General features: G+C 40.8%; 50 protein-coding genes. 8 read left to right on the top strand and 42 right to left on the bottom strand.

Translation table 11 applies throughout. From position 1 onward, the window contains the following. Positions 1–147 precede the first annotated feature (147 nt). From HMPREF3112_RS00250 to mecA, 25 genes are all read right to left on the bottom strand, one after another. Positions 148–2,010 (bottom strand): proline--tRNA ligase, encoded by a 1,863-nt coding sequence (locus HMPREF3112_RS00250; RefSeq protein WP_126405083.1) that lies wholly within the window; start codon positions 2,008–2,010, stop codon positions 148–150. A gap of 70 nt (positions 2,011–2,080) precedes the next feature. Continuing rightward, positions 2,081–3,343, bottom strand: coding sequence for an RIP metalloprotease RseP (rseP, locus tag HMPREF3112_RS00245; RefSeq protein ID WP_070437425.1), 1,263 nt, complete (start codon positions 3,341–3,343; stop codon positions 2,081–2,083). A gap of 16 nt (positions 3,344–3,359) precedes the next feature. Next, positions 3,360–4,154, bottom strand: coding sequence for a phosphatidate cytidylyltransferase (locus HMPREF3112_RS00240; protein ID WP_070437422.1), 795 nt, complete (start codon positions 4,152–4,154; stop codon positions 3,360–3,362). 12 nt (positions 4,155–4,166) lie between these two features. Beyond that, positions 4,167–4,916, bottom strand: coding sequence for an isoprenyl transferase (locus tag HMPREF3112_RS00235; RefSeq protein ID WP_002886457.1), 750 nt, complete (start codon positions 4,914–4,916; stop codon positions 4,167–4,169). A 128-nt stretch (positions 4,917–5,044) separates the two neighbouring features. Then, the gene (locus tag HMPREF3112_RS00230; protein ID WP_002883701.1) at positions 5,045–5,383 is read right to left on the bottom strand and encodes a preprotein translocase subunit YajC; all 339 of its coding nucleotides are present in this window, start codon (positions 5,381–5,383) and stop codon (positions 5,045–5,047) included. A 125-nt stretch (positions 5,384–5,508) separates the two neighbouring features. After that, positions 5,509–6,225: a YebC/PmpR family DNA-binding transcriptional regulator gene (locus tag HMPREF3112_RS00225; protein ID WP_002883635.1), complete on the bottom strand. Its 717-nt coding sequence runs from the start codon at positions 6,223–6,225 to the stop codon at positions 5,509–5,511. A gap of 155 nt (positions 6,226–6,380) precedes the next feature. Further along, positions 6,381–7,958, bottom strand: coding sequence for an ATP-binding cassette domain-containing protein (locus HMPREF3112_RS00220; RefSeq protein WP_038675212.1), 1,578 nt, complete (start codon positions 7,956–7,958; stop codon positions 6,381–6,383). Positions 7,959–8,111: 153 nt separating this feature from the next. Beyond that, entirely contained in the window at positions 8,112–8,984 is an 873-nt protein-coding gene (locus HMPREF3112_RS00215) for a helix-turn-helix domain-containing protein (RefSeq protein WP_070437417.1), read from the bottom strand. Positions 8,985–9,175: 191 nt separating this feature from the next. Continuing rightward, positions 9,176–10,525, bottom strand: coding sequence for a glucose-6-phosphate isomerase (locus tag HMPREF3112_RS00210; protein ID WP_002883580.1), 1,350 nt, complete (start codon positions 10,523–10,525; stop codon positions 9,176–9,178). A 103-nt stretch (positions 10,526–10,628) separates the two neighbouring features. After that, the gene (locus tag HMPREF3112_RS00205; protein ID WP_002886451.1) at positions 10,629–11,444 is read right to left on the bottom strand and encodes an endonuclease/exonuclease/phosphatase family protein; all 816 of its coding nucleotides are present in this window, start codon (positions 11,442–11,444) and stop codon (positions 10,629–10,631) included. A 97-nt stretch (positions 11,445–11,541) separates the two neighbouring features. After that, the gene (locus tag HMPREF3112_RS00200) at positions 11,542–13,728 is read right to left on the bottom strand and encodes a PTS transporter subunit IIBC (RefSeq protein WP_002883689.1); all 2,187 of its coding nucleotides are present in this window, start codon (positions 13,726–13,728) and stop codon (positions 11,542–11,544) included. A 154-nt stretch (positions 13,729–13,882) separates the two neighbouring features. Continuing rightward, on the bottom strand, positions 13,883–14,821 hold the full coding sequence (locus tag HMPREF3112_RS00195; RefSeq protein ID WP_038675204.1) for an AEC family transporter: 939 nt from the start codon (positions 14,819–14,821) through the stop codon (positions 13,883–13,885). 163 nt (positions 14,822–14,984) lie between these two features. Continuing rightward, on the bottom strand, positions 14,985–15,797 hold the full coding sequence (locus HMPREF3112_RS00190; protein WP_038675203.1) for a metal ABC transporter permease: 813 nt from the start codon (positions 15,795–15,797) through the stop codon (positions 14,985–14,987). After that, positions 15,790–16,497 (bottom strand): metal ABC transporter ATP-binding protein, encoded by a 708-nt coding sequence (locus HMPREF3112_RS00185; protein WP_038675201.1) that lies wholly within the window; start codon positions 16,495–16,497, stop codon positions 15,790–15,792. The genes HMPREF3112_RS00190 and HMPREF3112_RS00185 overlap by 8 nt, the downstream gene beginning before the upstream one ends. Before the next feature lies 1 nt (position 16,498). After that, a complete protein-coding gene (locus HMPREF3112_RS00180) occupies positions 16,499–16,942 on the bottom strand; it encodes a zinc-dependent MarR family transcriptional regulator (RefSeq protein WP_038675197.1) in 444 nt (147 codons plus the stop codon). A gap of 163 nt (positions 16,943–17,105) precedes the next feature. After that, the gene (gene dusB, locus HMPREF3112_RS00175; protein ID WP_002883588.1) at positions 17,106–18,083 is read right to left on the bottom strand and encodes a tRNA dihydrouridine synthase DusB; all 978 of its coding nucleotides are present in this window, start codon (positions 18,081–18,083) and stop codon (positions 17,106–17,108) included. Beyond that, entirely contained in the window at positions 18,076–18,942 is an 867-nt protein-coding gene (hslO, locus tag HMPREF3112_RS00170; RefSeq protein WP_002883609.1) for an Hsp33 family molecular chaperone HslO, read from the bottom strand. The genes dusB and hslO overlap by 8 nt, the downstream gene beginning before the upstream one ends. Before the next feature lie 79 nt (positions 18,943–19,021). Further along, positions 19,022–19,381 carry a hypothetical protein gene (locus tag HMPREF3112_RS00165; RefSeq protein ID WP_002886442.1) on the bottom strand — a complete coding sequence of 120 codons (360 nt, stop codon included), beginning with the start codon at positions 19,379–19,381 and terminating at the stop codon, positions 19,022–19,024. A 174-nt stretch (positions 19,382–19,555) separates the two neighbouring features. After that, the gene (gene sufB, locus HMPREF3112_RS00160) at positions 19,556–20,974 is read right to left on the bottom strand and encodes a Fe-S cluster assembly protein SufB (RefSeq protein ID WP_002883666.1); all 1,419 of its coding nucleotides are present in this window, start codon (positions 20,972–20,974) and stop codon (positions 19,556–19,558) included. Between the two features lie 75 nt (positions 20,975–21,049). Next, on the bottom strand, positions 21,050–21,481 hold the full coding sequence (gene sufU / locus HMPREF3112_RS00155) for a Fe-S cluster assembly sulfur transfer protein SufU (protein WP_002883658.1): 432 nt from the start codon (positions 21,479–21,481) through the stop codon (positions 21,050–21,052). Further along, on the bottom strand, positions 21,468–22,700 hold the full coding sequence (locus HMPREF3112_RS00150) for a cysteine desulfurase (protein WP_070437414.1): 1,233 nt from the start codon (positions 22,698–22,700) through the stop codon (positions 21,468–21,470). Before HMPREF3112_RS00150 ends, sufU begins: the two co-directional genes overlap by 14 nt. A gap of 53 nt (positions 22,701–22,753) precedes the next feature. Continuing rightward, positions 22,754–24,016, bottom strand: coding sequence for a Fe-S cluster assembly protein SufD (sufD, locus tag HMPREF3112_RS00145; protein ID WP_048673972.1), 1,263 nt, complete (start codon positions 24,014–24,016; stop codon positions 22,754–22,756). Between the two features lie 36 nt (positions 24,017–24,052). Continuing rightward, positions 24,053–24,823, bottom strand: coding sequence for a Fe-S cluster assembly ATPase SufC (gene sufC / locus HMPREF3112_RS00140; protein ID WP_038675193.1), 771 nt, complete (start codon positions 24,821–24,823; stop codon positions 24,053–24,055). A 162-nt stretch (positions 24,824–24,985) separates the two neighbouring features. Further along, the gene (locus tag HMPREF3112_RS00135) at positions 24,986–26,143 is read right to left on the bottom strand and encodes a glycosyltransferase family 4 protein (protein WP_048673974.1); all 1,158 of its coding nucleotides are present in this window, start codon (positions 26,141–26,143) and stop codon (positions 24,986–24,988) included. 3 nt (positions 26,144–26,146) lie between these two features. Further along, positions 26,147–26,896 carry an adaptor protein MecA gene (mecA, locus tag HMPREF3112_RS00130; protein ID WP_002883698.1) on the bottom strand — a complete coding sequence of 250 codons (750 nt, stop codon included), beginning with the start codon at positions 26,894–26,896 and terminating at the stop codon, positions 26,147–26,149. A 206-nt stretch (positions 26,897–27,102) separates the two neighbouring features. On the opposite strand from mecA, the gene HMPREF3112_RS00125 reads away from it, so the two are divergent. Further along, on the top strand, positions 27,103–27,474 hold the full coding sequence (locus HMPREF3112_RS00125; protein ID WP_022496532.1) for a DUF3021 family protein: 372 nt from the start codon (positions 27,103–27,105) through the stop codon (positions 27,472–27,474). A 61-nt stretch (positions 27,475–27,535) separates the two neighbouring features. Here HMPREF3112_RS00125 and HMPREF3112_RS00120 read toward each other — a convergent pair whose 3' ends face one another. After that, complete coding sequence (locus HMPREF3112_RS00120) at positions 27,536–28,390, bottom strand: undecaprenyl-diphosphate phosphatase (protein WP_002883622.1); 855 nt, start codon at positions 28,388–28,390, stop codon at positions 27,536–27,538. A 205-nt stretch (positions 28,391–28,595) separates the two neighbouring features. Between HMPREF3112_RS00120 and HMPREF3112_RS00115 the strand changes: the two genes are divergently transcribed. Continuing rightward, positions 28,596–30,143, top strand: coding sequence for an ABC transporter substrate-binding protein/permease (locus tag HMPREF3112_RS00115; RefSeq protein ID WP_070437411.1), 1,548 nt, complete (start codon positions 28,596–28,598; stop codon positions 30,141–30,143). Continuing rightward, positions 30,143–30,883: an amino acid ABC transporter ATP-binding protein gene (locus tag HMPREF3112_RS00110; RefSeq protein WP_002886432.1), complete on the top strand. Its 741-nt coding sequence runs from the start codon at positions 30,143–30,145 to the stop codon at positions 30,881–30,883. Before HMPREF3112_RS00115 ends, HMPREF3112_RS00110 begins: the two co-directional genes overlap by 1 nt. Before the next feature lie 85 nt (positions 30,884–30,968). Here the strand turns inward: HMPREF3112_RS00110 and HMPREF3112_RS00105 are convergent, their stop codons facing one another. Next, positions 30,969–33,536: an SEC10/PgrA surface exclusion domain-containing protein gene (locus tag HMPREF3112_RS00105; protein WP_070437408.1), complete on the bottom strand. Its 2,568-nt coding sequence runs from the start codon at positions 33,534–33,536 to the stop codon at positions 30,969–30,971. A gap of 298 nt (positions 33,537–33,834) precedes the next feature. On the opposite strand from HMPREF3112_RS00105, the gene HMPREF3112_RS00100 reads away from it, so the two are divergent. Further along, positions 33,835–34,425: a VanZ family protein gene (locus tag HMPREF3112_RS00100; protein ID WP_070437406.1), complete on the top strand. Its 591-nt coding sequence runs from the start codon at positions 33,835–33,837 to the stop codon at positions 34,423–34,425. A gap of 217 nt (positions 34,426–34,642) precedes the next feature. On the opposite strand, the gene rpsO is transcribed toward HMPREF3112_RS00100, so the two are convergent. Beyond that, positions 34,643–34,912 carry a 30S ribosomal protein S15 gene (gene rpsO, locus HMPREF3112_RS00095; RefSeq protein ID WP_008535715.1) on the bottom strand — a complete coding sequence of 90 codons (270 nt, stop codon included), beginning with the start codon at positions 34,910–34,912 and terminating at the stop codon, positions 34,643–34,645. A 141-nt stretch (positions 34,913–35,053) separates the two neighbouring features. After that, positions 35,054–36,217 carry an MFS transporter gene (locus HMPREF3112_RS00090; RefSeq protein WP_048673981.1) on the bottom strand — a complete coding sequence of 388 codons (1,164 nt, stop codon included), beginning with the start codon at positions 36,215–36,217 and terminating at the stop codon, positions 35,054–35,056. A 107-nt stretch (positions 36,218–36,324) separates the two neighbouring features. On the opposite strand from HMPREF3112_RS00090, the gene HMPREF3112_RS00085 reads away from it, so the two are divergent. Both HMPREF3112_RS00085 and def read left to right on the top strand, forming a co-directional pair. Further along, complete coding sequence (locus tag HMPREF3112_RS00085) at positions 36,325–36,963, top strand: Crp/Fnr family transcriptional regulator (protein ID WP_048673983.1); 639 nt, start codon at positions 36,325–36,327, stop codon at positions 36,961–36,963. Positions 36,964–37,056: 93 nt separating this feature from the next. Further along, positions 37,057–37,671: a peptide deformylase gene (gene def / locus HMPREF3112_RS00080; protein ID WP_003095026.1), complete on the top strand. Its 615-nt coding sequence runs from the start codon at positions 37,057–37,059 to the stop codon at positions 37,669–37,671. A 125-nt stretch (positions 37,672–37,796) separates the two neighbouring features. Here the strand turns inward: def and ilvA are convergent, their stop codons facing one another. From ilvA to HMPREF3112_RS00060, 4 genes are all read right to left on the bottom strand, one after another. Beyond that, on the bottom strand, positions 37,797–39,047 hold the full coding sequence (gene ilvA, locus HMPREF3112_RS00075; RefSeq protein ID WP_048673985.1) for a threonine ammonia-lyase IlvA: 1,251 nt from the start codon (positions 39,045–39,047) through the stop codon (positions 37,797–37,799). Positions 39,048–39,157: 110 nt separating this feature from the next. Then, complete coding sequence (locus HMPREF3112_RS00070) at positions 39,158–42,880, bottom strand: glycoside hydrolase family 66 protein (protein ID WP_070437402.1); 3,723 nt, start codon at positions 42,878–42,880, stop codon at positions 39,158–39,160. 380 nt (positions 42,881–43,260) lie between these two features. Further along, positions 43,261–43,704 (bottom strand): D-aminoacyl-tRNA deacylase, encoded by a 444-nt coding sequence (gene dtd, locus HMPREF3112_RS00065; protein ID WP_022496524.1) that lies wholly within the window; start codon positions 43,702–43,704, stop codon positions 43,261–43,263. Between the two features lie 12 nt (positions 43,705–43,716). Further along, a complete protein-coding gene (locus tag HMPREF3112_RS00060; RefSeq protein ID WP_022496523.1) occupies positions 43,717–45,936 on the bottom strand; it encodes a RelA/SpoT family protein in 2,220 nt (739 codons plus the stop codon). A gap of 167 nt (positions 45,937–46,103) precedes the next feature. Between HMPREF3112_RS00060 and nrdI the strand changes: the two genes are divergently transcribed. Next, positions 46,104–46,562, top strand: a complete 459-nt coding sequence (gene nrdI / locus HMPREF3112_RS00055) for a class Ib ribonucleoside-diphosphate reductase assembly flavoprotein NrdI (protein WP_022496522.1) — start codon at positions 46,104–46,106, stop codon at positions 46,560–46,562. 41 nt (positions 46,563–46,603) lie between these two features. On the opposite strand, the gene HMPREF3112_RS00050 is transcribed toward nrdI, so the two are convergent. The 8 genes from HMPREF3112_RS00050 to tig all read right to left on the bottom strand — a co-directional run bounded on the left by HMPREF3112_RS00050 (position 46,604) and on the right by tig (position 55,906). After that, a complete protein-coding gene (locus HMPREF3112_RS00050) occupies positions 46,604–49,144 on the bottom strand; it encodes a bifunctional 2',3'-cyclic-nucleotide 2'-phosphodiesterase/3'-nucleotidase (RefSeq protein ID WP_038675165.1) in 2,541 nt (846 codons plus the stop codon). A 164-nt stretch (positions 49,145–49,308) separates the two neighbouring features. Beyond that, positions 49,309–50,052 (bottom strand): 16S rRNA (uracil(1498)-N(3))-methyltransferase, encoded by a 744-nt coding sequence (locus HMPREF3112_RS00045; RefSeq protein ID WP_070437400.1) that lies wholly within the window; start codon positions 50,050–50,052, stop codon positions 49,309–49,311. Next, complete coding sequence (prmA, locus tag HMPREF3112_RS00040) at positions 50,053–51,006, bottom strand: 50S ribosomal protein L11 methyltransferase (RefSeq protein ID WP_013989960.1); 954 nt, start codon at positions 51,004–51,006, stop codon at positions 50,053–50,055. It lies immediately after the preceding gene. Continuing rightward, positions 50,985–51,452 carry an NUDIX hydrolase gene (locus tag HMPREF3112_RS00035; protein ID WP_070437397.1) on the bottom strand — a complete coding sequence of 156 codons (468 nt, stop codon included), beginning with the start codon at positions 51,450–51,452 and terminating at the stop codon, positions 50,985–50,987. The genes prmA and HMPREF3112_RS00035 overlap by 22 nt, the downstream gene beginning before the upstream one ends. A gap of 15 nt (positions 51,453–51,467) precedes the next feature. Beyond that, positions 51,468–51,938 carry a DUF3013 family protein gene (locus HMPREF3112_RS00030; protein WP_070437396.1) on the bottom strand — a complete coding sequence of 157 codons (471 nt, stop codon included), beginning with the start codon at positions 51,936–51,938 and terminating at the stop codon, positions 51,468–51,470. A 94-nt stretch (positions 51,939–52,032) separates the two neighbouring features. Then, positions 52,033–53,637 carry a CTP synthase gene (locus HMPREF3112_RS00025; RefSeq protein WP_022496517.1) on the bottom strand — a complete coding sequence of 535 codons (1,605 nt, stop codon included), beginning with the start codon at positions 53,635–53,637 and terminating at the stop codon, positions 52,033–52,035. Positions 53,638–53,889: 252 nt separating this feature from the next. After that, positions 53,890–54,465 carry a DNA-directed RNA polymerase subunit delta gene (rpoE, locus tag HMPREF3112_RS00020; RefSeq protein ID WP_002885605.1) on the bottom strand — a complete coding sequence of 192 codons (576 nt, stop codon included), beginning with the start codon at positions 54,463–54,465 and terminating at the stop codon, positions 53,890–53,892. A 157-nt stretch (positions 54,466–54,622) separates the two neighbouring features. After that, a complete protein-coding gene (tig, locus tag HMPREF3112_RS00015; protein ID WP_002885606.1) occupies positions 54,623–55,906 on the bottom strand; it encodes a trigger factor in 1,284 nt (427 codons plus the stop codon). 142 nt (positions 55,907–56,048) lie between these two features. Between tig and HMPREF3112_RS00010 the strand changes: the two genes are divergently transcribed. Continuing rightward, the gene (locus tag HMPREF3112_RS00010) at positions 56,049–56,891 is read left to right on the top strand and encodes a mechanosensitive ion channel family protein (protein WP_037605435.1); all 843 of its coding nucleotides are present in this window, start codon (positions 56,049–56,051) and stop codon (positions 56,889–56,891) included. Between the two features lie 107 nt (positions 56,892–56,998). Here HMPREF3112_RS00010 and HMPREF3112_RS00005 read toward each other — a convergent pair whose 3' ends face one another. After that, positions 56,999–57,496, bottom strand: coding sequence for a sigma-70 RNA polymerase sigma factor region 4 domain-containing protein (locus HMPREF3112_RS00005; protein WP_021143466.1), 498 nt, complete (start codon positions 57,494–57,496; stop codon positions 56,999–57,001). Between the last annotated feature and the right edge of the window lie 175 nt (positions 57,497–57,671).

Here is a 57,671-nt window from a genome sequence, read left to right as displayed (position 1 = left end):
GTGATGCCTCCGTAGTTATGATAGTTTTAAGTTTACACTATTTAGACAATTCTGTCAAATTGGAATTTACTCTCTTTTCTCTCAATTTATCATTGTCACTGCAAAAGAAAAATCTCTTCCTGCTCCTGCAAGAAAAGATTTTTTAGATTAAGCATCTTGTTCGGTTGTTAAGATAGCAAGTGTTTCAATCAAGTTATCGGCATTAACTTCAATAGTATCACCAGTTGCCTTGATTTTAACTTCGACAACACCTTCGCTGGCTTTTTTACCAACTGTCACACGAATTGGAAGTCCGATAAGGTCACTGTCAGAGAATTTAGAACCAACACGCTCATTACGATCATCTGTCAAGACATCATAGCCTTCAGCCATAAGAGCAGCTTCTAAACGTTCTGTCAAAGCATTGGCTTCCTCATCCTTAGTGTTAACTGTAATCAAGTGAACATCATACGGAGCCAATTCTTTAGGGAAGTTAATTCCCCATGCATAGCGGTACTGACCTTTTGGTGTCTTGTTAACAAAGAGACGTGCATGTTGTTCGATTACAGCTGACAAGATACGGCTAACACCGATACCGTAACATCCCATGATAATTGGAACAGCACGGCCATTTTCATCAAGAACATTAGCACCCATACTTTCAGAGTAACGTGTCCCAAGTTTAAAGATATGACCAATCTCGATACCACGCGCAAACTGAAGGACACCTTGACCATCTGGTGAAATTTCACCCTCTTTAACTTCACGAATATCCACGTATTCTGCCTTGAAGTCGCGCTCTGGGTTAACCCCTGTCAAGTGGTAACCATCTTCATTAGCTCCAACGACCGCATTAGCCACATCTTGAACCTTACGGTCCGCAACGATACGAACATTTTCAGGAAGGTTAACTGGACCAAGAGAACCGAAGTTAGCGCCAAAGACTTGACGTGCTTCATCTTCTGTAGCTGGTTCAAGGAAATCAGCAGCAAGGTAGTTTTTCAACTTCACATCGTTAACCTGATCATTACCGACAAGAAGAGCCACCACTGGTTCATCATCAGCAATGAAAAGCAAAGTCTTGACGGTTTGTTCTTCTGGAACATTCAAGAAAGCAGCAACTTCATCAATTGACTTGCAATCTGGTGTTTCAACACGAGTCACTTCTTCTTGAGTCACAACCTTAGTCGCTGGTGTGTAGGCATTTGTTGCCATCTCAAGGTTAGCTGCATAGCTTGACTCTGTAGAGTAGGCAATTGTGTCTTCACCAGATACCAACCATGATGTCAATTCTTTCTTGATTTCTTCCATGACATCTTCTGGAATCTCATCCAATGAAGCAATTGACTTGTCAAGAACTACCCAACGGTTGAGATCTGTACGCTCAGGAGTAACCGCCATAAATTCTTGAGAATCCTTACCACCCATGGCACCACCATCACCGATGATACCCTTAAATTCAAGGCCAGCACGTGTAAAGATAGCCTCATAAGCTTTACGGTAGTCTTCATAAGTGACATCCAAATCTTCATAGTTTTGGTGGAAACTATAAGCATCCTTCATGATAAATTCACGTGTACGAAGAAGACCGTTACGAGGACGTTTTTCATCACGGTATTTTGATTGGATTTGATAGAGATTAAGTGGCAATTGTTTGTATGATTTAACCGCATCACGAACCAAGGCTGTAAACGTTTCTTCGTGAGTTGGACCGAGTATAAAGTCAGATTTATCACGGTTTTTAAGTTTATAAAGGTCTTCACCGTAAGTTTCATAACGGCCTGACTCACGCCACAAATCTGCTGTCAAAAGTGCTGGCGCCAACATTTCAACCGCACCGATTTTTTCAAACTCCTCACGCATGATGGTTTTGAATTTCTCGATAGCACGATTTGCCAATGGCATATAAGCATAGATACCAGCAGAAACCTGACGCACGTAACCCGCACGTACCATAAGGGCATGACTGATAACTTGAGCATCACTTGGCATTTCACGAAGTGTTGGAATCAACATTTTACTTTGTTTCATCATTTACATACTAAGGAGGCTGGCCCTTGGCTCAAGTCCCTTAGACTTCCTTTCGTTTCTTTGTTTCTAATTAAAAGAAAGCACGCATAATATCATTCCAAGTGACTGCAATCATAAGAACAACCATGATAGCAACACCTGCAAGTGTAATATAGCTTTCAATTTCTTGATTAAGTGGTTTACGACGAATGGCTTCAATAATATTCATAACAATTTTTCCACCGTCAAGGGCTGGAATTGGGATAAGATTGAAAATTCCCAGGTTAATTGAGAGCATCCCTATAAGGTTAAGAATGGAAATCAAGCCATTTTCTGAAGCCTGGGCAGACATCTGGAACATAGCAACCGGTCCACCAAGTTTATTCAAACTAAAGTTGGTGATAAGCCCCTTAAGTGCTACGAGAATTTTGAAGGCCCCTTCCCAAGCCATTTGGAAACCACCAAAAATCTTATCTTTAAGACCTGTTTTTAAAGCAGGAGAAACACCTAAAAAGTAGCTACCTTGGTTCTCCTGAGGTTTAACAGAGATTGTTTCTTCCTGACCGTTACTTCTCTTAACTGTCACAGAAAGGCTATCACCTTTGGAGAATTTTTGGGTATTCTCTGTCAATGCTTCCTTCAAGCTGTCCCAATCAGTAACCTTGTCCTTATTGATAGCCTCGATGGCATCACCATTTTTTAAGCCTGCCACCTGAGCAGCACCTCCATCGGCTACCTGGATACGGTTGGTCGATGTATCTTGAACACCACCTTGAACAAAGGCTAAGATAATAAAGACAAGCACCCCAAGAATGAAGTTATTCATAGGACCAGCAAAGTTGGTAATTAAACGTCCCCAAATGCTTGCATTTTGATATTGGACATCCTTAGGAGCGATACGAAGTTCTGTACCATCCTCCTCAACGATAGTGGCATCATGATCAACCTCATAGGTCTTGGTCTCATCTAGGACTAGACCTGTAATGGTTAACTTATCCTCCAAATCATAGGCAGTGACGTTCATAGGCAAAGCCGTCTGGTCAACCTGGCGATCCGAAAGGTTGATACGTCTTACCTTACCATCTGATCCAATCGTTAGACTGGCAGGGCTACCTGTTTTAATCTCAGTTGTATCTTCACCCCAACCAGCCATACGGACATAACCACCCAAAGGGAGGATACGGATAGTATAAACGGTACCATCCTTACCTGTATGTGCAAAAATTTTCGGTCCCATACCAATGGCAAATTCACGAACCAAAATTCCTGAGCGTTTGGCAAAAAAGAAATGACCAAACTCATGGAAGACGACAATCACACAGAAAATCAGTAAAAAGGTAATAATAGCTTTCATCTAGACACCTCCACTCTTAAAAAAGTCCTAGGAAGTGCATGATTGGGAAAACGAAGATCCAGCTATCGCAACGGTCCAAAATACCACCATGCCCAGGAATAAGATTGCCTGAGTCTTTAACGCCAAAGTGACGTTTAATAGCTGATTCAACCAAATCACCAAATTGACCAAAGATACTAAAGAGAATCGTACAGATAAGCAACCAGAAGAAGTTATGAGGGGCATAAACGCCGTGGTTAATCAAACCAAAGATAAGAGCCACAATGATTGCGGACAAGATACCACCGACACTACCCTCAATAGTCTTATTTGGCGATACTTTTGGCAATAGCTTATTCTGACCAAATTGACGACCAAAAAGGTAAGCTCCAATATCTGTTGCCCAAATAATAAAAAGAGCAAAGAGAACTTTTTCCCAACTATCCAAACGTGCCGCAATGAGATTTTGGAAACCAAAACCAACATAAAAGGCAGATGCAATTGGATAAGCTGCATCATCAAAAGAATAATGGTCGCTATTAAGGACAGTCCCCGCTAGAATCAAAAATGAAATAACAGCGAAACCTGTCACACTAGCATTTGTTGGAAGACTGATAAAATACTGATCAATCGGCACAGCCAAGATAAAAGCTGCCACCATTGATAAAATACCCTCGATAGAGAAAATCTCCAAGTGCTTCATGCGAAGCATCTCAGACACTGCAACCATGGCCATGGCTCCAACCAAAAGTTGGAAAGGAAGACCACCGATAAAGAGCAATGGGAGGAAAATGGCTGCTGCCACACCCCCACCAATTAAACGTTCTTGCATGAGAGGTCCTTTCTAGACACCACCGAAGCGACGGTGACGTTTATTGTAGTCAGAGATGGCTTGACGTAGCCCTTGTTGGTCAAAGTCTGGCCAGAAAACATCTGTGAAGTAAAACTCACTATAGGCAGATTGCCAAGGCAAGAAATTACTAAGACGAAGCTCGCCACTCGTACGGATAATCAAATCTGGATCACGGTAGAGGTAAGGCAATTTATCTGTCATCAAATGCTTAGCAATGAGATCTTCATCAATAGCTTCAGGACTGAGTTTGCCTGCTTCAACCTCTTTAGCAATCGCTTGAACTGCAGATACAATCTCCGCACGACCACCATAGTTCAGTGCAAAGTTGAGAACCAAACCGGAATTATGTTTTGTCTGCTCAACTGCCTTTTCAAGAGCATCTAAGGTTTCCTTAGGCAGACGACTGTTATCTCCGATTGTCAAAATACGAACATTGTTTTTGTCTAATTCTGGTACATATTTGTTAAAGAATTCAACTGGCAAATTCATGATGAATTTCACTTCATCTTGTGGGCGTGACCAGTTTTCAGTTGAGAAGGCATATACTGTCAATACCTTAACCCCAAGTTGTGACGCTTCGATAGTTACCTTTTGCAAGGCATCCATCCCAGCCTTATGCCCCATCACACGTGGTTGTAGACGTTTTTTAGCCCAACGGCCATTTCCATCCATAATAATACCGATATGGTTGGGAATATTGTCTAGAACCTCTTGATGAGATTTTTTTCTAAATTTAAACATGGAATATCCTCTAAATATAGTTTACCCTTTATTTTACCACATTTTCAGGGGTTCTGAACAGCTTTTAATACCGATAAGATTAGAAAACGCAAAAAGACCAGGATTTAACCTAGTCTCAAATACACATCTTAGTTTTCATCAGCAGACTCAATTGCTGAATCTTCTTCGATAATTGTCTTTTTAGTTGTTTCTGCTGTTTCTGTAGTTGGTGCTGGTGTGATTACTTTCATGATTGAACGACTCAAATCAAAGGTCAAGAAAACACCTTCTGCATCCAAAACAATACGGTTATTTTCTTTGTCAATCTCATCGACAATAGCAATCAAACCACCGATTGTTTCAACCTCAGCACCCTTAGCAAGACCTGCAAAACGATCTTCCTGTGCCTTTGCTTGGCGACGACGGCTGAAAGCCACATAAGCAACAATTGCGACCACATAAATGGCCAAAACTAGCATCATATTCATATTTCGTATTCCTCCAATAATTCACTTGGCTACTACTATATCAGATTAAGTCAGGACAAGCAAGACAAATCCTTAGACAGACCACATAAAAACACTTTCCTTATAACGGAAAGTGCTGAATGAGACTACATATCTGCTACGTTGTGATATACCTTTTGAACATCATCGTCTGCTTCAAGAGCATCAATAAGTCCTTCGAAAACTTCAAGGTCTTCACCTTCAAGAGTAACCTCAGTTTGTGGAATCATTTCAAGTTCAGTCACTTGGAACTCTTCTTGTCCGTTAGCACGGAGAGCTTCCAAAGCTTTGTGAAGATCTGTTGGCTCAGTATAAACAGTGATAGTACCATCTTCTGCTTCTACATCTTCAACTTCTACATCTGCTTCAAGCAATTGTTCAAAGATTGCGTCTGCATCTTCACCTGCAAAAACGATAACACCTTTTTTATCAAACATGTATGAAACAGAACCTGAAGCACCCATGTTACCACCATTTTTACCAAAGGCAGTACGTACGTTAGCAGCTGTACGGTTAACGTTTGAAGTCAAAGTATCTACGATAATCATAGAACCATTTGGTCCAAAACCTTCATAACGTCCTTCAACGAAAGTTTCATCAGTGTTACCTTTAGCCTTATCAATGGCCTTATCAATAACGTGTTTTGGCACTTGCGCTTGTTTAGCACGCTCCAAAACAAATTTCAAAGCTGAGTTTGATTCTGGATCTGGTTCACCTTGTTTAGCAGCTACATAGATCTCAACACCAAACTTAGCGTAAACCTTAGAGTTTGCACCATCTTTAGCAGTTTTCTTAGCAACGATATTAGCCCATTTACGTCCCATGGGATTCACCTCTTCTAAGAGATTTGTATCTCTGATTTGTTTTTTCTTTTTTGAAAATAGCAAAGCTTGCTAAATTCACAATCCCTTACATTATAGCACTTTGACTGCCGTTAGTAAAATTGAAATAAATCCTAAGCATTTATCATATGAAACATTTACTCAGTCCCCTCTCCCAAACGAATAATCTTATCAAAATATGGTTCATTTTCCTTTATAAGATGGTGGGTAACCGTGATATAAGTGATATTAGGATCACTTAATAATAGGTGCTCAATACGAGTAGCATTATTGTGGTCAAGATTTGCAGTAGCTTCATCAAAAATCACAACAGAACATCCTTTTAAAAATGCTCTTATCAGGCCTATTCTTTGTTTTTGGCCCTCCGAAAAGCTACCGTCGCTTACTTGCTCATCTATACGGTTTAAGAAAGATAAAAGATTAACTCTTTCAAGAACTTTCTTGATTTGTGTATCAGTAATAGCTTCATTCCAAAGGGTTAGATTGTTCCTCAAGGTATCATTATAGATATGAGTTTGACTCCCAACATAGGCACATTCAGACACGATTGAGTTCTCATCAATCTCTTTTGACTCCAATTTTCCAAACAAGATTTTTCCCTCGTAATCTTTAAGATTACCTAGGAATATATTAAGCAGGGTTGACTTCCCACTACCTGAGCATCCAGTAATAGCATACTTGCCTCCTTTTTTAAAGGTTTGGGTGAATCCCTCAAAAATAGCCTTATCTCCAAAATGATAACTTACATTCTCAAAGCGAACATCCTGAATAGTCGCTATGCAAGTCTTTGGACCCTCTGGAAAATCGTGAAATTTTCTTAAGATAGGATCGACAGACTTAATGGTCACTTGCAGCTGATTAATAGTGGATAGAGAGTTAAAAATATTACCTGATATCTGTCCTACCGAGGCAATGGTTCCAACAGTAATATTTCCAAAAATAATTAACAAACCAGTTAGAAGAAGTATCAACATCTGGGCGATAACTGAAAATAAAGCCATCAGCGTCTCAGTGCTAGTCTTTCTTTTTGTAAAAATAATTTTTTGTACAATATATTTCTCAACAATGGACCTCACTTGTCTAAGAAATATCTGTTTACGACTGGCGTAATAAACATCCGCATATCCATACAACTGATCGCTTATTCCAGAAACAAGCTCCTCATTCGCTTTGGAAAATATCTCCATTGATTTCTGCATTTTATTGGTAAATGGTTTGGGAAGATAAGTCAGACATAAAGTCAAAAAAATGGCTAGAAGAACAATCCTTACATCATAACTTAATAAGGCAATAATTGAAAACAAAGTGGTGAATACTGTTGAACAAAGAGTATAAATACTTGTAAAACCATTTGATTCAATCAATTGGATATCATTATTTAATACTGAGAGATGCTCTCCAATATCACTCTTTCTGAATTCACTAAAAGAATGGTGAATAATTTTACTAAGATAAGACTGACGAATAGACAAAGTCATTTTTTGGATTAATTTTGTTTGATGTACCGCAATAATATAATTCAAAACTAAATAAATAATGTAAAGACCTACCTCTAGACCTAACAGAGCTAAAAAAGATTGGATTCGCTTAGATACCAGCTGATTCGTCATTAAAGCTAAGGTTACCGAGGCACTCACAAAAATAGCAGCATTCAGTGCTAACAGTAAGATATGAACTAAATTGTCATACTTGTATTTAAGAATATAGGTTCTCATAGATTTCCTCACAATCTAAATCACTTTGGTATATAATCAGTTGGATAAATTGAAGACATTGGAATACCATATATCCATTGAAAATTAAAAACCATAGTGATGTCGTACTATGGTCTTAGTTTATTCTATTTTTTAACTCACTCTATAAAATTGTCATATAGTAGAATTTAACAACTCTTGATACTCTGATTCCTTAGCAAGCAATAACTTTTCCGCACCTAAAGTCCTAAGAGTTTCTAAACACCCCTCAATTAGATTTCTCCCTTCAGCAACTTCACCCGACTTTATCAAGTAAGACCCCATTACAAATATCAACTCATGTCTTTCATATAAGAGGACCTCAGGAATTCCACTATCATTGACTAAATCTAAATAGTATTTCGCTAAATCTAATTCATCACGTCGTAAAAATTCAGAAGCTGCATTAATAAGAAGACTAATTCGGATTCTTTGATTTGAGTCGCTATTTCCAAAAAGTCTAGTTCTATACACAATCTCCTTGGTCAAAACATTAAGTGTCTGGGTGGAAATAAACGACATACTATTTCCTAGTATGATCAACTCTCTTTTTCCCCATTGTTCAATACTAAAAAGATAGTCTGTTAATTCCCTTACCTTATTTTCATCAACCTCTTTATTTGAAACACTTGCCAAAAAAGATTCTAGCATAATACTGTTATAGAGAAATGATTTGTCTTGTGTGAGCTCAAATTTATGACGCTCTTCTCCAGCGTACTTCTGTAACGATAAACTATCGTTTTGATAATAAGCCTTACTAGCACTTTCTAATAACTTTTCAGTATGAGTTGGATTATCTTGAGATAAAATACCATAGAACTCTTCAATACTAACATCCAATTTATCTAACAAAAGAAAAAATCTAGATAATGAGATATCAGATTCTCCACGTTCAAATTTTGATAGGAAAGATACTGATAAATAATCACTAGCAAGTTCTTTCAATGTCAAATTCTTTGATAAACGAATTTTTTTCAACAAAGCACCCATTTCCACAGGTCCAATCATGATTCATCCTCCTATACTTGAACTAATTATAGCAACAATCATTTCTAAATTAAAGAGCCACAAAACCCAACTAGCCAGTCCAAAATATTTAAACTAAAAATTCGTAAATTATCCTACAAGAAATCATTAATGGAGGGTTTAGCCTACAAATGGATAAAAAAAGACCAGCCAAAGCTGATCTTATCTGAGAATTACAAGCGAGCGTTAAGTTCTGCTCCAAGTTCTTCAAATCCTGGTTTACCAAGAAGGGCGAACATGTTTTTCTTGTATGCTTCTACACCTGGTTGGTCGAATGGGTTGATAGCATTCAAGTAACCTGAAAGGGCGATAGCAATTTCAAAGAAGTAGATGATGTACCCCAATGTAAAGGCATCTTGTTCAGGAAGAGTGATGAACATGTTTGGCACATCACCATCTGTGTGAGCAAGAAGAACACCGTCTGTTGCTTTTTTGTTAACAAAGTCAACATCTTTACCTTGGAGGTAACCAAGTCCATCAAGGTCTTCTTCCAATTCAGGAATAATCACGTTCTTACGTGGTTTTTCCACACGAACAACTGTCTCAAAGAGGTTACGTGTACCTTCTTGGATAAATTGTCCAAGAGAGTGCAAGTCTGTTGAGAAGTTTGCTGATGTTGGGTAGATACCTCTTTGGTCTTTACCTTCAGATTCACCAGCCAATTGTTTCCACCATTCTGAGAAGTATTGAAGTGATGGTTCGTAGTTAGCCAAGATTTCAGTTGTGTAACCTTTACGGTAAAGGATGTTACGAAGTGCAGCGTATTGGTAAGCTTCGTTTTCAGAGATTTTAGATGAAGAATACTCTTTACGTGCAGCGTTAGCACCTTCCATAAGGGCTTTGATATCAGCACCTGAAGCTGCGATTGGCAAGAGACCTACAGCTGTCAATACTGAGAAACGTCCACCGATGTCATCTGGAACAACGAAAGTTTCCCAACCATTAGCATCTGCTTCAACTTTAACTGCACCTTTTTGGCGGTCAGTTGTTGCGTAGATACGTTTGTTTGCTTCTTCTTGACCGTATTTCTTAACAAGGAGTTCCTTGAAAACACGGAAAGCGATAGCTGGTTCAGTTGTTGTACCTGATTTAGAGATAACGTTAACTGAGAAGTCTTTATCTTCAACATACTCAAGCAAGTCTGCAAGATAAGTTGATGAAATTGAGTTACCAGCGTAAACGATTTGTGGTGCTTTGCGTTCTTCTTTTGTTTGAAGGTTAGCAAAGTGATGATTCAAGAAGTCAATGGCTGCTTTGGCACCAAGGTAAGAACCACCGATACCGATAACAACCAAAACATCGCTTTCTTCTTTGATTTTTTCAGCAGCTTTCAAGATACGATCAAATTCTTCACGATCGTAGTTTTCTGGAAGGTCACGCCATCCAAGGAAGTCTGCCCCTGGGCCAGTTCCTTTGCGAATCATTTCGTCTGCTACTGTTACTTGTGCTTGAAGGTTGTCCACTTCGTGTGGTGCTACAAATTTATCCAAAACTTTTGAATAATCAAATGTAATATGAGCCATTAGTCTCTCCTTATAAAAATTCAATTATAGCTTCTAGTTTACTCTTTTATTTGTCTTTTGACAATGTTTTTTACCCTTATTAGGTCATAATAGGATACAGTTTCTACTTAAATGTTAATTCTGCTTCAAGACCGTAGTGGTCACTTACCAAAGGTTGATTATTGCCGTCAAAAATCACACTAAGGCGCTCTACTGTCCAATCTTGGCTAGCAAAGACATAATCGATACGTAAAGGCTCTTCATTGCCCTTCCAGCCATCGATACCTGGTCCAACTGTATAGCTACCAGTTGTTTCTTTAGCTACTTCAAAACTATCTTGAAGATTGAGCGAGCTAGCCAAGATGGCTTGATGCCCTTCGCGACCTGCTGGGTTATTAAAGTCACCTGCTAGGATGAGCGGTTTCCCAATAGCTTTGAAACGTTCCTCAATACGTGCCCACTCTTCTTGGAAACCTTTGTCCCACCATGAAAGGTGAACACTAGCAACAGCAACTTCTCGGCCATCTACAGTAGTTTCAGCAACTGCTACACGGCGTGTATGGTAGTCAGTTGGATCATCAACATCTGAAACCAAGATTTCGCTCGCTGTCAATGGTTGACGTGACAAGACGGCAACCCCCTCATTAAGGTGATCATAACCAATGTGATTGTAGGCCCAAGTCCAATGGTATTGAAGCCCTTCTTCAGCTAACTTTTCCACAAGAAGACGGACAAAGTGATCTTGGTGGATTGGTGTTGCTGATGGAAGTGCATGATAGTAAGCATCCGTGTCTACAACAGAAGTCTCTATTTCTTGGTTAACTTCCTGGAAGCAAATAATATCATACTGAGCCTTTAGGATCTGTTCCTTTAAGGTTTGGAATTTTCCTTCAGCATCTTCTTCCATCCAACTGTGAGTATTTAAAGTTAGAAATTTCATAAGTTTATCCCTCTTCTGACTTGCATCTAGAAATGACATAGGGTCATTTACAAACAAAACAGCCCAAGGGCTGTCTGCTTGTTTATCGTTTAGCAAATTAAAGTTCTACTTCTGCAACTGGAGCGTTAGCAGCCAATTTACCTGTATGTTCTACTTTAACTGATTTGATTGCATCTGCATTTGTAAAGACAACAACTGTAGATGTTTCACGACCTGCTTCACGGATAGCATCAAGGTTTGCTTCAACCAAAAGATCACCTGCAGCAACTGTTTGACCTTCAGTAACTTTAACGTCGAATGGTTTACCTTCAAGACTAACAGTGTCAAGTCCGATGTGAACCAAAACTTCAAGACCATTGTCTGTTACCAAACCAAGAGCGTGTTTAGTTGGGAAGATGCTTGTCACTTTACCAGCTACTGGTGAAACGATTTTACCGTTTTCTGGTTCTACAGCGAAGCCGTCACCCATCATTTTTTGTGAGAATACTGGGTCTTTAACATCTTCGATGTTGATAACTTGACCATCAGCAACTGAATGCACTTCATCAGTCACACCTTTGAAGGTAGCTTCTGCTTTTTGAACAGCAGTCATTTGACTTGGAAGTGTTTCAGGAATAACTTCACCTGAATCAAGAACGTCTTGGATATCAGATTTCAATACGTCTGCTTTAGGACCATAGATAGCTTGAACCCCTTGTCCTTTCATGACAAGACCCATAGCTCCTTCAGCTTTCCATTGTTCTTCAGTTCCGACTTTTTCAGCGTCTTTAACAGTAACACGGAGACGAGTCATACATGCGTCAACATCGACGATGTTAGCACGTCCACCAAGAAGGTTGATAATGTTGATAACTTGTGAGCTTGCTGAGCTTGTTCCAGCACTTGCTGAGCCAGCAGATTCTGATGAAGCATCATCAGCTTGCTCATAGTTACCGTTACGTCCTGGTGTAGCGTAGTCAAATTTCTTAATCATGAAGTTTGCGATGAAGAACATGATAACACCAAAGAGTACAGTTACCCAAATGAAGTTAACGATATCCATCGCCAAACCAGCGTTAATAGCAAGTGGTGTACGTGTCAAGAACTCGATAGAACCGAATGAGTGAACACGAAGGTTAACGATATCAGCCATGGCAAAGGCACATCCTTGTACCAAAGCATAAACAATGTAAAGTGGAGTAGCCACGAACATGAACATGTACTCGATTGGCTCTGTTACCCCTGTCAAGAATGTTGCAAGTGCAGTTGCAGTCAACATCCCTTTGTATTGATGTTTTTTATCATCATCGACGTTACGGTAGATGGCTACTACGATACCCATCAAGATACCGAATGAACCAATCATTTGTCCAACTTTAAAGCGGGCTGGTGTAACAGATTCAAGAACGTGTTTGTATTGTTCTGGGTGTGCACCTTTAAGGTTTGCAAGGTCAGTAACCCAAGCAAGCCAGAGTGGGTCTTGACCCAATACTTCAGTCCCTTTAGCAGCACCTGTCAAAACTTCATAAGTACCACCCAATTGAGTGTAGTTAATTGGGATAGTCAACATGTGGTGGAGACCAAATGGCAAGAGAAGACGTTCCAAAGTACCGAACAAGAACGGTGCCAAGATTGGAGCAGTTTCTTTTGAGTTGGCAATCCACATACCGAAGCCGTTGATTCCTGATTGGATAACTGGCCATACGATAGCAAGAACGATAGCTGCGATAGCTGAACGAAGAATAACTACGAATGGTACGAAACGTTTACCATTGAAGAATGATAAAGCTTCTGGCAATTTACGGAAGTTATAGTATTTGTTGAAGGCAGTAGCTCCGATGAAACCAGAGATGATACCTACGAACACACCCATGTTGAGGGCTGGAGCTTCCAAAACACTGATGAAGTAATCAGATACCTTGATTGATTGACCAAAAACGGTGTGGACTGTAGCAGCCTTATCAGCAAGAATATCTGAAGTAACACCAAAGATTGAACCAGTCAAACGGTTAATCAAGATAAAGGCAAGACCTGCCGCAAAGGCACCGCCTGCACGTTCCTTAGCCCAGCTACCACCAATGGCAAGGGCGAACAAGATGTGAAGGTTACCAATAACCCCCCAACCAATCTGCTCAAGAAATCCACCAGTAATAACGAGTGGTGCCACGTTTGGATTAATCATGGCAACTGTTTTACCGAGAGAAATCATGAGACCTGCTGCTGGCATAACTGCGATAACAACCATGAGGGCTTTACCGAATTTTTGCCAGAACTCAAAGCCAAATTTTTCTTTTAGCTTATTCATTTCATTTCCTCCTATGTTTCGATGCAAACGCTTGCATAACTTATGTAATTATTATAGCATCTTTTTACGATTTGTAAAGCGTTTTCGTAAACTTTTTTTGAATTTTTTTACAAATTTAAAAACCCCCAGAAAAACAGGGGTTACTTGATTATTTTTAAGCCATCAAAACCATCAAAATTGGGATAACAACCATAGTTGCAAGGGTAGTCTCAGTAACCATAACAGCTGCGTAATCACTATCAGCTCCATAGAGTTTAGCAACTACTGGAGCATTGGTCATGACAGGCATGGCAGACTGGATGATAAAAACTTGTTTCATCAAAGTTGGGAGAGGTGCCCAGTAAACAATGGCAGCCATCAAGAGAGGGGCAACTACAAAGCGTCCCAACAAAATCAATACCTGGTCCTTTTTAAGAACCAACTGCTTCACACCTGCATTTGACACTGACAAACCGATGAAAATCATAGATAAAGGAGTCGTCAAACTACCCAAATACTTCAAGTCACTGGCTAAAAAAGTTGGTAATTTAATATGAAGGATAACAATAATAAGACCTAACATGAAACCCATTAGAGGGGGAGAGAAGATCTTTTTCAGACTTGTTTTTAAATCAAATTCTGCCTCTCCTTCCCCATCTCGCTGAATAAGGTAAGTTCCCAAGGTCCAGAAAAAGGTCGTATTGCACATATAATAGATAAGAACATAGGGAATACTAGCATCGCCAAAGAGGGCTTGATTGATAGGGAGCCCCACAAAAATAGTATTCGAATTAAAAAACATGGAAATAAAGAGGCCACGACGCTCCTTTTTCACTGCAAAAATGCTAGCCACCGCTGTCGCAATGCCAAGCAAAATCACCATAGACAGTGCAGGAAAACGCAATTCTGGCAACATTTTAAGTAGGTCTGTCGCTGTGAAACGCTGTGTGATCGTATAGAGCATGTAACAAGGCAGGGCAATTTGAGTGACTAGCTTCGCTATAAGACCACGTGACTTGTCGTCAAACCAGCCTTTTTCGCCCATAACGAATCCCACTAAAATCATACCTAAGATGACTAGGATTCCCGATATACTCGTTAAAAAGATTTCCATGTTTTCTCCTTTTTTGTTACTGTTACAAATAATAGTAGACACCAGAAAAAACTAATCATTTTTTCTGCCTAGAAATCTACCATTCTTATTTTAACTTCTCTCAAAAACCACTTTAGTATATCACAAAAAGAGCTTGATTTCTCAAGCCCTTTTCTTCTATTATTTACTCTGCTTTTAAGAGAGGTTCAAAGATGGATACCAGACCAAAGAAGGCGATGAAGATGAGGGTAATAGTTGCACTAGCTGGTGTTTCCCAATAATAGGAAATAAAAATACCAGAGAGCATGCCAACCAAACCAATACCAATAGCCCAGAAAATGACAGATTTAAAGGTTTGACCTATTTTCATACCAATAGCTGCTGGAAGAATCATGATGGTGGAAACCAAAAGTGATCCTGCTGCTGGAATCATCAGGGCAATCGCTATCCCTGTCACAATATTGAAGAGGAGAGACATGAGACGAACTGGCAAGCCATCTACATGAGCAGTGTCCTCATCAAAGGTCAAAAGATACATAGGACGAATAAAGAGTAGAGTCAAGACCAGTATAATAGCCGCAATAACAAAGAGGGCACGCACTTGCTCTGGGCTAATCGTGATGATAGAACCGAAAAGATAGCTATCTAGACTCATGCTACTGCTACCTGCCTTGTTACTAAGAATAAGAGCCACTGCCAATCCCATTGACATGAGGATAGCCGTTGAAATCTCCATATAATGCTTGTAACTAACCCTGAGATATTCTAAAACCAAAGCAGCAATAACCACAACCACAAGGGTCATCCAAGTGGTTGATAGTCCCAAGAAAATCCCAACAGCCACCCCAGCTAGGGACACGTGACTCAAGGTATCGCTCATCAGACTCTGACGACGAAGAATTAAGAAAAGCCCCAAAATTGGCGAAAAGATACTGATAGCAATCACGGCGAGAATAGCACGTTGCATAAAATCATAGGCTAATAATTCACTAATCATGTTTGTGCTCCTCTCCATCCTTTTCATGGACATTGAAACAACGCCAAGGCAATTTCTGGTTACGAACTAGATGAATATTACGGTCTGTGTACTCCTTGACTTCCTCTGGATCGTGGGTAATCATCAAGACAGACTTGCCATGCTTGTGAGCCGAGTGGTGCATGAGTTCATAGAAAGTATTGGCTGTTCCTGCATCCATACCCGTCGTTGGCTCATCCAAGACAAAGATATCTGGATCCGAGGCAAAAATACGAGCAATAACGGCACGTTGCTTTTGCCCACCTGAGAGATGACCAATTTGCTTGTGACGATTTTCCCACATTCCTACAGACTCAAGGGCACGTTGAACATGCTCCAAGTCGTGCTTAGTCAAACGACGGAACCAGCCCTGGCGAGGATAACGGCCAGACTTAACAAACTCGTAGACCGTGCTTGGAAAACCTGCATTAAAGCTGGCAATCTGCTGTGGAAGATAGGCCATGCGAAGCTTTTTACCATCTTTATTGGTTTCAGAGATGGTTACAGTTCCCTTCTTAGGCTTGAGAATTCCTAGGGTAGCCTTAATAAGCGTTGACTTGGCAGCTCCATTTTCCCCAGTTAGGGTCACAAACTCCCCAGAATCCAAATGATAGTGAATATTGTCCAGAACAGGCTCCGAATCATACTGGAAGCTCAGTCCTTCAACTGTAATATAGCGCATCTTAATCCTCGATTTTTTCTGCTAATTTTGTCAAGAAACGTCCAATCACCTGACGCTCTTGATTATCGAACTGATCCAATACAGACCGATAGACCCCCAAGGTCTCTTGGTGGTGTTCCTCATGCTCTTGGGCTATGGGTTGAGCTTCTTGTGTCAAGACAAAGTAGGTCACGCGCCCATCATCCTTATCTTTCTTAGCCTCCAACATGCCCTCTTTGACCAAGGTTTTAACTGCCTTGGTAACAGCAGCCTGGCTAACATTGAGGGTCTTAGCCAACTCAGAATTGGTCTTTCGTCCCTCAGACAAAAGCATGAGAATATGCTCCTGAGTATTGGTCAACTTAACCTGACTACGGCACTGACCAATGAGGAGCTCATGCTGATTTTCAGCCTTGAGCAAAATCTGATTAATCAATTGATTTACTTGTTCTTCTAGTTCTAGCATTGCTTTCTCCATTTACTTAACCAGTTAATTATATCGAAAATACCAAGGTTTTGCAAGGGAGGACCAAGAAAAAGATTGGTGATGGGCTATCATCACTATCAAGGAAGAATAAGGGTAAAATAAAAACCTAACCAAGCTGGTTAAGTTTTTATCATATATAGATTTATCGTAAAGTTGCAAAGATTTCTTCGACCTGAGCCACAGACTCGGCACGTGAGACTTCTCCACGAACCTTGGCTGCTCCGGCTGTTCCACGAAGATAGTGTGGTGCAAGACCGCGGAATTCACGAACAGCAATCTTTTCACCTTTAAGGTCTACCAAACGTTTGAGGTGGTCTTCAGCGATGTCCAATTTCTTATCAAATGGAAGCTCTGGCAACTCCTCTCCCGTTTCAAAGAAGTGGTTGATTTGCGTGAAGATGTAAGGATTGTTCATAGCTGCACGACCCACCATAACGGCGTCTACACCAAGTTCTTCAATCATGAGTTTGGCATCTTGAACGCTACGAACATCACCATTTCCGATAAATGGAATCTTAGTGATAGCCTTAGCAACACGGGCCAAAGTCTCGTGATCACAGTGACCTGTGTACATCTGCTCACGAGTACGACCGTGCATAGCAAGGGCAGAAACACCTGCAGACTCAGCCGCAAGAGCATTTTCCACAGCCAAATCACTGTCTGACCAACCTGTACGCATCTTAACAGTCAAAGGAATATCAAGTACTGATGTTACTTCCTTGACGATGTGGTAAATCTTGTCTGGATCCTTGAGCCACTTGGCACCCGCTTCATTTTTGACGACCTTATTGACTGGACAACCCATGTTGATATCAACGATATCAGCCTTGGTATTAGTCTGGATAAAGTCCGCTGCACGCTTCAAGCCCTCAGCATCACCACCGAAAAGCTGGATAGACATTGGATGCTCATTCTCATCGATATGAAGCATGTGAAGGGTCTTCTCATTATTATATAGGAGCCCTTTTTCAGAGATCATCTCCATAACCACGAGACCTGCACCAAATTCCTTGGCAATAGTACGGAAAGCCGAGTTAGTCACACCTGCCATAGGAGCTAGTACTGTACGATGAGGAATCTCCACGTTTCCAATCATGAAGGACGAATTAAGTTTAGTCATTGATGAGTTCCTCCAAGTCAGCTTCTGAAAATTCATACTTTGTTTGGCAGAATTGACAGACGATTTCAGCCCCATGGTCCTCGTCTTTCATGGCTTGAAGTTCATCCTTACCAAGCGTCAAGAGGGCATTTTCAAAACGTTCACGTGAGCAATCACACTCAAAACTAAGCTCCTCTTCAGACAAACGTTTGAAAGGTTCATCCCCATAAATGGCATTCAAGAGGGCTTCGATATGGTCATCAGACTCCAAAAGCGTTGAAATGGCTGGCATCTCTTGGATGCGTTTTTCGTAACGAGCGATTTCTTCCTCGCTAGCTCCTGGCAAGACCTGAAGCATGAAACCACCAGCAACCTTGACCTTGTCCTCTTCGTCAAGAAGTACATTAAGACCAACAGCAGATGGCGTTTGCTCAGATTCTGTCAAATAGTAGGCAAAGTCTTCACCAATTTCACCAGAAATAAGTGGTGTTGATGATGTGTAAGGATTACCAGTTCCATAATCGATGATTGAGACAAACTGTCCTTGTCCCATGAAAGGACCCACCAAAACTTCACCAGTAGCTGTTTTCTTGATGTCCACACCTGGATTTTGGATGTAGCCCTTAACATGTCCTTTGGTATCAGCTACAGAGATGATATGCCCAAAAGAGCTATTTCCGATAACCTTAACCGTAATTTTGCTCTCACCCTTTTGGTTAGCAGCCAAGATTTGGTTGGCAATAAGGGTACGTCCCAAAGCAACTGTTGATGATGACAATGTATTGTGTTTTTCTTGTGCGGTTCTAACAGTTTCTGTGCTATCAAGAACATAAGCACGGAAAGAACCTGATTCTGAAATTGTTTTAATTAATTTATCCATAGTGATTCTATTATAACACAAAAAAGAGGGTGGAAAAATCGTAAACGCTCGGCGTTTCTCTTCCACACTCTCTACCAAATTACCATGAAAATTCGGACAGTTTTTCCCTCAAACTTGCTATTTTTCTATCGTCAAAATGGTGTTTCTGCCTTATTACAGGTGGCAAATTCTCCAAATACTCCATATAGACACTGACAAGGAGGTTATAGTCATTAGTCGTCAAACGCTTGAGTTGACTATGAATGAAGGTAGTTGCCTGATCGTACTGTTCATGGATTAACAAGTCGTCAATGTAGTCATTGCCATCAATCGTGTGACCTTGCTCGTCCTCCACCTGACCTAAATCAATATCCAGAGTCTCAAATTTAAAAGCCTTACTGACCACATTAGCTGTCCCTCGAATTTGATTGAGTAGCCAGTCACTGTTATACACTCCCATATTAGTCCCCTCCATTACTTGCTATTCAAATCTATTATATCTTTTTAAATACCGATTGTAAACGCTTTCTACACTTTGCAATTTCTCTGTTACTAACAGTTATCTAGAGCTCATTGCTCGATTTTTCTAGCAAAACAAAAAGGACCATCTGGTCCCTTTAAATTATCAGAGTTTTTACCCAACTGATCCTTCCATTTCATAACTAATCAAGCGGTTAAGCTCAACAGCATATTCCATTGGAAGTTCTTTGGTAAATGGTTCCACAAATCCCATAACAATCATCTCTGTTGCTTCTTGTTCTGAAAGTCCACGACTCATGAGGTAGTAGAGTTGCTCTTCAGAAATCTTAGAAACTTTAGCTTCGTGTTCAAGGGCAACTTGTGAGTTATGGATTTCGTTAAATGGGATAGTGTCTGATTTAGACAAGTCATCCATCAAGATGGTATCACATTCGATGTGAGATACCGATTTCTTAGAATCCTTGTTGAAAGTGACTTGTCCACGGTAGTCAACCTTACCACCGTTACGAGCGATTGATTTAGAAACAATAGATGATGATGTATGCGGTGCATTGTGAATCATCTTAGCCCCTGTATCTTGGTGTTGACCTGCATTGGCGAAGGCAATTGAAAGCATGGTACCACGCGCACCTTCTCCATCAAGGTAAACAGATGGGTACTTCATAGTGACTTCGGCCCCAAGGTTACCATCAATCCACTCAACAGTCGCATTTTTCTTAGCGGTAGCACGTTTAGTTACCAAGTTGTAGACGCTATCTGACCAGTTTTGGATAGTTGAGTAGCGCATGTAGGCACCATCAAGTGCAAAGATTTCAACAATGGCTGCATGAAGGCTAGCCGTTGTGTATGTTGGCGCTGTACATCCTTCAACATAGTGAACGCTGGCACCTTCATCAACGATGATAAGGGTACGTTCAAACTGGGCAGTCGCTTCGTTATTGATACGGAAGTAGGTTTGAAGCGGAATATCCACCTTGACGCCTTTAGGTACATAAATAAAGGTACCACCTGACCAGAAGGCAGAATTAAGGGCCGCAAATTTATTGTCTGTTGGCGGAACCAGTTTTGAGAAGTACTTCTTGAAGAGCTCTGGATGCTCTTTAAGAGCTGAGTCCGTATCTGTAAAGATAATACCCAACTTGTCATACTCTTCTTTCATGTTGTGGTAAACCACTTCTGATTCATACTGAGCTGAGGCTCCAGCAAGATAGGCACGCTCTGCTTCTGGGATACCAATACGTTCAAAAGTTTCCTTGATTTTCTCAGGAACGTCTTCCCAGTCACGAGCAGGTTTGTCTGATGCTTTTTGGAAATATGTCAAGTCATCAAAGTTAATACCAGAAAGGTCTGGTCCCCACTCTTGCATGGCCATTTTGTTAAAGGTTTCCAATGATTTCAAGCGGAATTCAAGCATCCACTCAGGCTCCCCTTTTTCAGCAGACATGGCACGGACCACATCCTCGCTGATTCCTTTTCCTGTTGAAAAGACTGGTGTCACATCGTCATGGAAACCGTATTTATATTCCCCCAAATCAATGGGTTTTGGTTCTACTTTTTCATTTGTTTCAGTCATAGTATTTTCCTTTATTAAAGGTTTGATTCGTTTTCCTTTTTGCTTGGTCAAGGAGACTAACTGCTCCTTGACTTCCTAAAGCTCGCTTCTCTCTATGGCTTTTTTGAGGGCATTCCAAGAGAGTGTTGCACATTTGATACGTTGTGGAAATTTAGAAACCCCCGCCAAAAGCTTGGCTTCGCCTAGCTTATCTTCATCTTTATGATCTCCTTGAATCATAAGAGAGAAAATCTCCGCTAGCTCCAAAGCCTCTGCCTTAGTTTTACCAATAACCGCATCCGTCATCATACTTGATGAAGCTGTAGAAATGGTACAACCATCACCAGCAAAGGCAATGTCTTCAATCACGTCACCATCAAATTTGACTGACAGATTGATAACATCTCCACAAGTCGGATTATTTAGTTGAAGTTGCTCCACATCAGGTAGAACACCATGATGGTGAGGGCTCTTAGAGTGATCGGCCACAACAGCCATATATAAACTATCTAGTCTAGAGAGTGCCATTGAAAAACTCCTTCGTCGCAAGAATTGCCTCTACAAGCTTATCGCAATCCTCTTTGGTATTGTAAATATAGAAGCTTGCTCGGGCTGCTGATGAGATTCCTAAATGATTAATTAAAGGCTGAGCACAGTGGTGACCCGCACGCACCGCCACTCCTTCATAATCAAGAGCTGTCGCCACATCATGAGGGTGAAGCCCATCAATATTAAAGGCAATAACACCTGCATGCTGGCTAGGATCTTCTGGACCGTAGACTGTCAGACCATCAATCGCCTGAAGCTTAGGCAAAACATAGTCTACTAGCTCTTGCTCGTAAGCATGAATATTTTCCATGCCTAAAGCAGAGAGGTAGTCTACAGCAACTCCAAGAGCAATAGCCCCCGCAATGTTAGGTGTACCAGCCTCAAATTTCCAAGGCAATTCCTTCCAAGTGGCTTCTTGTTCATAAACAAAATCAATCATCTCACCACCGAATTCAATAGGATTCATCTGGTTAAGAATCTCTTCCTTGCCATAAAGAACCCCAATCCCTGTTGGACCTAACATCTTATGGCCAGAAAGGGTGAAGAAATCACAATCCAAATCCTGAACATCAATGGCCATGTGAGGCGCCGATTGGGCACCATCCACCACCATATAGGCACCAACTTGGTGGGCAAGCTTGGCAATTTCTTTGACAGGATTGATGCAGCCTAAAACGTTAGAGACCTGAGCTAGACTGACAAATTTTGTCTTTTCAGTAATCTTATTAGCCAAATCTTCCATATCCAATTGGCCATCTTTCAAGTAGGCATAAACAAGTTTAGCACCGGTCTTCTTACAAGCTTCCTGCCAAGGAATGATATTCGAGTGGTGTTCCATAATTGAAATAACCACCTCATCTCCTGGCTCAAGAACCTGCTCTGCAAAACGACCAACCCAGTTAAGACCAGTTGTCGTTCCACGTGTAAAGAGGATCTCTTTGGTTGATTTAGCATTGATAAACTGACGAAGCTTTTCACGACTAGCTTCGTAAGCAGCTGTTGCACGCTCAGCCAAAGTGTGCACACCACGGTGAACATTGGCATTGTCCTCATGATAGTAGGCCATGAGAGTGTCCAAAACTACTTGAGGCTTCTGAGTCGTTGCTGCATTATCCAAGTATACCAAAGGTTCATCATTAACTACCTGATCTAAAATGGCAAAATCTTGTCGAATCTTATAGGCATCTAAAGCTGACATCTTATCTCCCTATCTAGATATATCATAGGTTAGACTATCTGCGTCGATAGTTCCTAACGTTTGTTTAGTTTTGTATCAGTTACAGAAATCATTTCATCGCGCACTTCTTTAACTGGAATTTCAGTAATAACTGCTCCTAAGAAACCGCGAATAACCAAACGTTCTGCAGTGTCTTGATCAAGTCCACGACTCATGAGGTAATACATATCCTCTGGATCTACCTGACCGATTGAAGCAGCATGTCCTGCTGTAACTTCATTTTCGTCAATCAAGAGGATTGGGTTGGCGTCTGAACGTGCCTTGTCAGAAAGCATAAGCACACGGCTTTCTTGTTGTGCGTCAGCACCCTTAGCACCTTTGACAATGTGACCAATACCATTGAAAGTCAAAGTACCACGTTCCAAAATAACACCATGTTGTAGGATATGTCCCACAGAGTTGTTACCATAGTTCGTCACACGAGTATCAATCCCTTGAACCTGACGACCTGATGAAAGACCAATAACCTTAAGGTTGGCATGACTTCCATTGCCAATCAAGTCACTATCAAAGTCAGCAATAACATTGCCCTCGTTCATGATCCCGAGAGCCCAGTCAATGCTGGCATCACGACCGATACGACCACGACGACTAATATAAGTTGTGACGTTTTCACCCAAACGGTCAATAGCCGCAAACTTGACTTGTGCACCGTCTTGAGCAATAACTTCCACAGAAATGTTGGCACTAGCTTTTTCAGTCGCTTCACCTAGCGTTTCAAAACGCTCAAGGTAAGTCAATTTACTGTTTTTACCAGCCACGATCAAAACGTGTTTGTTAAATGAAACATTTGAAGTTCCATCTTGGTAAAAATAGCTTTCAACTGGCAAGTCAATTTCAACATTATCTGGTACATAAAGGACTGCTGCACTATTGAAATAAGCATAGTTATAAGCTGCCAATTTGTCCTCATCGTAGGCCACAGCCTTACCAAAGAAGGCTTCAACGACTTCTGGGATTTCCTCAAGAGCAGTCGTAAGGTCTGTGAAGACCACACCTTGGCTAATCAAGTCAGCTGGCAATTGTTCAAGAACAGTATTTGTTCCTACTTGGACCAATTTAGGGTTGTTTCCAAGCGCTGTAAAATCAGGCACATTTGCTGATGGTTCATTTTCAGTAATCGTTCCATCACCGAGATTCCAACGGTGGAATTTAACACGCTCGATTTTTGGAAGAGCCAAACTTTCAAGCTTATCAAAGGATGCTTGACGAAGGTCTTGCAACCAAAGTGGCTCTGCTTTTGCTTGTGAAAAAGCGATAATAGATTCTTTTGACATAGGTTACTCCTTTTCTAGTTATTTCGAGTAACAGACTTACGCTTCTTCGTGGTACTCGTAACCGAGCTCTTCAGCGATTTTCGCATAACCTTCTTGCTCAAGACGAGCAGCCAATTCAGGACCGCCTGAAAGAACCACTTTACCTTCCATCATTACATGTACGACATCTGGAGTGATGTAGTTCAAGAGACGTTGGTAGTGAGTGATAATCATAGCACCGAAGCCTTTGCCACGCATAGCGTTAACCCCTTTTGAAACCACTTTAAGGGCATCGATATCAAGACCTGAGTCAATCTCATCGAGAAGAGCAAACTTAGGTTCCAACATGAGCAATTGAAGAATTTCGTTACGTTTTTTCTCACCACCTGAGAAACCTTCATTAAGGTAACGCTCAGCCATTTCTTCACGCATACCAAGCAATTCCATCTTTTCATCCAATTTGGTGATGAAATCAAGAACAGAAATCTTTTCGTCATCTTCTTTACCAGCGTTCATAGCCGCACGGATGAACTCAGCATTTGTGATTCCTGGGATTTCAGCTGGGTATTGCATAGCAAGGAAAAGACCTAGGCGTGCACGTTCGTCAACTTCCAAATCAAGGATGCTTTCGCCATCAAAAAGGATGTCCCCTTCTGTGATTTCATAGTTTGGGTTACCCATGATAGCAGCTGAAAGGGTAGATTTACCAGTTCCGTTAGGCCCCATGATAGCAGCAATCTCACCAGTTTTAAGAGTCAAATTAAGACCCTTCAAGATTTCTTTATCTTCAACAGAAACATGAAGATTTTTGATTTCAAGTACAGACATTGTATACTCCTTTTTTCATATATACAGCGAGCACTTGCTCGCTAATTTGCATTATTTTTTTGAAAATAGTCTTGCTATTTTCTGGAAAATAAAAAGAGAACTTCCATTTTCCTTAATTAGAATCATTATAACAAAAAAGCCATTACTTGGCTTTTCAAATGTTTAATTTTTTCGCCCTTGCTTCCATTTTAACATGGTTGCTTGGCGATAATCACTATTCCCGATAAATTTCAGGAAGTTGAAGAGAGGTGTTCGACCAACGCCCCAAATCTCAAGCCCTTCAATCAGAATTTCCATTCCCAAAAGTAAACTCAAGAGCAAGAGAATACCACCGAAACGGCTGGAAACGTTTAACAGGAGGGCAATCAATGAAAAGAGGATAGCGATGGCATAAACCACCAGAACCGCCCCTCGATGAGTGAAGCCCATGGCTAGAAGGCGATGATGCAAGTGCATCTTGTCAGCCTCCATGGCTGGACGCCCTGACAATTTCCGGCGGACAATGGCTACCACTGTGTCAACAATAGGCACTCCAAGGATAATAACAGGTGACAAAATAGCCACTGCAGTTGCATTTTTCAATCCTTGCAATGACAAGACACCAATCATAAAGCCAATAAAAAGCGCCCCCGTATCACCTAGATAGATAATCGCTGGATGATAATTGTAAGGGAAGAAGCCCATAATGGCAGCGACCAAGACAAAGATGGTCATGGTCAAGAAAATATCAGTATCATAGAGGAAGAAATAAGAAATCACCCCCATAGTCATAAGGGAAATGATAGAAACTCCTCCAACCAAGCCGTCCAATCCATCAATCAGATTAATGGCATTGGTGATGGCCGCAATCCATAACACCGTTAAAATCAAGGTCAATACTGGCCCAAAATGAATCATGGGACCACCAAATGGAATCTTAAAGCTATCAAATCGGAAGTCTGTAAAAGCCCAAACGATAACAGCTCCAATAACAATACCAAGCATCTTAGGTAGAGGCTTTAATTCCAAGATATCATCAATGAAGCCCGTCAGAGCCACGACAGATCCACCCACAACAACCGGTAAGATATACCTGATGTAGGAAACATGCCAGATATCCTTATGGATAATCATAGGCATAAAGACCAAGGTCGCTAGTACAAAGGCCAACAAAATAGCTAAACCACCAGCACTAGGCATTGGCTTTTTATTGATACGTCTTGCATTGGGATTGTCAACAGCTCCGACACGTAAGGCCAAAGAGCGTACCAAAGGGGTCGTCACGATGGCTATCAAAAAGGTCCCAATCAAAACGAATATATAATTAATGGTCCAAGGCATGTCTTAGCTCCATTTCGTTGCTTGTAGTACCGGTAAGGCGTCCTCTTCCATCAAGATTGTTGCATGCTCTTGTAGGTAGGCACGTGTTCGGTCTGCCACATTCGCATATTCAAGAAAACGCGCATACATATTGTTCGCGTAATAATCAGGCTCATCAGCCAAGTAAAGAAGGACTGTCATATAGTAGACATCCCCAAGTTTATAAAGCTCAGAACCTTCAACAGGCACATCCTTCAAACCTTGCGTAAAAGTCACCACTTGATCAAAGTCAGAGAAGGCCAAGACATAGTGGGTATAGTCTTCACGAATATTTTCTTCAGCCACTTCCTTGGTAGGCTCTGTCATAGCCTTATCAACCTCTTCCAAGGTCTTTTCAAGCTCTTCGAGCTTATGGTGTGCTTCGATGTCACCCTTGTCCATAAAGTTACCCTCAAGAGCCTTGAGGAACTCTTCTGGAGAAAGCCCTGAGTAGTCATCCATATCTGACAAATCGTTGAAATCAAGGTCTTCCTTAAGATCTGATTTAGTCACAAAGACATCCACACGATCCTTGCGTGGCGTGACACGGAAGCTCAGCATCCCACTATTTTTAAAGTTATCAGGCAAGTCCAACTCATCCATGACAGTATAGAAAAATTCCTCTGTTTTTTCCTGGGGAATCAAGAAATCCTTCAATTCCATACCATGTTCTTCAAGATCTTCCATGGTAATCATGATTTTTAGAGTTGTCTCGCTTATTTGTTTCATTTCCATATGTAAAAAACCTCGCACGAGTAGTTATTTCATTATACTAGAAAAGCCAAGAGATAGCAATTTCTGAGCAAGTTTGAGTCTTATTTTGGAAAGGATTTCTAAAAACTTCTTAATACTAACAAAACCTTGTATTTCCCCATTTATACCTGTCATCTATCCTAGATTGTAGTATAATAAAAGTGAAGATATACATGGAGGTGATGACCATGACTGCCTATAAAAAAGGGTGGCTACGAGCTAGCATTGCTGGAGGAATAACGAGTTTATTGACGCTCTTTCTCTACTTATCGGGGCAACCTTATCAAGTAAACAAATCTACCTTTCTTACAGGGCTAATCGTCGCCATCATACTAGCAACTGCACCCATTTACGACGATAATCGTTTATCGCTCAAACAGCAATCTCTTCTCCACTTCTCAATCATGTGTGTTACCATCCTTCCAATTCTCTGTTTGTCCGGATGGTATCCCTTGCATAATATCGTGGACTTCTTGAAAATCCTAGCTAGCTTCTTGACTTGCGGACTGGTCCTATGGTTGCTAGCTTACCTTATCTTTGGAAAACTTCTCCACAAATAATCTCTAAACCAGATAAAAAAGGACTTCAAATGAAGTCCTTTTTCAGTTTACTTGAACGTAATTATCCGAAAATAAGTTTGACAGCTCCATAAAGAAGCACAATAATACCAAGCACGATACGGTATTTTCCGAAAACTGTGAAATCATGTTTCTTAATGTAATTCATCAAGAAGCGAATCACGAACAAGCTGACAACAAAGGCTGTCACACTAGCTACCAAGAGAATAGCCACTTGTCCACCTGTCAAGGTATTCCCGTCAATGAAATACTTAACCGCCTTAAGTCCACTATAACCAAACATGGTTGGAATACCAAGGAAGAAGGTAAAATCAGCAGCTACGCTACGACTAGTACCAACGATGATACCCCCAAGAATAGTAGCACCTGAACGGCTTGTCCCTGGAATGATACTCAAGACTTGGAAAAGACCAATATAGAAAGCCGTCTTGTAAGACATACGAGCCAAATCCGTTACCTTAGGCTCTACACGTCGATTGCGGTCCTCAATCCAAATAAAGGCAATCCCGTAGACCACCAACATGATAGCTACTACAAAGAAATTACTGAGATGGGCCTCCATCCAGTCATCTAAAAGAAGACCAAAGAAGGCTGAGGGAATACAGGCAATGACCACCTTGAGCCAAAGTTGCCAAGTCAATTGCACTTCACGTGCTGTCTTACCAGGTTGGAAGGGATTCAAACGTTTAAAGTAAATGACCATAACCGCCAGAATAGCACCAAGTTGGATAACGATATTAAACATATCGATGAAGTCTTTACTTTGTCTCAAGTTCAAGAATTCATTCACCAAAATCAAGTGACCCGTAGATGAAATCGGTAGCCACTCAGTGATACCTTCGACAATCCCAAGAAAGACTGCTTTTAGTAATTCAATAATAAATTGTGCCGTTTGCATAATTATCTCCGTTTTAAAATGCTAGCCTCATCACACCAAAAATGATCAAGGCTCCAAATCGTCCTTCCCATTATATCAAATTACAACTTGTATTTGAAGACAATCTTGATATAGAGATTGTTTTTCTAATCCCAACTTATTGTCATTAATCCTAATTTCCTGTAAAATAGTAAGGTATGACATTTTTATAGGAGACATTGTTTCAATGAAAAAAATTATTATAGCCTGCTTTGCAGCGCTCCTCCTCGTTTTTGGCGGAGTATCAAGCGCTCAAGCAGACGAGTATCTCCGTGTCGGTATGGAGGCTGCCTATGCACCTTTCAACTGGACGCAGGACGATAACTCAAACGGAGCCGTTCCAATCGAAGGTACTAAACAGTATGCCAACGGTTATGACGTGCAAATCGCTAAAAAAATCGCTGAAGCTCAAGGCAAGAAACCCTTGGTAGTCAAAACAGCTTGGACAGGTTTGATTCCTGCCCTCACTTCCGGCAAAATCGATATGATCATCGCAGGTATGAGCCCAACAGCTGAACGTCGTCAAGAAATCGACTTTTCAGACAGTTATTACCGAAGCGAACCTGTCATGGTTGTCAGCTCAGACGGTGATTATGCCAACGCTAAGAGTCTCAAAGACTTCAAGGATGCTAAAATCACAGCTCAACAAGGGGTTTATCTCTATAATTTGATTGACCAAATCCCAGGTGTCAGCAAACAAACCGCTATGGGAGACTTCGGTGCTATGCGCCAAGCCCTTGCATCTGGTATCATCGATGGTTATGTTTCAGAGCGTCCTGAAGCAAAAACTGCCGAAGAAGCTAGCTCAAAATATAAGATGATTACGCTTAAAGATGGTGGTTTCCAGGTTTCAGACGATGACGTCTCCTTGGCCGTCGGCCTTCGCAAAGGAGACAGCCAGCAAATGGAACAAGTCAATAAGGTCCTTGCTGGAATCAGCCAAGAGGAACGTGCTAAACTGATGGATCACATCATTGACATCCAACCTGCAGATAAGACTGATGAGGCTAAAAAAGGAAACTTCTTTAGTCAGATGAGCACTATCATCGCTAAGAACTGGCCACAATTCTTACGTGGTACAGGAATTACCCTTCTTATCTCAATTATCGGTACAGTTGTGGGTACTTTCATCGGTCTTATGATTGGTGTTTACCGCACAGCTCCTAAGGCTGCTAATAAATTTGTAGCCTTGCTCCAAAAACTCTTCGGTTGGGTGCTTAATGTCTATATCGAAGTTTTCCGTGGTACGCCAATGATTGTACAATCTATGGTTATCTACTACGGTACTGCCCAGGCCTTTGGTATCAATATTGATCGTACCCTAGCAGCTGTCTTCATCGTTTCTATCAACACCGGAGCCTACATGAGTGAAATCGTTCGTGGTGGTATCTTCGCCGTAGATAAAGGACAATTTGAAGCTGCAACTGCTCTTGGATTTACCCACGGTCAAACCATGCGTAAGATTGTTCTTCCACAGGTTATCCGTAACATCTTGCCAGCTACTGGTAATGAGTTCGTTATCAATATCAAGGATACCTCTGTTTTGAACGTTATCTCTGTTGTGGAACTTTACTTCGCTGGTAACACTGTCGCAAGCCAAACTTATCAATACTTCCAAACATTCTTTGTTATCGCAGCAATCTACTTCGTCCTTACCTTCACAGTGACACGCATCTTGCGTTATGTAGAACGCCGTTTGGATCAAGATACTTACACACAAGGAGGGGTTCACTAATGACTGAGACGATTTTAGAAATTAAAAACCTCAAAAAATCATACGGAAAAAATGAAGTCCTCAAAGATATCTCCCTCAGCGTCAAAAAGGGTGAGGTTATCTCAATTATTGGTTCTTCAGGTTCAGGGAAATCAACCTTCCTTCGCTCTATTAACCTACTCGAATCACCTTCAGGTGGTGAAATCCTCTATCATGGGGACAACGTCCTTGAAAAAGGTTACGACCTCACTACCTATCGTGAAAGACTCGGTATGGTTTTCCAATCCTTCAACCTCTTTGAAAACCTTAATGTCTTGGAAAATGCTATCGTAGCTCAAACAACTGTTCTCAAACGTGACCGTAAAGAAGCTGAAAGCATCGCCAAAGCTAACTTGGAGAAAGTTGGTATGGGGGAACAATACTGGAAAGCTAAACCAAAACAACTTTCAGGGGGACAAAAACAACGTGTGGCCATTGCCCGTGCCCTCTCTGTTGATCCAGAAGCCATCCTCTTTGACGAGCCAACTTCAGCCCTTGACCCAGAAATGGTAGGGGAAGTACTCAAGACTATGCAGGAGCTATCCGAAACTGGTTTGACCATGATTATCGTTACCCATGAAATGGAGTTCGCACGTGATGTTTCAGACCGTGTCATCTTCATGGATAAAGGGGTAATTGCTGAACAAGGTAGCCCAGAACAAATCTTTGAAAATCCTAAAGAAGAACGTACTAAGGAATTCCTTAAACGTTTCTTGGGTTAAATACGAAAAAGTTAAGGTTTCGACCTTAACTTTTTTAGATTCTCAGACATATAAAAAAACGGCAACTGCCGTTTTTTTATTATGATTAGTTACGACGTGTACGTCTGTCAACGAAACCAAGGAAGGCCAATAGTGTCATGAAGATACCTACAAGACTGAATCCTGCTGCAGTTGACTCACCTGTTTCTGGCAAGCTATCTGCTTCTTGTACAGGAGCTTGTTTCTCAGCTTTTGTTTGACCATAATTTACAGGAACTTGCGCTACAGTTTGAGCTGCTTGTTCTTGTGTTGTGAAAGCAATAACTTTACCATCTACATCGTAAACAGGTACTGGTGTGAGACCTTTAGATGTAATGTTAGCGAACTCTTTAGCCAATTGTGTTTGACGCTCTTTGTCTGCCTTAGCTTTCATGTAGTTATCGAAGGCCGTTTGAACAGTCGTGTATTCGCTCGTTAATTTATCACGCTTAGCTGACAATTCAACAAGTTTCGCACGTTCGGTTGAAAGAGCACCTTTGGCTGCAGTAAGTTTAGCAAAGGCTGTTGCACGTTCTGCTTTAGCCTTAGCTAGGTTACCTGAAGCATTTGTAAGGGCTGCTAGACGGTTCTTAGCAGCAGTCAAAGCTTGGTTAGCTTGTGTCAATGCTACTTGTTTCTTAGCAGTATCTTGCTTAGCAGCGTTGTAAGCATTTGTCAAACGTTGCAAGGTCGCAGAACTTGTCGCAAGTTTATCTTTAGCTGTTTGAAGCTCTGCTTGTTTTTCATCAAGAGTTGCTTGAGCTTTGCTAAGGGCTGCTGCTTTTTCTTGTGCATTAGCATTAAGATTTTCAACTGCAGCATTAGCTTTTTCCAATTCTGATTTAGCAGTTGCAAGGGCTGCTTGTTTTTCAGAAAGGTTATTCTGAGCAGCTGCCAACTTGCTTGCAGTCGCTTTAAGAGCTGCAAGTTCTGATTGAGTATTCTTAAGTTTAAGAGTTGCTGACTCAGAAGCAGATTTCTTGCTAGCCAAATCACTTTGAGCTTGATCGTTAGCTTGTTTAGCAGCTTCATAAGCGGCTTTTGCAGCTGCTAGGTTTGCATTTGGAGATGGTTGAGATTGGTTACCTACATATGGGTTAGCAATCTTAGTTGTGTCAAAGCTACTATCAGAAGCGATAGAATTTTTATTGACATTGTTTACATGAACGTTAAAGGCACCGGCAACAACACTGATGTCTGTACCAATGTAGGCCTCACCACCATCTGCTGTAAGTCCAGAAATAGAACGAGCATGGTTCCACTCTTTACCATTAAACATGAAGTCAAGCATAGCTTCGTAGACATATTTCTTAATGTCGTTAAGTGTAAATGGTCCTGTCAACCCTTGCCATGTATTAAGGTTTTCACCAATACTTACACTATTAAATGACTTACCAGCACGGTCAAGGGCCGCACTATCATGTCGTTTATGGGTAATAGCTTCCCAACCCCAGTTATCTGCTACATAACCATCTGAAACACGATCAGCTGCAAGAACACTACCTTTTGAAACAGATGTTTGAGTTGTACCAAAGGCTGTACGAATTTGGTTAATCAAACTTGAAGCATACAATGACAAATCTGTAATTTGAGCTTCACTAAGATTATTCAAATCACTAATTTTAACATTTTTATCTGCTTCATTGTCTTGATAACTATTGTTACCACGATCACGTTTATTGACGTTCTTCAAGACTTGTTCAGCTTGAGCTATTTCTGCTGCTGTCGCTGTTTTAGACTCATGAATCTTAAGGGCATTAACATACTCTTGTGATACTGAGAATTTTTGACGAACATTAGCTGTTGAAGTTGTTGAAGATTCTGCTTTTTTCTTAGCTGCTTCAGCGGCTGCAAGAGCAGCTGCCTTTTCATTAGCTACTGTTTGAGCAGTCTCATAGGCTGCTTTAGCTTGGTTTGCTGCATTTTGGTCTACAGTCAATTGACCTTCTTTAGCTGAAATAGCAGTAGCTTTTTCTTTATCAGCTGCCTGAGCGGCTGCCAATTCTTCTTGAGCTTTTTTCTCAGCTACTGTTGCAGCGTCAAAAACTGATTGTGCTTTAGCTTGGTTAGAAGCTGCCTCAGAAGCGCTAGAACCATTAAGAGCTGCTTTAGCAGCATCTACTGATTTTTGAGCATTAGCAACTTCACTAGCTTTAGCATTGACATTAGCTTGATCTGTATTAACGACAGATTGCTGTTTGTCTGCTGCATCTTTGGCAGTTTTTTCTGCTGATTGAGCTGTTTCGACTGCTGACTTAGCTTCCTTAGCCGCATTTTCTGCAGTAGTTACTTGACCTTGAGCGGCAGCAATAGTTTCTGGGCTTGCTTCATCGGCTGCTGTTTGTGCCTTTTGCAAGTTAGCATCTGCTGTCGCTAGATTTGCTTGAGCCTGGTTGGCAACTGCTTCATGATTAGCAACTACTGACTCTTGTTGCGATACTGCTTGATTTGCAGCGCTGGCTTGTTCTCTAGCCGCTTCAACTTGGGCTTGAGTTGGGACAGCTTGTGTAGCTGTCGATGATACTGATGCTGTTGTTGAGGCTTGATCGTTTGTCGTTACCTCATCAGCTTTAGCAACTGTAGCAGAAACTGCAAGTGCTGCAATTCCAGCTGTCGCCAAAACCTTTTTATTCATAAGACGAACTCCTTTTTATGTTAAAAATTCACTACTATATAATAACATTTTAATAATCCTGAAACAAGATGCTGACTCCTAATTTTTAAAATTTAATTATTTTATAAGCTTTCATAGCCTGTTTACAAAAACCATTAAATTGTTAGTCAAAAGTAGAGTTGCTGTTTCAAAGTCCTTTTTTAGTCTTTGATTCTGCCTTATCCTTCCATTCTATCAAAACTTCGTTACAGTTTCTTAACTTTCTTTAAACGTTTTTTTGATATAATGTGTACTCATCATATGCAAATGGAGGAGCAAAGTGGCAAAAACATTAAAAACATTGAGTAACATCTTACTAGGAAGCCTATCACTGTGCTTGTCTTATTGGTTTTATAGGGGCCATCTCGAACAGTACGTTCATTACATCGCCCATTATGGCTCCTACTTCCAAGTCTTACTCAACCTAGTCATCATAGTCCTGCTTAGTTACTTTGTCTATGCTTTTTTGAAACTCCTTCTTACTAGACAGCTGAAAAAACAGACACTGCTCCTACTCTACTTCATTTACTTTCTTGCTCTCTTCTACCTACTTTTCTTGAAAAACATTGGTACCCAAGGTCTCTCACTTAATCCCCTTTCCTTCGCTCGGGAATTATACTGGGGGAGCCACTTCGTTCCCATCATGAACCTATTAATGTTCATTCCTCTGGGACTCCTCTTTTCTTCACGATTGAGTAATCTCCTACTTTGTCTCCTGACCCTTTTCACCGTCGAATCCATTCAGTACTTTGGACATTTGGGAGTCTTTGATTTAGGAGATATCGCCTTAAATATGCTAGGTATCCTTGTCGGAACTGCTATCCATCAACTCCCTCAATTTCAAACAGTTATCAAAAAGATTTTAATATAGAGAAGCCTTCAGAATTAAATCTGGAGGTCTTTTACTGGCTCTATAGATCAATCATCATAAGAAATTTTAGATGAATACCGCAAAACTGCCCTCTGAATCTAGAGAGCTGTTTTGAACTCGGGCTAAAATCCTAGTGAAAAAGAAAAACTGCCCCATTATAGAGCAGTTCCATTTTCGTGTATTCAATTGAACAAGGCCTAAGCACTTGTATCTTGAATTAACGACGAAGTCCAAGTGAGCTGATCAACTCACGGTAACGGTTAACATCTGTGCGACGAAGGTACGCCAACAAGTTACGACGGTGACCGATTTTTTTCATCAAACCACGGTAAGTAGCGTGGTCTTTTTTGTGTTGTTTAATGTGGTCGTTAAGGTGGTTGATTTCCCAAGTAAGGACAGCAACTTGAACCTCTACTGAACCAGTGTCACCTTCGTGACGTGCATATTGAGCAATGATTTCATTTTTTTTCTCTTTTGAGATTGCCATGTTTTTTCTCCTTTTTTTGCTCCATCCGAGTCTTAGGATTGGCTCTCCTAAAACCAAGAAAGAGTTGGTTTGTCTTTACGACCTCTCTATTTTAGCTCATCTACTAATCTTTGTCAATCACAAGATTCACTGTTTAGATTTCTACATCTTAGACTTTTTTGTCATTCTTGATTTCATCAAAAAACCAAGGAAAAGTAGGAAACTTACTATAGCATAGGCTAGGAAAATCCAACTAAAACTTGGAGATACAAGTGCCAATAATTTCAAAACATAAGGAGAGAGGGCAGACCCTAGGTTACACCCCAAGAGGACATAGGCTGTCGCTTTGTTCAACAGATTTCTAGCAATACGCTCAGAAAGTTGGTTAAAGATAATTGTCAAAACAGTACTATAGAAGAAACCAACACCAACTGAGGATAAAATCAAAATCGGTAAGTTACTAGCCACTGACATCCCAAAGAGACAAACCGCCAATAAAAACATCACTATATGCAAAAGATGATTCTTAAAATATCCTATAAGAGAAGCGAAACTTAGTCCAGCTACAATTCCAATTCCTTGCTCTAAACTAAGTACTAAAGCTGATTGCCCACTCGCAATGGTCTTACCAGCAACCTGAAATAGAGGCACGCGCAAACTAATCGAAGAATTAATACAGATGACAAATCCTGCTAAAAGGGCCATGCCAAGGATCATACTAAGGTCTTTTTTGTTTAGACCTTGTTTACTTTTTGTAATCTGCTTCCTCTCCACCTGATCCATCGTTGGCACAAAAAGGAGGTACATGGTCAGAATCACAAAACCAAGACCATAAATAAGAAAGGCAAAGGTCCAATGGATTTTCAATAGTTGACCAACCAAAAGAGAACACGAAGCTCCACCAATCAACTCCATGGAGCCACGAATACCTAACATCTGAACCCGTTCTTTACCTTGAAAACGTTGACTGATGATGGCAATCGCCTTAGCATTGATAAGGCCGATCCCCATCCCAAAAGCAATACGTGACAGTAAGACAAGAGGATAGGCTTGTACAAAAAAAGGAAAAATCCCAGCACTACTAAGTAAAAGCAATCCAGTCACAATTAGCTGTCTATCACTTAGCCATTTGTCAATAAATGAATTAAGTAAGAGCATCGCTACTACGGAAAATGAAGGGACAGATACTAAAAGCTCCACTTGCGCGGCAGAAAAGGTTGGGCTATAGTAGTCCAACATAGGTGGTAGCGCTGTTGAAATCGAAAAGGCCGAAATCAAGAGCAAGGATAGCCCAAGTAGGCTCATTTTTTCTAAAATTCGTGTCATAATATAGGGATTAGAACATCCTTTCCTTACTTGTCTGATAGTTATTTTTTCATTATAATCTAAGGAGAGTTTAAAAAATAGGACCTAGGTCCTAAAAAAGGAGATGTATGCGTAATCATGACATAAGACCTCAACTTGATCAGGTCTTTCCACCCCTCTATCTCGACCAATTACAGAAAGTCACCTTTCAAAAGAATGATTATATTTGTACCCAAGGAAAAGCTATCACAGAGCTAACCTACATTTTGTCAGGAAAGGTAAAAATTGTGCGTTCTCTCTTCAATGGTAAAGAACATATCCTAGAAATGCTTAACCAACCACAAATATTTGGAGATGTAGAACTCATGACCAATCAACCAGCAGGGTCATCAGTCATTGCTTTAGAAGAGGTTCAAGCAGTTCAGCTCCCTTTAAATAATAAAGAAGAGCTCCTCAAAGATCCCGTTTTTCTCTATCAAATTGGGCATAACCTAGCTATGGCACTGCATAAACAGGGTATTACTGCCTCAACAAATGCAAGCTACTCTGTCAAAGAGCGTCTGGCTACTCATATGTTGAGTATTGAGGAAGAAGGTGTTTTTCAACTATCACCATCTATCCTAGCTGCCAGTTTTGGGACTAGCTATCGCCATGTGCAACGAGTTATCAAACAATTTATCGATCAAGGAATTATTGAAAAAGAAGCTTTTAAGACCTATCGTATTTTACAACGACAAACCTTGGAAAAACTGGCTTTTATCGATTAGAAAAAGCCTCACTTTAACCCTTGATGGTTTAATTTTCAACCCTTTTGTGCTATAGTTATAAACAAGTAAATCAAAGAAAATAGAGGTAAACAAATGGACGCTCAAACCAAAATTATCCGCGCCAGCCATATGATTGATATGAATGATATCATTCGCGAAGGAAACCCAACCTTGCGTGCTGTCGCTGAAGATGTAACCTTCCCACTATCAGACGAAGACATTATCCTAGGTGAAAAAATGATGCAGTTTCTTCGTAATTCACAAGATCCTGTTATTGCTGAAAAAATGGGGCTTCGTGGGGGAGTCGGTCTTGCAGCCCCACAATTGGATATTTCAAAACGCATTATCGCGGTTCTCGTTCCAAACCCTGAAGACGCTGAAGGTAATCCACCAAAAGAAGCATATAGCCTTCAAGAAATCATGTACAACCCTAAAGTAGTTGCCCATTCTGTTCAGGATGCTGCTTTGGGTGATGGAGAAGGATGCCTCTCAGTCGACCGCGACGTTCCTGGTTATGTGGTTCGTCATGCTCGAGTAACTGTTGAATACTACAACAAAGAGGGCGAAAAGCAGCGTGTTAAGCTCCGTGGGTACAACTCAATTGTTGTTCAACATGAAATCGACCATACTAACGGTATCATGTTCTACGACCGCATCAATAAAGACAATCCATTCGCCATTAAAGATGGACTCTTGATTATCGAATAAAGAAAGCCTCAGTATTGCTACTGAGGTTTTAAGTTGAAGATAAAGCCTTAGTGCCTCCGTATAGCTGGGTTAAAGTAGAAAAGAACCGACTTTGTCAGTTCTTTTTTCATTATATGAACCTGTCCTCAGACAAGCATATTGTAAAGTGTTTCGTTACCGTGAAGGTTGATATAACTTGGGTCAAAGGCTGAAAGACGATCGAGAAGACCATCATAATCATTTTTATCACTAAGAGCGATACCAATGAGAACTGGACCTTTTCCTTTATTAGCACGTTTGATGTACTCAAAACGAGTGATATCATCATTTGGTCCCAAAATATCATTTACAAATTCACGAAGGGCACCAGGACGTTGTGGGAAGTTAACCACAAAGTAATGCTTGATGCCATCGTAGATAAGCGCACGTTCTTCCATCTCTGGCATACGGTTGATATCATTGTTACCACCTGAAATGATGCAGACGATGGTTTTTCCTTTAATCTCATCTTTAATCACTTCCAAAGCTGCTACTGATGCTGCACCTGCGGGTTCTGCAATGGTACCAACCTTAGAGTACATATCAATTAGGGTTTCTGAAATCAAGCCTTCATCAACTCCCAAGAGACGGTCAACATATTTACGTGCAACTTCATAGGTCTTGACACCTACCTTTTGAACAGCAATCCCATCTGCAAACTTATCAATTTCTTCGAGTTTTATAGGATAACCACGGTCAAAGGCAGCACGCATACTACGAGCACCACTAGCCTCAACACCAATAACTTCCATAGATGGTGCCACATCCTTGATATAAGTAGCCACACCAGAGATAAGGCCTCCGCCACCTACTGGAACCAAGATACTATCGAAGGAAACACCCTCCTCTTGAGCCTGCTCATAAATTTCATAAGCAACTGTTCCTTGACCCGCTTGGACATTATAATCGTCGAATGGATCAATGAAAGTCATGCCTTCAGATTTGGTATATTCCTGTGCTGCTTGAGCAGAAGCATCAAAGGTATCTCCCACCAATTTGATTGTTACAAACTTGCCACCAAAGAAACGGACTTGACCAATTTTTTGGAGAGGCGTTGTTACTGGCATAAAGATAGTTGCCGGAATCCTCATCTCGTTACAAGTGTAGGCAACCCCTTGAGCATGGTTTCCAGCTGATGCACAAACCACACCACGCGCCTTATCCTCATCACTCAATTGATGAATAGCATAGTAGGCTCCTCGCAATTTGAAAGAGCGTACCTTTTGCATATTTTCTTTTTTAATATAAATGGTCGCCCCGTATTTTTCAGATAAGTAGCGATCAAAATCTAGTGGTGTGCGTTCCACCACGTTTTTTAAGACTTCATTAGCCTTTACGATATCATTTGCAGTAATCATTGGCTCTCCTTTGACACAATATTCAAACTATTTCTATTGTATCACAATTTTCAGAAAAAATAGCAGCCAGTATAAAGAAAACTCCTTGTTTACACAAAGAGTTCTACTTATTATTTATCAACTTTTTTTGACATCAAGAAGTTACGAAGAGCTGCAAGGGTTGCCGCACCTGCAAGGACAATAGCTGTGAGGATAGCTACAGCATGTTCTCCCCACTTGTGAGATTTTGCTGTTTTAGCAATTGTAGCCTTAAGATCTTCAGCTGTTCCTTTTTCACCTGCTTGCGTCGTTGTCTTACTTGCAAGGTTAAGATCTTGACTACCACTGTAAGTGTTATCTGACGAAGCTGTATTGTTAAGGTCTTGACGGCTACTGCGAGTATAGCTAACATTTGTTGTAATGCTATCAATCATCTCAACAATATTTCTGATTGTAGTTGCATCGTACAAGCCACCCTCAGTATCTTTCAAGATTGATACTGCTAATTTTTCAATAGAAGCTTCTGAAGAAGCTGCTACCATAGAGTGAGATTCTGAGCTTGCTGTTTCTGAATATCTTGCATAATTGCTAAAGAGTGACGCTGCTTCTGTAATCGTTTCAGAAGTACTTGGTAAGTTTTCTGAGACGCGAGGAGCTGCAGAGAGTCTATTCCAACTATTGATGTTTTCTGATAGTCCATCAAGGATGACTTCCTCAGACGTGCTCACTGTTTCTGAAATTGCCGAAGTCACTTCTGAAGTGCTCACTTGACTTTCTGATTCTGTCAATGAAACAGCTGGTTCTTTAACTACTTCTGATTCTGAAACGACTGTGCTGATTGAATTCTCTGATTCAGATGCTGAAGTCTCGGAAGTTGATGCTTCTGAGATAATATCAGTTTCTGAGACCTTCGATGATACTGTTGTGCTTGTAGTTTCTGAAACAAGGCTAGTGCTTGCCTGACTCTCTGTTTCTGTCAAAGAAGCCACTGGTTCAACTACTGCATGTGATTCTGAAATTGCTGTCGTCGTTGGAATTGCTGACTCTGAAGTTGATGCTGCTGAACTATTTTCAGTTTCTGATGCTTCCGATGATACTGGTGTATTTTCTGATACTTCTGATGAGGCTGTTGAGGCAGCTGTGCTTGTAGCCTCTGAAGCTGATGCAGTGATTGAATCTGACGCTACTGTACCTTGATCCGTATTAGATACTGAGTTGTCATCTTTCTTATCATGTGCAGTCTCTGACACAGCTATCGCCACTGGAACAGCTGCTGAGTTTACTAACTCGTCAACTGATGGTGCTGGTTTAGTTGTTTCATCGAGTTTAGGAGCTTCAACAGATGGTTTCTTATCAGTTGGAGACTCTGAATCTTTGTTTACTGTTGTATTTTCTGATTTAGCTGTTTCTGAGCTTGCTTCAGATGTTACGGTATTATCTGCTTTCTTACCAGCTTGGTTAGTAACTGGTTTCAAGATAACTGGTTCTACCGGTGTTGCTGTTGTGTCTTCCTTGATATAGAGCATGTTCCAAAGAGTTAGTTTAGGAACTGAAATGACAAGCACTGGTTGACCATTTTCATCTGTTTCAAGACTTGCTTGTGCCTTCTTCATGCTTGAAGTTGCCCAATCATCTGGTGACGTCACATAGACTTGATTGGCAATTTTAGCAGCTTCTTGAGCTGTTTTACCTGCTAGGCTAAGACGAACTGTGAGATTTTCTTGTGCGTCCGGTGTTTTATTGTCCGCATAACCCTCTTCATTATGCCAGCCCGCATTGATGCCCATCATGTTAATCATTTGAACAGTTGAGAAACCTTTTCCTGATTTAGCAAATGTCCAAACTTGATCTCCTGTCACACCAAGAGCATCTTTAGAAAGGATTTCACCGGCAGCATTCTTGGTAGATACAGACTGAGTGCTATTAGTCACACCCTCTCCACGGAGAAGATTTTCATAAGCAGTGATGAACTGTTGGTAATTGTAAAGCTTACGAATAGTGTCCTTAGCTACACTGAGGTATTGCGTTGGGTAATAGGCACTTTGAAGAACGTTAAGGGCTGCATTAGCATTGGCAAGGGCTGCAATGGACATGTGATGGCCACCGGCTGCAGCTACTGTCGCATCTACGAGAAGTGTCGCATCAGCTTGCAATGGTTTACCAGCAAGGGCATCTTTACCCGCACCGTTAGTTGCTTTTCCGCCAGGAACAGTATAGTCAATACCTGGTTCTTCCATGTAGGCACCAACGATAAGTGATTTACCAGTTTTATTGCGTACCATATCGATACGTGCTTTCAAATCACCATAGGCAACCTGCATACGTCCTGGAATAACTGAACCACCATTTGTCCAAAGCTCATTATAAACAACATCTTGACGTGCCTTGGCTAGTTTATCGTCATTACCACCATTAACATCATTGATTGTGATGTAGTACTTTTCACCGATGAGGTCTTTCATAGCATTAATAAATGACGCATATGAATCAGACATCATGTGTGAGTCAGCCTCGTCTGTGCTGTTACGGTGCTCATAATCAGTCACACGGTTGTCACCAATTGTATCACCTTGCCAACCATCGAATCCCATACGATCCATAGCTGATTTCATGACTCCTGCGATGTATTTTTGCCAATCTGGATTCGCCGGATCATAGTAAACTTGAGTTGGGTTATCACCGATAGTGTAAGTCATCGGTTCACCCTTCTTACCAAAGCTATCGTAGAAGTTATAAGCCAAAGCAGCAAGTGGAAGGGCCGGATTCTTTGGATTTGAATCTGCTGAAATCATGTTATAAAGCATGGCAACAGCACCTGACTTATGAACTTGATCAACCAATTCTTTAACAGCCTTAGTGTCAACCTGAGTGTGACTCCAGGTATTCCATTTTTGAACAAAGCTATCGACACCTTCTGGGAAAGGATCTGTAGCTTCATTATAAGCATCATAGAAGAAATATGAGTTGATATTCATAGACTTCATGAGCTCAAGCTCTTTACGGTAGGCTTCAAGATTTTTAACAAGAATACTGTTTTGATCAGTTGGTGAACCTGCTACGATACCGTAACGTGGGAAAACTGTCCAATCATCTTCAACAGACAAGCCAGCGCGCTTGCTTGACAAGACATTGCCTGATTTATCGTTGACACTGATTGTCACCAAGTAACCTGTATTGTTTGTCAACCACTCTGACGCTACTGTCAAGTTTGAAACCTTGGCTGAAGCTCCTGCCGCTAGCGTAAGGTCAACGTTATCTTGACCGATAATTTCTGAAGCATGTTGAAGTGTCAAGTTGACAGTCATCGTCTTAGTTTCTGCTGTTGGATTAGACACAACAACGGAATAATTAATATCACCATCTGTCTTGCTATAAGCTGCTTTTGTTGTTTCTGGATCTGTCAAGTAGGCATCACCATTCAAGTTTTGCTCTGTCACTTCTGTAACTGGTGTTACTTGAGCAGTTGAATGGCGTCCTGCTTCAGTAGCATTATCAGATGATGATGTGATGGTTTCCACAGCAGCTGACTCAGGAGCTAGTGCTTCACTGGCTACAAGCGTTTCTGAGCTAGCACTTTCTGCTGGCACAGCTTGTGAAAAGATTGTAGAAGCTGTCGCTGTTGTTGCAGTATCTGTCGCAACAGTAGCAGTTGATGGACCTATTTCTGTTGTCGCTACTGGAGCAACGGCCTCAGTTGGTACCACCACCAAGTTATCTGCTTCAGTTGTAATAACTGGTTTTGTTGCTTCTGAACTGACCACGTTATCTGCCTTGGCAACCTGATTCATCCCTAGGACACCACCGGCTACAAACAAACCTGATAATAATTTAGTTGACGCTACTTTCTTTGACATATCTCTCTATCCCTCTAAAAAAGTTTAAATCACCTCGGCGTTTCAAATTATCACTATTTGTATTTGCATGCTGTAAACTCGAGTTATTTTTAGTTTCATAAAAATCGCTTGGTGTTTCTTATGAAACTAATGTTAACTTAATCTTTTTTGTAAGACAAGGGAATTTCCGGTAATCCTCGTAAACGGTAATTTTTTCATCATGAATGGTCAGGTTTTTTCAGAAATTTGAGAGCAACATTTTCTAATTTCATTAAATATTCACTTGATTCAGTCTACTTAAAATAAAAAAATAAATCCCAAATAATGAAAATCCATCACCTAAATAGTTCCTGCGATGAGAATAAAAAACCACCTCTCACACAAGGCGAGAAATGGTTTGTTTATCGATTTTTGGTATCTAAAATAATGGTCACAGGTCCGTCATTGACCAAACTAACCTGCATATCTGCGCCAAAGCGTCCTCTTTCTACAGGAACATGAGTTGACAAGGATTGGTTGAAATCGTCATAGAACTGGCTAGCCATGTCAGGCTTTGCAGCACCTGTAAATGCCGGTCGATTCCCTTTTTTCGTATCTGCAAAAAGCGTAAACTGAGAAATCGACAAAATCTGGCCACCAACATCCTTAACAGAAAGATTCATCTTGCCATCTTCATCTGAAAAAATACGCATATTGACAATCTTACGAACTGCATACTCTAGGTCCTCTTTGGTGTCCTCGGGACCAACTCCGACCAATAGTAAGAGCCCCTGCTTAATAGCGCCAACCGTAGAATCCTCAATAACTACAGAGGCACTTTGCACGCGCTGAATTACAATCTTCATCGCAGTAACTCCTTACCCATTCGTACGTTTAACACTGTAAACGTCAGGAATAATTTTAATCTTATCCACAAGACCAGTCAATTCAATAAGGTTTGCAATTTCAAAGCTAACGTGAATATTGGCAAACTTCATGTCCTTAGTCGGTTGTGCATTAACCGTAGCAATGCTCTTGGTCGTATTTGACAAGATTTGAAGAACATCATTCAACAGACCAGAACGGTTAAGACCATAGATATCAATCTCTGCCAAATAAGATTTATTGGCATTACGTTCATCCCACTCCACTTCGATTAAACGTTGCTCATAACCTTCTTGACTCTTGATATTATTACAATCGGAACGGTGAATTGCAATTCCACGGCCCTTGGTGATATATCCTTCAATCTCATCTCCAGGTACTGGGTTACAGCACTTAGCGATACGCATGAGGAGGCCTGAAGCACCTTGAATGATGACGCCATTTTCACTCTTAACCTTAAGAACTTCTTTCTTCTCAGTCTTAACTTCGCCACCGTTCATTAGCTCTTCAGCTTCAGCTTTTGCCTTCGCACGCTCTTCCTCACGGCGTTCTTTTTCCGTCAAACGATTGAAAACAGCAGCAGCACTAATTTCACCAAAACCAACAGCGGCATAAAGAGCTTCTTCACTACGCACACTCATACGAGGGAGAATTTCCTCAATATGTTTCTTGTCTAGGTACTTATTGGCAATATAGCCATGCTCTTGGAAGTAGGCAATCAAAAGCTCACGACCCTTGGTGATAGAGGCTTCCTTGTCCTGATTTTTAAAGAATTGACGAATTTTATTTCTGGCCTTGGTGGTCTTGACCATCTTAATCCAGTCACGGCTAGGACCAAAGGAATTGGCATTAGTTACAATCTCAACCACATCACCTGTCTTGAGTTTGGCTGTCAAGGGCACCATACGGCCATTAACCTTAGCACCTGTGGCCTTCTCACCAACTTGGGTATGGATGGCATAGGCAAAGTCAATAGGTCCTGAATCTTTAGGCAGTTCCTGAACAGCACCATTTGGCGTAAAGACATAAATACGCTCCGAGAAGATATCCTCTTTAACAGAGTCAACAAACCCCATAGCATCACCATTTGAGGCGTCTTGAAGTTCAACAAGATCTTTAATCCAGTTCATTCCCAAAGCAGACTCTTTCGAATCTACCTTGCCCTTGATACCTTTCTTGTAAGCCCAGTGAGCTGCAACCCCGTATTCGGCAACTTGGTGCATTTCCTTGGTACGGATTTGGATTTCAATAGGCCCTTTTGGTCCATAAACCGTTGTATGGATAGACTGGTAACCATTGGATTTAGGATTGGCAATATAGTCTTTAAAACGGCCAGGCATCGGACGCCAGAGTTCATGGATGTATCCCAACATGGCGTAAACATCACTGTGCGTCTCCATAACACAACGGATGGCAATCAAATCATAGATTTGATCAAAGCGCTTTTTCTTGTCGCGCATCTTACGGTAAATAGAGTAGATATGCTTTGGACGACCATACACATCACCAACAAGTCCTTGTTCAGCTGTGTAGGTCTTAATTTTATCGACAATCTCGTCCACAAGTTCCTCACGCTCACGACGTTTTTCCTTCATCATGTGAGAAATCTTGTAGAATTCCACCTCATTAAGGTAACGGAAGGCCATATCTTCCAGTTCCCATTTGATACGGCTAATACCTAAACGGTGGGCCAAAGGAGCATAGATTTCCATAGTTTCGCGAGAAATGCGCTCTTGCTTATCCTTACGAAGATGCTTAAGGGTACGCATATTGTGCAAACGGTCGGCCAATTTAACCAAGATGACACGGATATCCTTAGACATGGCCATAAGCATCTTACGGTGATTTTCAGCCAACTGCTCCTCGTGGGACTTGTACTCAACTTTACCAAGCTTAGTAACACCGTCCACGATATTTCGTACATCCGTACCAAAATCCGCTTCCAAATCATCAAGCGTTTTTTCGGTGTCTTCAACGACATCGTGTAAGAAACCACAGGCTACTGTCACTGCATCAAGATGGAGATCTGCCAGGATACCTGCCACTTGAATAGGGTGAATAATATAAGGTTCTCCTGACTGACGAGATTGCCCACTATGAGCATCTGTCGCATAATGCCAGGCTTTTTCAACTAATTTCAAATCATCTGCTGACATATAGGCCGAGCAAATGTCTAAAATTTCTTCTCCTGTTACATTTTTATCTTTAGCCATGATTTCTTCCTTCGCTTCTTTTAATAACCTTTATTTTATCACTTTTACAAGTAAAGAAAAAGAGCTAGATAGGCAATTCTTAAGCGCAAGGAGCTTACTTGAAAAGCACAATATCTTGTGTTAGAATGATTGAACAAACACAAGATATAGATAGAAAGAGGACGCTTATGTCTCAACTTACCCTCGTTTATATTAGTCTAAGCGGCAATACCCAAAGCTTTGTCAAACGTATGTCTGACTATCTATCCCTCAACCACGGGATTGAATGTCGCCAAATCAATATTAAAGAGCTTAATCATGAAACCTTCCAAGTAGATGAACCCTTTGTCGCACTCTTACCAACCTACCTTGAAGGAGGAAATGGCGTTGACAATGGGGATGTTGAGATCCTAACCAATCCACTGGGGGACTTTATCGCAGCCCATGATAATCACAAACGTTGCTTTGGTATCATCGGTTCTGGTAACCGTAACTTCAATAACCAGTACTGCCTAACCGCCAAACAGTACAGTCAACGTTTTGGTTTCCCAATGTTGGGAGACTTCGAGCTACGCGGTACACAGTCCGATATAGAACGTCTGGCACCTATTATCCTAGAAGCACAAAAGAACTTTAACCAACGCTAAAACTAGAGCAAAAAAGCCCTGATAGGGGCTTTTTCCTTTGCTTAATTTTTTTCGTGTTTTTTGATTCCAAAGAATCCAGCCAAGGTCATAAGAACCAGACCAGCTAAAGTTGCTGACACAGATTCGTCTGAACCAGTGTTTGGCAAGGCCTTAACTGAACTTGAACCTTGGGCTTCTTGTACTTGAGCTTGAGGCAAGATAACGACTTGAGCATTTGACAATTGGATAGCTGGGGCAGGTTTAGCCACGCTAGCACCTACAGTAGCTTTTGGTGTCTCACGCTTAGTTTGATCCGCTGTCTCAGAACCTTTTGGTGACTTCTCAGATTCTTTCTTAGTCGTATCCTCAACTTGATTTGCCTTTTCCTTAACAATCAAGCGGTACTCTGCAAATCCGGCTTGTGTTGATGGTCCTACATAACTAATGGCATCCTGACCAGCAAGGTGGGCACGCGCATTGTCAGATGAAGCAAAACGGATATCTGCATTCGTAATATTAGGGACGAAACTCCAATTTCCATCGGCAGTTGGGTTAATTGTCTTCTCGCTAACGATATAATCAATGATGGCCTGACGATTCTCAAGATTGAGGAGGCGTTTTTCGGCAGCATCTTTAACACCAGGGAAGTTACCAGTCGCACGATAGTTGTTAGTCACGACAAGGAAAGTCTGATTCAAATCAATAGGTTTCCCTTGATAAGCCAAGTCACGAACACGACTAGCGTCTGGATTAACCAACTTACCTTCACGATCGTATTTGTTAGGTTGTGTCAAATCAAACTTATAAGTCAACCCATCAATCACATCATAATTGTATGAGCGATAGCTACTGTTAATGAGTTGCTGTGGTTCTTTGCTGTTAGGATCAATTTGATTGAACTGTCCTGCAGACATTTCCAACCATTCTTTAATTTGTGCCCCAGTCACTTTGAGTAGGGCAGTAACATTGTCGTAGAGGTAGAGATCTGCGACGTTCTTAATGGCCAATGGACCAGCTGGGATATCGGTATAGTAGGTCGCATCCCCACGAGTCCCTGCCTTGAAAGGTGCAGCCGCTGAGAGGATTGGGAGATTCTCATCTGCTGTTCCCGCTACTTGTTTTTTAGCATACCATAGTTGTGCATTATTAACGATTTGAATAGATGGATCATCCTGAACCTGAGCAAAGTAGCTAGTAATTGGTGCAGTAGTCTCACCAACTTCCTTACGAACATAGTTGATTGTTCCATTATGGTCATGAGCTGCCATGTCAATTAAGTCCTTGTCCGCAACATCTGACTTAGTATCAATCTTTTCAAGCTTAGCCTTACTGTTAACAACTTTCCATTTGCCGTCCGTGTAAGTCAATTTAACATCCATGATACCTAGATGATCTCCGAATTTACCAGCCATAACCACAGGTTTCCCATTGATGATACCATTGACATCATCTACACCAGGATATTTCGCATAAAAACTTGTGCCATCTCCATTTGGGAAATCAGCGTGAGAATGCCCTGTCGCAACAGCATCAACGCCTTCGATACCAGCAATTTGGTAACCCTCATTTTCTTCGTTCTTAGTGTATTCATTATCACCAATACCAGAGTGAGCAGCAACAAGAATATAGTCAGCTCCTGCAGCCTTCATCTTAGGAACGATAGCCTTAACAGCCTCCATTGGATCATCAACGGTTACCTTACCTTCAAGGTTGGCCTTATCCCAAACCAAAATCTGTGTTGGAAGGACACCAGTAATACCGATTTTTAGTGTTACCTGTTTGCCGTCCGTATCAGTAAAGGTCTTGTTAACAATCTTATAAGGGTTGTAATAGTAATCACCAGTCTGAGCATTACGCACATTGGCATTGATAATATTAATCTTAGCAGCCTTAACCATGCGATCCAAAAATTCTAGGCCATAGTTAAACTCGTGGTTTCCAAGCGTTTCGGCGTCATACCCAAGCATCTCGAAAGCCTTGTACATAGGGTGAGTCTCACCTTGGGCAACAGGGTCAATCAAGGCCTTATAAGTCCCAAAAGGAGTCCCCTGAATCGTATCCCCACTGTCCACTAAGACCGTATTTGGATTAGTTTCACGAGCTTTTTTGATAAGGACAGCAGTTTTAGACAAACCAACTGTTTGAGACGGCTTATCTTGATAATAGTCATAGTTAACCAAGTTGGTATGAAGGTCTGTTGTTGACAAAATCTGCATATCAACGGTCTGCCCCTCATGAGCAGGCTCTGTTACAGTTTCAGCCTGTACTGGCACTGCTGGTGTCACCTGATTGGCATTCGTCAAAACAGCACTGGCTTCTTGACTTGCTTGGGTCGTTGAGGTATTAGCTGATGGCTCTGCAGACGCATTTGTCGCTACTGTTGTTGGTGTAGCAGAGACAGTCTCTGTTCCTCCTTGAACAGCTGTCCCAGAAGTTCCTTGTCCTGATACTACAGAAGTACCACTATCTGCCACAGTTTCGGTAGAAGCAGTTGGTACTGGTGCCGTTGCTTCATCGGCTTGCCCTACGACTTGTGGCACAGTCAAGAGAGCAAAGAGGCCCAAAACCACAGCGGATTGAGTCACATAACGATTCGTTTTCATTAAAAATCTTCCCCTTTTATAAAGATAATACAATTATATTAAACCTATATAAGATTATCAACTTTTTTAGAAATACTCGATTTGTCATACAAAACCAATGACAAGATTCAATCTTAGCTTAAAAGTGTCAAATACAAAAAAGTTGGAACAAGGCCAACTTTCTTTTATTTATTCAATTCTAGGGCATAACTGACACTACTCAAAGCGTAGAGAGGAGCCGTTTCCGTCCGCATAATACGCGGTCCAAGGCCAATTTTAAGGCCACCAGCTTCTTCAAATGCATCAATCTCAGACGGAGAAATACCACCTTCTGGTCCAAAGATAAAGAGAATTTTCTGACCATTCTCTACCTGAGCCAACTCACGAGCTAAAGTAGCCAACTCGCCTGCTTTGGCTGTTTCCTCATAGGCGATAAAAATCTTATCAAAATTATCTAATTCTGATAGAAATTCTCCCTTCTTCTCGAACAATCTAACTTCTGGCACACGATTACGCTTGGATTGTTCTGCAGCTCCTAGAGCAATCTTGGCAAGTTTATCTTCCTTCTTGGCAAGCTTCTTACCATCCCACTTGACCACAGACCAGTCGGCAGGGAAGGACCAAATAGCCTGAGCTCCAAGCTCTGTTGCCTTTTGTGTCACCAACTCTAGCTTATCTCCCTTGGGAAAGCCAGAGGCAATGGTTACAGATACAGGCATCTCAACATTATCATTTAAGTCTTCAATCACTTCAAAGATATGATTCTCACGGTCAGTCACACGTGCAAGACGCTTGATACCGTCTTCAAAAACCAAGACAACCTGATCATCCTCTGTTAAACGCATAACGTTAAACATATGCTTTACAGTATCCTTGTCTTTGATGATTACTGGATTTTCAACTTGCCCCTTTATAAAATACTGTTGCATTTAGCCTCCGATCACACCTGAAATATCATCTGTCTTCTTGAAGACACAAGCATTCCACTCTCCCTGAACCATGTGAGTTTCTAGGAAGAAACCAGCTTTCTCAGCCGATTCACGCACCATATCCCATTTTTCAGAGATAATCCCTGACATAATCAAATAACCTTCATCCTTAACCAAACGGTAGGCATCTTCCGTCAGATGGATGAGAATATCCGCCAAAATATTAGCCACAATAACATCAGCTTCTTGAGTTACACCCTTCAAAAGGTCACCTGCAGCAACGTGGATATTTTCCATGCCAGGATTCATATCAATGTTTTCCTGTGCCACTCGAACCGCCACATCATCAAGGTCATAGGCATAGATTTCCTTAGCTCCAAGAAGAGAGCTAGCAATCGAGAGGACACCCGAACCAGTTCCCACATCAATCACAGTCTCACCACCACGAAGCACCTGTTCGAGTGCAAAAAGACTCATCTTAGTCGTTGGGTGTGTTCCGGTTCCAAAGGCCATGCCAGGATCTAGCTTGATAATCTTCTCACCTACTGATGCCTCATAATCCGTCCATGACGGTACGATAGTCAAATCATGGGTAATGCGAGCTGGTTCATAGTACTTCTTCCAATTCTCAGCCCAGTCTTCTTCAACCAATTCTTGAGTAGCCAAGTGAATATCTCCAGTTTCAAGACCAAAATCCGTCAACTCAGCCAAACGCTCATTAACCTGCTTAGTAATAGCTTCGATATCTGCTGACTCCGGATAATAAGCCGTAATTTTAACCGTCTCAACCTGTTCAACCTCAGGATAAAGCTCACCAAAACGGTCCGCATTTTCCAAATAATCTGCACTATCATCAATAGCCACACCTTGACTACCAGATTCAATTAAAATATTAGAAGCCGCCTCTTCGACCTCACGATTAACCTCAATCGTTAGTTCTTGCCATTTGTCCATATATTATTTTCTTCCTTTTCTGATAAATAATCTTTAAAGCGTTCCTGTAACTGGGGAATGACACCTTCTGCTTTTATAAAATCCTCTACAGGCATTAGTTTAAATTCCTGCCCCTCGTCACCAAAACGAATCTCACGATACTGCTCTTGGCTAATTCGGCCAACCACAAAGACAGCTGACCTATCTTTATCCAACATACTAGGATAGATTTTCGACCAAATAATCGATTCCTCTGTCAAAGTCAAGCCCAGCTCCTCCCAAACCTCACGTTGAAGACATTCAAGAGGCGTTTCTTGACCTTCTCTTCCACCACCTGGCAACTCCCATGTATTTGGCCAAGGAATATCTGGTTTATTAGCTCTGAGAATGACCAAAATACTTTGCTCTACGAGTAAGGCAACCTTAACACCTGTAAAATCAAACTGATTTTTTAAATAAGCATCCATCCCTTTTCGCTCCCTTTAATACCTTGGATAAGCAAAAAATTCCTTCTCTTCAAGTTGAGCTTTCCCTTTTTCAAAAGCTTCATTGTCCCAAACCAAACCGAATTCCTCAGGTCCATCTTCAGATAGAAAATCCATCAAGTCACTCAATCCTTCTGTCGCCACCTCATTTAGGGTTTCTGCAAAATAGGCCAAAAACTCACGAGATAGACCTTTCTTAGGTTCATATGGGATTGTCACTAGGTAGTCCTCTTCATCAAAACGCGATTTTTCTGGATTGTAAAAGAGCACGTAGTCTTCAAAAATGACATCTTCATCAGACACTTCACCCTTATCATCAATAGTCTCCACATTGCTACTGTTTTGTGCTTCTAGGATAAACGTTACTTCTACAGCGTGATTCTTTTTATCCCAGTCCATAGCGAAATCATAGTCCAGGTGCTTATCCAATTCTTCTTCTAATACTAACAAAAAGCCGAATTTAGCCATTTGTTTTCCTCGTTCTTTCTTATTATTCCCTTTATTTTAGCATAAAAGGAGCCAATAAAAAACAGAGTAGGCTGCCCCACTCTGTCCTAGTTTATTATTTAGCATTTTCAACCGCTGCTGTCACAAAGGCAGTGTAAAGTTCTTCAGCATGGTTTGGACGGCTATGGTATTCTGGGTGGTATTGTGCTGCCACAAAGAATTTCTTGTCTGGGAGTTCTACAACTTCCATCAAACGATTATCTGGTGACACACCTGAGAATACAAAGCCCTCAGCCTCAAACTGTTCACGGAACTTAGTATTAAATTCATAACGGTGACGGTGACGACGTTGAACAACTTCTTGGTTGCCATAAGCTGCAGCAGCCTTAGAACCTGGTTTCAACTTACATGGGTAAAGACCGAGACGAAGAGTACCACCCATGTCTTCAATGTCAATTTGATCACGCATAATATCGATAATTGGATATTTTGTGTTTGGATCAAGCTCAGCTGAATTAGCGCCATCCAAGTTAAGGACATGACGAGCAAACTCAATACATGTCAATTGCATACCAAGACAGACACCCAACATTGGCACATCATTTTCACGTGCATAACGAATAGCTTGAATCTTTCCTTCAGTACCACGTTGACCAAAACCACCAGGAACGATGATACCATCAGCATCAGCCAAACGAGAGGCAACATTTTCAGCAGTCAAATCATTAGCATTGACCCAGTCAATATCAATAGCAGTATCATTTGCCAAACCAGAGTGTTTAAGTGCTTCAACCACTGACAAGTAAGCATCGTGAAGCTCCACATACTTACCGACAAGGGCAATCTTAGTTGTCTTCTTAAGATTAAGTACCTTATCAACCATAGCAGACCATTCTGTCATATCTGCAGCTGGAGCATCTAGTTTCAAATGATCACAAACGATTTGATCCATACCTTGAGCCTGCATATTAAGTGGCACTTGATAGATATGTTCCACGTCGAGTGATTCGATAACAGCCTCAGGTGCAACATCACAGAACTGAGCCAATTTATTCTTAATTCCTTGACCAGCAGGTTGTTCTGTACGAATAACCAACATATTTGGTTGGATACCCAAACCACGCAATTCCTTAACAGAGTGTTGCGTTGGTTTTGTCTTCATTTCACCAGCAGCCTTCAAATAAGGAAGAAGCGTTGTGTGGATATACATAACATTATCAGAACCCACATCAGCCTTCATTTGACGAAGAGCTTCAAGGAATGGAAGACTTTCAATATCCCCAACCGTACCACCAACTTCAGTGATAATGACATCTGAATCAGTCGTTGTCGCTGCACGCTTAATCTTGTCTTTCAAAGCATCGGTGATATGCGGAATCACCTGAACAGTCGCACCAAGATACTCCCCTTTACGTTCCTTACGCAAAACTTCGCTGTAAATCTTACCAGTAGTCACGTTAGAGTATTTATTAAGATTGATATCAATAAAACGTTCGTAGTGACCAAGGTCAAGGTCAGTTTCAGCACCATCATCAGTGACATAAACTTCACCGTGTTGGTAAGGACTCATTGTCCCTGGGTCAATATTGATGTAAGGATCGAATTTTTGAATCGTAACCTTAAGACCACGGTTCTTAAGCAAACGTCCAAGACTTGCAGCTACAATCCCTTTACCAATTGAAGATACCACACCACCAGTGACGAAAATATATTTTGTCATGTTAACTCCTTATAATATTATTCAAAACAACTACAGATAGTAGATTGATTACCCACTCAAATAATCACGACAGCCCTTTCCTAGTACCTGATTGGAGCAGTACAAAGTACCTCACCTTAGACAAGTCCAGTAAATGACTAAAAACAAAAATGACCCCCAAGAGTTTCACTCTGGGAGCCTTAATCATGACCTCTTCAAAAGAGGTGCCCGATAAATAGTCTAAACTATCCAAGACCATTTGTCAATGAAAACTTAGTCGTTTGACTCATCCTCATAGTCATCGTCATCATCTTCTTCTGACAACTCAACATCATCCAAATCATCATCTGGAATAATTTCATTCAACTCAGAGTCATAAGATTCCACTTCAGCTTTCTCATCATCTTCGCTATCGTCGTCATATTCAAGACTATCAGAATCAGGTGTGAAGTTTTCGTCTTCTGGATCATCGTCATTATAATCGATGGCATCTTCATCACCATCCATGAAGGCATTAACTTTCTTGTTCTTACGTTTTGGTGCATTTTCATCAGTATCTTCCAATGTGATGACCTCTTCATCGATTTCATCAATTGCATACCATGAACGCAAGCCCCATTTGTTATCACCTAGTGGAATGAAACTTCCATCCGTATTCAAATCTGAATAAAAGAATGGCAAAGCATTGCGGATATCAGCATCCGATTTTTCTAAGTAATTTTGAATTTCATTGACCAAATCATTGAAATACATTTCATTATCACGACCACGTGTTTCTAAGATAGCACGGGCCACTTCAATCATTGATAATTCACTTTTTTCTTGTCCAGCAAATACGTCTAGTTCCAAAGTGGTTCTCCTTCATTCTTACTCAAGCTAGTTTCCATCAGAAATAGCTCAGCAATCAATTTTTCGCTACCTTTTATTTTACGCTAAAAAGAGTCAATAGTCAAAGCATTTATAGAAGAAAAAATCAAGTCTCAACAGAAACTTGATTTTAGTCATATTATTTAACTTTTGCTGTGCTTGTGATAACTTCAACAGCTTTCTTCATAGTGATATCGTGTTTAAGCATTTCAGGTGAAAGAAGTGCAGAAACTTGTGATACTTCCATGTTGTACTCAGCTGCAAGATCATTGATTTCTTTTTGGATTTCTTCTTCTGTAGCGTCGAATCCTTCAGCAGCAGCAACAGCTTCGATAACAAGGTTAGTTTTCACACGTTTGTCAGCGTCAGCTTCATATTGTTTGTGAAGATCTTCTTGAGTTGTACCAGTGATTTGGAAGTACATTTCAGGAGAGATACCTTGACGTTGCATGTTACCCATGAATTCGTTCATAGCACGGTGAACTTCGTCTTCAACCATTTCTGCTGGCAATTCAACGATTTCAGCGTTTTCAACAGCCAAATCAAGTGCAGCACCTTCAACAGCGTCATCATATGCGATTTCTTTAGCTGCTTCAAGTTCTTTACGGTATTTAGCTTTCAACTCATCAAGAGTTTCAACTTCATCGTCAAGATCTTTAGCCAACTCATCATCAAGAGCAGGAACTTCTTTAGCTTTAACTTCGTTAACTTTAGTAACAAATACAGCAGCTTTACCTGCAAGATCAGTAGCTTGATAGTCTTCTGGGAAAGTTACTTTAACTTCTACTTCATCACCAGCTTTTGCTCCAACCAATTGGTCTTCGAATCCTGGGATAAATTGACCTGAACCAAGTTCAAGAGAGTGGTTTTCACCTTTACCACCGTCAAATTCAACACCATCTACTGAACCAACAAAGTCGATAACAACAGTGTCGCCATTTTCAGCTGCACCTTCTTTAACGACCAATTCAGCCAAGTTTTTGCGTTCGTTTTCAAGCTTAGCATCAACTTCTTCATCAGTAACTTCTTTAGAAGCTTCAACTGAAACTTCAAGATCTTTATATGCACCAAGTTTTACTTCAGGTTTTGTAACAACTTCTGCAGTAAGTGTCCAATCTTGACCTTTTTCAATTGATTTTACATCAATTTTTGGTTGTGCAACAACATCAAGACCAAGTTCAGCAATCGCTGCTTCATAAGCTGCTGGAAGAATTGCATTCAAAGCATCATCGTAAAGAGCTTCTTCACCAAATTTTTGGTTAAATACGGCACGAGGCATGTGTCCTTTACGGAAGCCTGGAGCGTTCAAATTCTTTTTAACCTTGTTAAACGCTTGATCCAAAGCTGGTTGAATTTTATCTTGACCGATAGTGAATGTCACCACACCACGGTTAGTGGCTGTGTTTTCAAATGATACAGACATGTAGTCATTCTCCTTAAAATTTTTTATAGATACAGTTTAGTTTACCATATTTCAAAGCCTTTTAAAAGTTTTTTTCTCCAATTTAATCACAAGAAAATCGTTAGGAACTGTTACTTTTTCAAATTTTTGATAAACTAAAGCTATGAATATTTTACAAAGATACATCCAACAATTTAATTTTGAAGAGACCCTAATGGTACTCATTACAAAAGGGATTAAGCTCCTCATTCTTCTCATCATCTTTCTTCTTAGTAAGAAGATTATCAACTTCCTTTTTAAACATACAGTTGGACGCTCTCTAGCTTGGACAATTCAAACACCTGCTCGACAAAAAACCATTGAACGTTTACTACACAATTGCATGAACTACGTGCTATACTTTTTCCTTGTTTACTGGCTTCTTAGTATCCTTGGGGTTCCAGTATCTAGCCTCCTTGCTGGTGCAGGACTTGCTGGGGTTGCTCTTGGTCTAGGAGCTCAAGGCTTCCTATCAGATGTCGTTAATGGTTTTTTCATCTTGTTAGAAAACCAATTTGAAGTCGGTGACTCAGTTGAAGTAGGACCCGTTACAGGCCTTATTTCAACCGTAGGTATTCGAACTACTCAAATTCGAGGATTTGATGGAACTCTCCACTTTATACCTAACAGAAATATCACAATTGTATCCAACAAATCTCGAGGGGATATGAGAGCTCAAATTGATATCCCAGTCTATCCGTCAACCGATATCAATAAGGTGACAAGCATCATCCAAGAAGTAAATCAAGAAAACATTGAAAACTATCCTCAAATCTGTGGAGCACCAAATATCATTGGATTAAGCACAACTCCTTCTGGACAACTGGTATTTCGTATTGATATCTTTACAAAAAATGGACAACAAACTCATATCTATGCAGACTTCTTGAAACTTTACCAGGAAGCCCTAATCAAAGAAAATATTGAACTTCCAAGATTTATTGGAAACCCTATAGCAGTAAAATAAATTCATTACATTAAAAACACTTCAAAAGATAGATAAGATGAATCTACTTTCGAAGTGTTTTTTATTCATATTAAACAATATTGCCAGTCAAGGTTCTATATTAAGAATTAATCATCTTCATTGTAAGGATCAAAATCAACCATCCAAAATTTTAACTCTCGAATCATCTTTTTCCGACCTCTAAAACACTCCCCAGCTAGCAAACGGTCTAACTTAGTAGCATCTTCCGAAGACAACTGATTACGGAAAGCATTAAGCTGCTCATCATAAACAAGCCTATCAACAGCATCTAACTCTTTATTTGGAAGACAAAAAGCAATATCTGAAATTTCAATATAACATTGTCTATTGGCTTGTCGTTTTACAGACTCCTGCCTTCTAACCTCATCATTAAGTCTATTCCTAAATTTCGTTTTAAAATAACGCCGTAACTTATCATCATCAGACTTTAATTCAGGAAACTTTTCTAAAAGCTGATAAAGCGTCATCATAGCTTCTTGCTCCATATCAGCTTGGTCCCAAAGTTGGATGAAATATTGTCGACTAGCCTTAAGTACAATCGGCCTAACAACCTCATATGCGTGAACAAAAACTTCTTGTTCCATTCAACCTCCTATTAATAGATATAATTTTTGTAATTAAATTAATTACGAGACCTATTATAAGAGATAAATAAGAAATAAAATAGTGACATATATGTCACTATAAAAGGTGATAAAAACAAAAAAAAGCTAGACCTACGTCCTGCAATGAAATCTATACTCCGCCAGTAGGACTCGA

Origin of the sequence: Streptococcus sp. HMSC10E12, assembly GCF_001807855.1 — a bacterium.
In the GTDB taxonomy this organism is placed as follows: Bacteria; Bacillota; Bacilli; order Lactobacillales; family Streptococcaceae; genus Streptococcus; species Streptococcus salivarius.
The sequence above is the reverse complement of the archived record's forward strand: the minus strand, read 5'-3'. Positions and strand labels throughout refer to the sequence as shown.

Bases quoted from the DNA above. Each gene is read 5' to 3' on its own strand.
- HMPREF3112_RS00240 (WP_070437422.1), bottom strand. From the start codon at position 4,154: ATGCAAGAACGTTTAATTGGTGGGGGTGTGGCAGCAGCCATTTTCCTC.
- HMPREF3112_RS00215 (WP_070437417.1), bottom strand. From the start codon at position 8,984: ATGATTGGACCTGTGGAAATGGGTGCTTTGTTGAAAAAAATTCGTTTA.
- HMPREF3112_RS00085 (WP_048673983.1), top strand. From the start codon at position 36,325: ATGCGTAATCATGACATAAGACCTCAACTTGATCAGGTCTTTCCACCC.
- HMPREF3112_RS00035 (WP_070437397.1), bottom strand. From the start codon at position 51,452: ATGGATGCTTATTTAAAAAATCAGTTTGATTTTACAGGTGTTAAGGTT.
- HMPREF3112_RS00005 (WP_021143466.1), bottom strand. From the start codon at position 57,496: ATGGAACAAGAAGTTTTTGTTCACGCATATGAGGTTGTTAGGCCGATT.
- HMPREF3112_RS00105 (WP_070437408.1), bottom strand. From the start codon at position 33,536: ATGAATAAAAAGGTTTTGGCGACAGCTGGAATTGCAGCACTTGCAGTT.
- HMPREF3112_RS00185 (WP_038675201.1), bottom strand. From the start codon at position 16,497: ATGCGCTATATTACAGTTGAAGGACTGAGCTTCCAGTATGATTCGGAG.
- HMPREF3112_RS00220 (WP_038675212.1), bottom strand. From the start codon at position 7,958: ATGAGAACCTATATTCTTAAATACAAGTATGACAATTTAGTTCATATC.
- nrdI (WP_022496522.1), top strand. From the start codon at position 46,104: ATGTCTCAACTTACCCTCGTTTATATTAGTCTAAGCGGCAATACCCAA.
- sufU (WP_002883658.1), bottom strand. From the start codon at position 21,481: ATGGCACTCTCTAGACTAGATAGTTTATATATGGCTGTTGTGGCCGAT.
- dusB (WP_002883588.1), bottom strand. From the start codon at position 18,083: ATGACTAAACTTAATTCGTCCTTCATGATTGGAAACGTGGAGATTCCT.
- HMPREF3112_RS00115 (WP_070437411.1), top strand. From the start codon at position 28,596: ATGAAAAAAATTATTATAGCCTGCTTTGCAGCGCTCCTCCTCGTTTTT.
- HMPREF3112_RS00010 (WP_037605435.1), top strand. From the start codon at position 56,049: ATGAATATTTTACAAAGATACATCCAACAATTTAATTTTGAAGAGACC.
- HMPREF3112_RS00030 (WP_070437396.1), bottom strand. From the start codon at position 51,938: ATGGCTAAATTCGGCTTTTTGTTAGTATTAGAAGAAGAATTGGATAAG.
- dtd (WP_022496524.1), bottom strand. From the start codon at position 43,704: ATGAAGATTGTAATTCAGCGCGTGCAAAGTGCCTCTGTAGTTATTGAG.
- HMPREF3112_RS00025 (WP_022496517.1), bottom strand. From the start codon at position 53,637: ATGACAAAATATATTTTCGTCACTGGTGGTGTGGTATCTTCAATTGGT.
- rseP (WP_070437425.1), bottom strand. From the start codon at position 3,343: ATGAAAGCTATTATTACCTTTTTACTGATTTTCTGTGTGATTGTCGTC.
- HMPREF3112_RS00050 (WP_038675165.1), bottom strand. From the start codon at position 49,144: ATGAAAACGAATCGTTATGTGACTCAATCCGCTGTGGTTTTGGGCCTC.
- HMPREF3112_RS00235 (WP_002886457.1), bottom strand. From the start codon at position 4,916: ATGTTTAAATTTAGAAAAAAATCTCATCAAGAGGTTCTAGACAATATT.
- sufD (WP_048673972.1), bottom strand. From the start codon at position 24,016: ATGTCAAAAGAATCTATTATCGCTTTTTCACAAGCAAAAGCAGAGCCA.
- HMPREF3112_RS00090 (WP_048673981.1), bottom strand. From the start codon at position 36,217: ATGACACGAATTTTAGAAAAAATGAGCCTACTTGGGCTATCCTTGCTC.
- tig (WP_002885606.1), bottom strand. From the start codon at position 55,906: ATGTCTGTATCATTTGAAAACACAGCCACTAACCGTGGTGTGGTGACA.
- def (WP_003095026.1), top strand. From the start codon at position 37,057: ATGGACGCTCAAACCAAAATTATCCGCGCCAGCCATATGATTGATATG.
- mecA (WP_002883698.1), bottom strand. From the start codon at position 26,896: ATGGAAATGAAACAAATAAGCGAGACAACTCTAAAAATCATGATTACC.
- HMPREF3112_RS00195 (WP_038675204.1), bottom strand. From the start codon at position 14,821: ATGGAAATCTTTTTAACGAGTATATCGGGAATCCTAGTCATCTTAGGT.
- HMPREF3112_RS00150 (WP_070437414.1), bottom strand. From the start codon at position 22,700: ATGTCAGCTTTAGATGCCTATAAGATTCGACAAGATTTTGCCATTTTA.
- HMPREF3112_RS00060 (WP_022496523.1), bottom strand. From the start codon at position 45,936: ATGGCTAAAGATAAAAATGTAACAGGAGAAGAAATTTTAGACATTTGC.
- HMPREF3112_RS00165 (WP_002886442.1), bottom strand. From the start codon at position 19,381: ATGGGAGTGTATAACAGTGACTGGCTACTCAATCAAATTCGAGGGACA.
- HMPREF3112_RS00120 (WP_002883622.1), bottom strand. From the start codon at position 28,390: ATGCAAACGGCACAATTTATTATTGAATTACTAAAAGCAGTCTTTCTT.
- HMPREF3112_RS00045 (WP_070437400.1), bottom strand. From the start codon at position 50,052: ATGCAACAGTATTTTATAAAGGGGCAAGTTGAAAATCCAGTAATCATC.
- hslO (WP_002883609.1), bottom strand. From the start codon at position 18,942: ATGGATAAATTAATTAAAACAATTTCAGAATCAGGTTCTTTCCGTGCT.
- HMPREF3112_RS00110 (WP_002886432.1), top strand. From the start codon at position 30,143: ATGACTGAGACGATTTTAGAAATTAAAAACCTCAAAAAATCATACGGA.
- HMPREF3112_RS00210 (WP_002883580.1), bottom strand. From the start codon at position 10,525: ATGGCTCATATTACATTTGATTATTCAAAAGTTTTGGATAAATTTGTA.
- HMPREF3112_RS00250 (WP_126405083.1), bottom strand. From the start codon at position 2,010: ATGAAACAAAGTAAAATGTTGATTCCAACACTTCGTGAAATGCCAAGT.
- HMPREF3112_RS00070 (WP_070437402.1), bottom strand. From the start codon at position 42,880: ATGTCAAAGAAAGTAGCGTCAACTAAATTATTATCAGGTTTGTTTGTA.
- HMPREF3112_RS00125 (WP_022496532.1), top strand. From the start codon at position 27,103: ATGACTGCCTATAAAAAAGGGTGGCTACGAGCTAGCATTGCTGGAGGA.
- HMPREF3112_RS00205 (WP_002886451.1), bottom strand. From the start codon at position 11,444: ATGAAATTTCTAACTTTAAATACTCACAGTTGGATGGAAGAAGATGCT.
- HMPREF3112_RS00135 (WP_048673974.1), bottom strand. From the start codon at position 26,143: ATGCCTTGGACCATTAATTATATATTCGTTTTGATTGGGACCTTTTTG.
- HMPREF3112_RS00200 (WP_002883689.1), bottom strand. From the start codon at position 13,728: ATGAATAAGCTAAAAGAAAAATTTGGCTTTGAGTTCTGGCAAAAATTC.
- rpsO (WP_008535715.1), bottom strand. From the start codon at position 34,912: ATGGCAATCTCAAAAGAGAAAAAAAATGAAATCATTGCTCAATATGCA.
- HMPREF3112_RS00230 (WP_002883701.1), bottom strand. From the start codon at position 5,383: ATGAATATGATGCTAGTTTTGGCCATTTATGTGGTCGCAATTGTTGCT.
- HMPREF3112_RS00180 (WP_038675197.1), bottom strand. From the start codon at position 16,942: ATGCTAGAACTAGAAGAACAAGTAAATCAATTGATTAATCAGATTTTG.
- sufC (WP_038675193.1), bottom strand. From the start codon at position 24,823: ATGTCTGTACTTGAAATCAAAAATCTTCATGTTTCTGTTGAAGATAAA.
- sufB (WP_002883666.1), bottom strand. From the start codon at position 20,974: ATGACTGAAACAAATGAAAAAGTAGAACCAAAACCCATTGATTTGGGG.
- HMPREF3112_RS00190 (WP_038675203.1), bottom strand. From the start codon at position 15,797: ATGATTAGTGAATTATTAGCCTATGATTTTATGCAACGTGCTATTCTC.
- prmA (WP_013989960.1), bottom strand. From the start codon at position 51,006: ATGGACAAATGGCAAGAACTAACGATTGAGGTTAATCGTGAGGTCGAA.
- ilvA (WP_048673985.1), bottom strand. From the start codon at position 39,047: ATGATTACTGCAAATGATATCGTAAAGGCTAATGAAGTCTTAAAAAAC.
- HMPREF3112_RS00225 (WP_002883635.1), bottom strand. From the start codon at position 6,225: ATGGGACGTAAATGGGCTAATATCGTTGCTAAGAAAACTGCTAAAGAT.